The 56,255-nt window shown below is 74.3% G+C and carries 53 protein-coding genes and 1 pseudogene (2 of these 54 cut by a window edge); 16 read left to right on the top strand and 38 right to left on the bottom strand.

The window, feature by feature from the left end:
- The 5 genes in view from ACGFI2_RS24050 to ACGFI2_RS24030 are tightly spaced (each overlapping or abutting the next) and all read right to left on the bottom strand, a layout consistent with a single transcriptional unit that may run on beyond the window.
- Positions 1-1,123, bottom strand: partial view of a NuoM family protein gene (locus tag ACGFI2_RS24050; RefSeq protein WP_393520883.1) — the 5' portion only. 383 nt of this gene lie to the left of the window's left edge; 1,123 of the gene's 1,506 nt are visible here — the first part of the coding sequence; it begins with the start codon at positions 1,121-1,123; its stop codon lies off the left edge, out of view.
- Positions 1,120-3,045: an NADH-quinone oxidoreductase subunit L gene (locus ACGFI2_RS24045; protein WP_393520881.1), complete on the bottom strand. Its 1,926-nt coding sequence runs from the start codon at positions 3,043-3,045 to the stop codon at positions 1,120-1,122. The genes ACGFI2_RS24050 and ACGFI2_RS24045 overlap by 4 nt, the downstream gene beginning before the upstream one ends.
- Positions 3,042-3,416 carry an NADH-quinone oxidoreductase subunit NuoK gene (nuoK, locus tag ACGFI2_RS24040; RefSeq protein ID WP_393520879.1) on the bottom strand — a complete coding sequence of 125 codons (375 nt, stop codon included), beginning with the start codon at positions 3,414-3,416 and terminating at the stop codon, positions 3,042-3,044. The genes ACGFI2_RS24045 and nuoK overlap by 4 nt, the downstream gene beginning before the upstream one ends.
- Entirely contained in the window at positions 3,413-3,973 is a 561-nt protein-coding gene (locus ACGFI2_RS24035; RefSeq protein WP_393520877.1) for an NADH-quinone oxidoreductase subunit J, read from the bottom strand. The genes nuoK and ACGFI2_RS24035 overlap by 4 nt, the downstream gene beginning before the upstream one ends.
- The gene (locus ACGFI2_RS24030; protein ID WP_393520875.1) at positions 3,970-4,560 is read right to left on the bottom strand and encodes a NuoI/complex I 23 kDa subunit family protein; all 591 of its coding nucleotides are present in this window, start codon (positions 4,558-4,560) and stop codon (positions 3,970-3,972) included. The genes ACGFI2_RS24035 and ACGFI2_RS24030 overlap by 4 nt, the downstream gene beginning before the upstream one ends.
- Before the next feature lie 104 nt (positions 4,561-4,664).
- Here ACGFI2_RS24030 and ACGFI2_RS24025 point away from each other — a divergent pair, with 104 nt between their 5' ends.
- Positions 4,665-5,237: a Uma2 family endonuclease gene (locus ACGFI2_RS24025; RefSeq protein WP_393520873.1), complete on the top strand. Its 573-nt coding sequence runs from the start codon at positions 4,665-4,667 to the stop codon at positions 5,235-5,237.
- On the opposite strand, the gene ACGFI2_RS24020 is transcribed toward ACGFI2_RS24025, so the two are convergent.
- A complete protein-coding gene (locus ACGFI2_RS24020) occupies positions 5,218-5,640 on the bottom strand; it encodes an ester cyclase (RefSeq protein ID WP_393520871.1) in 423 nt (140 codons plus the stop codon). The two genes, ACGFI2_RS24025 and ACGFI2_RS24020, sit on opposite strands and share 20 nt — an antisense overlap.
- 106 nt (positions 5,641-5,746) lie before the next feature.
- Here ACGFI2_RS24020 and ACGFI2_RS24015 point away from each other — a divergent pair, with 106 nt between their 5' ends.
- Complete coding sequence (locus ACGFI2_RS24015) at positions 5,747-6,793, top strand: glutathione S-transferase family protein (protein WP_393520869.1); 1,047 nt, start codon at positions 5,747-5,749, stop codon at positions 6,791-6,793.
- 58 nt (positions 6,794-6,851) lie between these two features.
- Here the strand turns inward: ACGFI2_RS24015 and ACGFI2_RS24010 are convergent, their stop codons facing one another.
- The gene (locus ACGFI2_RS24010) at positions 6,852-7,814 is read right to left on the bottom strand and encodes an NADH-quinone oxidoreductase subunit H (RefSeq protein WP_393520867.1); all 963 of its coding nucleotides are present in this window, start codon (positions 7,812-7,814) and stop codon (positions 6,852-6,854) included.
- Positions 7,814-8,533, bottom strand: a complete 720-nt coding sequence (locus ACGFI2_RS24005) for an NADH-quinone oxidoreductase subunit C (protein WP_393520865.1) — start codon at positions 8,531-8,533, stop codon at positions 7,814-7,816. Before ACGFI2_RS24005 ends, ACGFI2_RS24010 begins: the two co-directional genes overlap by 1 nt.
- A 103-nt stretch (positions 8,534-8,636) precedes the next feature.
- Here ACGFI2_RS24005 and ACGFI2_RS24000 point away from each other — a divergent pair, with 103 nt between their 5' ends.
- Positions 8,637-9,683 carry a glucose 1-dehydrogenase gene (locus ACGFI2_RS24000; protein ID WP_393520863.1) on the top strand — a complete coding sequence of 349 codons (1,047 nt, stop codon included), beginning with the start codon at positions 8,637-8,639 and terminating at the stop codon, positions 9,681-9,683.
- A 13-nt stretch (positions 9,684-9,696) separates the two neighbouring features.
- Here ACGFI2_RS24000 and ACGFI2_RS23995 read toward each other — a convergent pair whose 3' ends face one another.
- The gene (locus ACGFI2_RS23995; RefSeq protein ID WP_393520861.1) at positions 9,697-11,013 is read right to left on the bottom strand and encodes a DUF2252 domain-containing protein; all 1,317 of its coding nucleotides are present in this window, start codon (positions 11,011-11,013) and stop codon (positions 9,697-9,699) included.
- A 36-nt stretch (positions 11,014-11,049) separates the two neighbouring features.
- Positions 11,050-11,610, bottom strand: a complete 561-nt coding sequence (locus ACGFI2_RS23990) for an NADH-quinone oxidoreductase subunit B (RefSeq protein ID WP_393520859.1) — start codon at positions 11,608-11,610, stop codon at positions 11,050-11,052.
- A 143-nt stretch (positions 11,611-11,753) separates the two neighbouring features.
- On the opposite strand from ACGFI2_RS23990, the gene ACGFI2_RS23985 reads away from it, so the two are divergent.
- From ACGFI2_RS23985 to ACGFI2_RS23975, 3 genes are all read left to right on the top strand, one after another.
- Positions 11,754-12,314, top strand: a complete 561-nt coding sequence (locus ACGFI2_RS23985) for a SigE family RNA polymerase sigma factor (protein ID WP_393520857.1) — start codon at positions 11,754-11,756, stop codon at positions 12,312-12,314.
- Entirely contained in the window at positions 12,307-13,524 is a 1,218-nt protein-coding gene (locus tag ACGFI2_RS23980; protein WP_393520855.1) for a hypothetical protein, read from the top strand. The genes ACGFI2_RS23985 and ACGFI2_RS23980 overlap by 8 nt, the downstream gene beginning before the upstream one ends.
- A 106-nt stretch (positions 13,525-13,630) precedes the next feature.
- The gene (locus tag ACGFI2_RS23975; RefSeq protein WP_393520853.1) at positions 13,631-14,542 is read left to right on the top strand and encodes a hypothetical protein; all 912 of its coding nucleotides are present in this window, start codon (positions 13,631-13,633) and stop codon (positions 14,540-14,542) included.
- 63 nt (positions 14,543-14,605) lie between these two features.
- Here ACGFI2_RS23975 and ACGFI2_RS23970 read toward each other — a convergent pair whose 3' ends face one another.
- The 3 genes from ACGFI2_RS23970 to ACGFI2_RS23960 are packed head-to-tail and all read right to left on the bottom strand — an operon-like array spanning position 14,606 to position 17,836.
- Positions 14,606-16,078, bottom strand: coding sequence for a pyridoxal phosphate-dependent decarboxylase family protein (locus tag ACGFI2_RS23970; RefSeq protein WP_393520851.1), 1,473 nt, complete (start codon positions 16,076-16,078; stop codon positions 14,606-14,608).
- 52 nt (positions 16,079-16,130) lie between these two features.
- Positions 16,131-17,489, bottom strand: a complete 1,359-nt coding sequence (locus ACGFI2_RS23965) for an MFS transporter (protein WP_393520849.1) — start codon at positions 17,487-17,489, stop codon at positions 16,131-16,133.
- Positions 17,490-17,521: 32 nt separating this feature from the next.
- On the bottom strand, positions 17,522-17,836 hold the full coding sequence (locus ACGFI2_RS23960) for an MGMT family protein (protein ID WP_393520847.1): 315 nt from the start codon (positions 17,834-17,836) through the stop codon (positions 17,522-17,524).
- Between the two features lie 13 nt (positions 17,837-17,849).
- Between ACGFI2_RS23960 and proB the strand changes: the two genes are divergently transcribed.
- On the top strand, positions 17,850-19,007 hold the full coding sequence (gene proB, locus ACGFI2_RS23955; protein ID WP_393520845.1) for a glutamate 5-kinase: 1,158 nt from the start codon (positions 17,850-17,852) through the stop codon (positions 19,005-19,007).
- 66 nt (positions 19,008-19,073) lie between these two features.
- Positions 19,074-20,315, top strand: a complete 1,242-nt coding sequence (locus ACGFI2_RS23950) for a glutamate-5-semialdehyde dehydrogenase (protein ID WP_393520843.1) — start codon at positions 19,074-19,076, stop codon at positions 20,313-20,315.
- Between the two features lie 752 nt (positions 20,316-21,067).
- On the opposite strand, the pseudogene ACGFI2_RS23945 reads toward ACGFI2_RS23950, so the two are convergent.
- The 6 genes and pseudogenes from ACGFI2_RS23945 to ACGFI2_RS23920 all read right to left on the bottom strand — a co-directional run.
- Positions 21,068-21,937: pseudogene (locus tag ACGFI2_RS23945) on the bottom strand (hypothetical protein); the annotation flags it as partial.
- Positions 21,938-22,043: 106 nt separating this feature from the next.
- Positions 22,044-23,225 (bottom strand): adenylyltransferase/sulfurtransferase MoeZ, encoded by a 1,182-nt coding sequence (moeZ, locus tag ACGFI2_RS23940; protein ID WP_393520841.1) that lies wholly within the window; start codon positions 23,223-23,225, stop codon positions 22,044-22,046.
- Between the two features lie 105 nt (positions 23,226-23,330).
- On the bottom strand, positions 23,331-24,134 hold the full coding sequence (locus tag ACGFI2_RS23935; protein WP_393520839.1) for a DUF3152 domain-containing protein: 804 nt from the start codon (positions 24,132-24,134) through the stop codon (positions 23,331-23,333).
- 75 nt (positions 24,135-24,209) lie between these two features.
- The gene (locus ACGFI2_RS23930) at positions 24,210-25,079 is read right to left on the bottom strand and encodes a DUF3152 domain-containing protein (RefSeq protein WP_393520837.1); all 870 of its coding nucleotides are present in this window, start codon (positions 25,077-25,079) and stop codon (positions 24,210-24,212) included.
- A 5-nt stretch (positions 25,080-25,084) separates the two neighbouring features.
- Positions 25,085-26,173 (bottom strand): alpha/beta fold hydrolase, encoded by a 1,089-nt coding sequence (locus ACGFI2_RS23925; RefSeq protein ID WP_393520835.1) that lies wholly within the window; start codon positions 26,171-26,173, stop codon positions 25,085-25,087.
- A gap of 41 nt (positions 26,174-26,214) precedes the next feature.
- Entirely contained in the window at positions 26,215-29,055 is a 2,841-nt protein-coding gene (locus tag ACGFI2_RS23920; RefSeq protein WP_393520833.1) for a hypothetical protein, read from the bottom strand.
- A gap of 148 nt (positions 29,056-29,203) precedes the next feature.
- Between ACGFI2_RS23920 and ACGFI2_RS23915 the strand changes: the two genes are divergently transcribed.
- Both ACGFI2_RS23915 and ACGFI2_RS23910 read left to right on the top strand, forming a co-directional pair.
- Positions 29,204-29,842 (top strand): TetR/AcrR family transcriptional regulator, encoded by a 639-nt coding sequence (locus ACGFI2_RS23915; protein WP_393520831.1) that lies wholly within the window; start codon positions 29,204-29,206, stop codon positions 29,840-29,842.
- 65 nt (positions 29,843-29,907) lie between these two features.
- Positions 29,908-30,135 carry a DUF3107 domain-containing protein gene (locus ACGFI2_RS23910; RefSeq protein WP_030502928.1) on the top strand — a complete coding sequence of 76 codons (228 nt, stop codon included), beginning with the start codon at positions 29,908-29,910 and terminating at the stop codon, positions 30,133-30,135.
- Between the two features lie 46 nt (positions 30,136-30,181).
- On the opposite strand, the gene ACGFI2_RS23905 is transcribed toward ACGFI2_RS23910, so the two are convergent.
- Positions 30,182-30,406: a ferritin-like fold-containing protein gene (locus tag ACGFI2_RS23905; protein WP_393520829.1), complete on the bottom strand. Its 225-nt coding sequence runs from the start codon at positions 30,404-30,406 to the stop codon at positions 30,182-30,184.
- Positions 30,407-30,701: 295 nt separating this feature from the next.
- Here ACGFI2_RS23905 and ACGFI2_RS23900 point away from each other — a divergent pair, with 295 nt between their 5' ends.
- The 3 genes from ACGFI2_RS23900 (at position 30,702) to ACGFI2_RS23890 (ending at position 34,439) form a co-directional block, all read left to right on the top strand.
- Entirely contained in the window at positions 30,702-32,429 is a 1,728-nt protein-coding gene (locus ACGFI2_RS23900) for a DEAD/DEAH box helicase (protein WP_393520827.1), read from the top strand.
- A gap of 98 nt (positions 32,430-32,527) precedes the next feature.
- Complete coding sequence (locus ACGFI2_RS23895; protein WP_393520825.1) at positions 32,528-33,688, top strand: class I SAM-dependent methyltransferase; 1,161 nt, start codon at positions 32,528-32,530, stop codon at positions 33,686-33,688.
- A 331-nt stretch (positions 33,689-34,019) separates the two neighbouring features.
- Positions 34,020-34,439, top strand: a complete 420-nt coding sequence (locus ACGFI2_RS23890) for a helix-turn-helix domain-containing protein (RefSeq protein ID WP_181570472.1) — start codon at positions 34,020-34,022, stop codon at positions 34,437-34,439.
- 30 nt (positions 34,440-34,469) lie between these two features.
- Here the strand turns inward: ACGFI2_RS23890 and ACGFI2_RS23885 are convergent, their stop codons facing one another.
- The 4 genes from ACGFI2_RS23885 to ACGFI2_RS23870 form a co-directional block, all read right to left on the bottom strand.
- Complete coding sequence (locus ACGFI2_RS23885; protein WP_393520823.1) at positions 34,470-35,456, bottom strand: hypothetical protein; 987 nt, start codon at positions 35,454-35,456, stop codon at positions 34,470-34,472.
- The gene (locus ACGFI2_RS23880) at positions 35,449-35,679 is read right to left on the bottom strand and encodes a heavy-metal-associated domain-containing protein (protein WP_393520821.1); all 231 of its coding nucleotides are present in this window, start codon (positions 35,677-35,679) and stop codon (positions 35,449-35,451) included. Before ACGFI2_RS23880 ends, ACGFI2_RS23885 begins: the two co-directional genes overlap by 8 nt.
- Before the next feature lie 145 nt (positions 35,680-35,824).
- Positions 35,825-37,945, bottom strand: a complete 2,121-nt coding sequence (locus ACGFI2_RS23875) for a RecQ family ATP-dependent DNA helicase (protein ID WP_393520819.1) — start codon at positions 37,943-37,945, stop codon at positions 35,825-35,827.
- Positions 37,881-39,734: a BTAD domain-containing putative transcriptional regulator gene (locus ACGFI2_RS23870; protein ID WP_393520817.1), complete on the bottom strand. Its 1,854-nt coding sequence runs from the start codon at positions 39,732-39,734 to the stop codon at positions 37,881-37,883. Before ACGFI2_RS23870 ends, ACGFI2_RS23875 begins: the two co-directional genes overlap by 65 nt.
- Before the next feature lie 142 nt (positions 39,735-39,876).
- On the opposite strand from ACGFI2_RS23870, the gene ACGFI2_RS23865 reads away from it, so the two are divergent.
- The gene (locus tag ACGFI2_RS23865; RefSeq protein WP_393520815.1) at positions 39,877-40,701 is read left to right on the top strand and encodes a hypothetical protein; all 825 of its coding nucleotides are present in this window, start codon (positions 39,877-39,879) and stop codon (positions 40,699-40,701) included.
- 58 nt (positions 40,702-40,759) lie between these two features.
- Here ACGFI2_RS23865 and ACGFI2_RS23860 read toward each other — a convergent pair whose 3' ends face one another.
- From ACGFI2_RS23860 to ACGFI2_RS23825, 8 genes are all read right to left on the bottom strand, one after another.
- On the bottom strand, positions 40,760-41,512 hold the full coding sequence (locus ACGFI2_RS23860) for an SDR family NAD(P)-dependent oxidoreductase (protein WP_393520813.1): 753 nt from the start codon (positions 41,510-41,512) through the stop codon (positions 40,760-40,762).
- Positions 41,513-41,625: 113 nt separating this feature from the next.
- Entirely contained in the window at positions 41,626-42,744 is a 1,119-nt protein-coding gene (locus ACGFI2_RS23855) for a branched-chain amino acid ABC transporter permease (protein ID WP_393520811.1), read from the bottom strand.
- Positions 42,741-43,631: a branched-chain amino acid ABC transporter permease gene (locus ACGFI2_RS23850; protein ID WP_393520809.1), complete on the bottom strand. Its 891-nt coding sequence runs from the start codon at positions 43,629-43,631 to the stop codon at positions 42,741-42,743. The genes ACGFI2_RS23855 and ACGFI2_RS23850 overlap by 4 nt, the downstream gene beginning before the upstream one ends.
- The gene (locus ACGFI2_RS23845; RefSeq protein ID WP_393520807.1) at positions 43,631-44,419 is read right to left on the bottom strand and encodes an ABC transporter ATP-binding protein; all 789 of its coding nucleotides are present in this window, start codon (positions 44,417-44,419) and stop codon (positions 43,631-43,633) included. The genes ACGFI2_RS23850 and ACGFI2_RS23845 overlap by 1 nt, the downstream gene beginning before the upstream one ends.
- 56 nt (positions 44,420-44,475) lie before the next feature.
- Positions 44,476-45,219, bottom strand: coding sequence for an ABC transporter ATP-binding protein (locus tag ACGFI2_RS23840; protein WP_393520805.1), 744 nt, complete (start codon positions 45,217-45,219; stop codon positions 44,476-44,478).
- 4 nt (positions 45,220-45,223) lie between these two features.
- The gene (locus tag ACGFI2_RS23835) at positions 45,224-46,426 is read right to left on the bottom strand and encodes a substrate-binding domain-containing protein (protein WP_393520803.1); all 1,203 of its coding nucleotides are present in this window, start codon (positions 46,424-46,426) and stop codon (positions 45,224-45,226) included.
- A gap of 270 nt (positions 46,427-46,696) precedes the next feature.
- A complete protein-coding gene (locus tag ACGFI2_RS23830; protein ID WP_393520903.1) occupies positions 46,697-46,816 on the bottom strand; it encodes an LPXTG cell wall anchor domain-containing protein in 120 nt (39 codons plus the stop codon).
- A 91-nt stretch (positions 46,817-46,907) separates the two neighbouring features.
- A complete protein-coding gene (locus tag ACGFI2_RS23825) occupies positions 46,908-47,234 on the bottom strand; it encodes a hypothetical protein (protein WP_393520801.1) in 327 nt (108 codons plus the stop codon).
- A gap of 86 nt (positions 47,235-47,320) precedes the next feature.
- Between ACGFI2_RS23825 and ACGFI2_RS23820 the strand changes: the two genes are divergently transcribed.
- Entirely contained in the window at positions 47,321-48,655 is a 1,335-nt protein-coding gene (locus ACGFI2_RS23820) for a TrkH family potassium uptake protein (protein ID WP_393520799.1), read from the top strand.
- Complete coding sequence (locus tag ACGFI2_RS23815; RefSeq protein ID WP_393520797.1) at positions 48,645-49,313, top strand: potassium channel family protein; 669 nt, start codon at positions 48,645-48,647, stop codon at positions 49,311-49,313. The genes ACGFI2_RS23820 and ACGFI2_RS23815 overlap by 11 nt, the downstream gene beginning before the upstream one ends.
- 68 nt (positions 49,314-49,381) lie before the next feature.
- Here ACGFI2_RS23815 and ACGFI2_RS23810 read toward each other — a convergent pair whose 3' ends face one another.
- From ACGFI2_RS23810 to ACGFI2_RS23785, 6 genes are all read right to left on the bottom strand, one after another.
- Entirely contained in the window at positions 49,382-51,007 is a 1,626-nt protein-coding gene (locus ACGFI2_RS23810) for a serine/threonine-protein kinase (protein WP_393520795.1), read from the bottom strand.
- Positions 51,008-51,078: 71 nt separating this feature from the next.
- Positions 51,079-52,632 carry a fused MFS/spermidine synthase gene (locus ACGFI2_RS23805; protein ID WP_393520793.1) on the bottom strand — a complete coding sequence of 518 codons (1,554 nt, stop codon included), beginning with the start codon at positions 52,630-52,632 and terminating at the stop codon, positions 51,079-51,081.
- Positions 52,633-52,668: 36 nt separating this feature from the next.
- On the bottom strand, positions 52,669-53,709 hold the full coding sequence (locus ACGFI2_RS23800) for a coiled-coil domain-containing protein (RefSeq protein ID WP_393520791.1): 1,041 nt from the start codon (positions 53,707-53,709) through the stop codon (positions 52,669-52,671).
- Between the two features lie 119 nt (positions 53,710-53,828).
- The gene (locus tag ACGFI2_RS23795; protein WP_393520789.1) at positions 53,829-54,638 is read right to left on the bottom strand and encodes an inositol monophosphatase family protein; all 810 of its coding nucleotides are present in this window, start codon (positions 54,636-54,638) and stop codon (positions 53,829-53,831) included.
- Positions 54,631-55,083 carry a response regulator gene (locus tag ACGFI2_RS23790; protein ID WP_393520787.1) on the bottom strand — a complete coding sequence of 151 codons (453 nt, stop codon included), beginning with the start codon at positions 55,081-55,083 and terminating at the stop codon, positions 54,631-54,633. The genes ACGFI2_RS23795 and ACGFI2_RS23790 overlap by 8 nt, the downstream gene beginning before the upstream one ends.
- Positions 55,080-56,255, bottom strand: partial view of an ATP-binding protein gene (locus ACGFI2_RS23785; RefSeq protein ID WP_393520785.1) — the 3' portion only. It continues 564 nt past the right edge of the window; only the last 1,176 of its 1,740 coding nucleotides appear in the window; its start codon lies beyond the right edge, outside the window — the gene reads right to left on this strand; its stop codon occupies positions 55,080-55,082. The genes ACGFI2_RS23790 and ACGFI2_RS23785 overlap by 4 nt, the downstream gene beginning before the upstream one ends.

Here is a 56,255-nt window from a genome sequence, read left to right as displayed (position 1 = left end):
GCAGGCCGGACAGCTCCGCCAGCGAGCCGGTGTGCGTCCGGTCCTTGATCGCCCCGGCCAGGAAGAACAGCAGCCCGGTGATCACCCCGTGGGCGATGTTGCCGATCAGCGCCGCCTGGAGACCGGTGGCGGTGAGCGTGGCCACCCCGAGCAGCACGAACCCCATGTGCCCCACGCTGGAGTAGGCGATCAACCGCTTCAGCTCGTCCTGCGCCAGGCAGACCAGGCCACCGATCAGGATCGCCGCGACGGCGAGCGCGCCGAGCACCGGCGACGCCCAGCGGGCCCCCTCCGGCGCCACCCCCACGGCCACCCGGATCAGCCCGTACGTGCCCATCTTGAGCAGCACCCCGGCGAGGATCACGCTGCCCACGGTGGGCGCCTGGGTGTGCGCGTCGGGCAGCCACGAGTGCAGCGGCCAGAGCGGGCTCTTCACCGCGAACGCGAGCGCCAGCAGCGTGAACGCGGCGAGCTGGGTGCTCCGGGACAGGCCCGCGCCGCCGGTCAGCGTGACCAGGTCGGCGGTGCCCGCGGCGGCCACCACCAGGTAGACGCCGACCAGCAGCAGCACCGAGCCGAACAGCGTGTAGAGCGCGAACTTGCGGGCCGCCCGCCGCCGGTCGTCGCCGCCCCAGCCGGCGATGATCGCGTACATCGGCAGCAGGACGACCTCGAAGAAGAGGAAGAACAGCACCAGGTCGAGCGCCAGGAACGTGCCGAGGATGCCCACCTCGACCACCAGCAGCAACGCCACCAGCGCCCGGCCGCTGCCGCCACCGGCCGGCACCCGCCACAGCGTGTAGCCGCAGCACAGCAGCGTCAGCAGCGCGGTCAGCACCACCAGCGGCCAGGAGATGCCGTCCACCCCGAGGTGGAAACGCAGGTCGAGACCGGGCACCCAGGGCCTGTCGAGCCGGTGCCACGGCTGCACCGCCGGCCGTGGACCGTACCCGAACCAGCCGTGCTCGCCGCCGACCAGCGGCAGCGTCGCCAGCAGCGTCAGCGCGGCGGCGGCGGTGCCGACCAGCCGGCCGGCCCGGTCACCCGGGACGAGGGCCGTCGCGACCGCGCCCAACGCCGGGACCGCGACCACCGCGACCAACAGGACCTGCCCGAACGTCATGAGGTGACTCCGATCAGGGCGACCGCCAGGCCGATCAGCAACGCGCCGGCCAGCACCCCGGCCGCCGCGCGCGGCAGCGCCGCCCGGTGCAGCGCGGCCAGCCCGCCGCCCAGCTCCACCGCCGCCCGGCCGGTGCCCTCGACCAGGCCGTCCACCCCCAGCTCGTCGCCGGCCCGCACGGCCCGCGCCAGCGCGCCGGTCGGGCGTACGACGAGAGCGTGCTGGACGTCGTCGAGCCGGAACGCCCGGGCGAACACCGGCCGCAGCGGACCCAGGAAGCGGGCCGGGTCGGCGGCCGGATCCCGACGCCAGCCGGCCCAGGCCACGCCCGCGCCGGCCAGCAGCAGCAGGAACGGCAGGATCAGGTTCGGCGCGAGGTGGACCAGCTCCACCGCCTCGCCGGAGGCGTCGCCCGGCACCCGCAGGCGGTCGGCGAACCAGGGCGCGAACGCGGCCAGCCCGAGCAGCGCGGCCGGGACCGCGAGCAGCAGCACCGGCCAGCGCAGCGACGCGGGCGGGTCGTGCGGGCGGACCAGCGGCGAGCGGGCGGCGCCGAAGAACGTGCGCAGCAGCAGGCGGGTCGCGTACCAGGCGGTGACCGCGACGCCGAGCAGCCCGGCCAGCCAGACCAGCCAGCCCACCCAGGTCGCGGTCGGGCCGGCGCCGTCCAGCGCGGCGGCCTCGGCGGCGGCGAGCACGCCGTCCTTGCTCCAGAAGCCGGCGAGCGGCGGCACCCCGGCCAGCGCGCCGAGCCCGACCACCATGCACCAGAACGTCACCGGCATGCCGGCGCGCAGGCCGCCCATCCGGGACATCAGCGTGGTGCCCACCGCGTGGATCACCGCGCCGGCGGCGAGGAACAGCAGCGCCTTGAACGCGGCGTGGGTGAGCAGGTGGAACAGCGCGGCGGCGGGCGCGCCGACCGCGAGCGCGCCGGTCATGTAGCCGATCTGGGAGACCGTCGACCAGGCCAGCACCCGCTTGATGTCGTCCTGCGCGGTGGCGGCGAACGCGCCGAGCAGGATGGTGATCGAGGCCAGCACGCCGAGCACCGCGAGCGCGGCCGGGGCCCGGTCGAAGAGCGGGAACAGCCGGGCCACCGCGTAGACCCCGGCGGCCACCATGGTCGCGGCGTGGATCAGCGCGGAGACCGGCGTGGGGCCGGCCATCGCGTCCGGCAGCCAGGTGTGCAGCGGGAACTGGGCGCTCTTGCCCGCCACGCCGGCCAGCAGCAGCAGGCAGGCGGCGGTCAGCGTGCCGGTGGACCAGTCGTGGGCCAGCACGTCGGCGATCCGGAAGCTGCCCGCGCCCACGCCGAGCAGCGCGATGCCGAGCAGGAAGCCGACGTCACCCACGCGGGTAACCAGGAACGCCTTCACCGCGGCGCCGGGCGCCGCCGGCAGCCGCCGGTCGTGGGCGATGAGCAGGTACGAGCAGATGCCCATCACCTCCCAGCCGATCAGCAGCATGATCAGGTCGCCGGACACCACCACGGTCAGCATGGCCGCGGTGAAGAGGCTGAGCTGTGCCGCGTACGGCGGGTAGCGGTGGTCGACGTCGACGTCGTCGTGCGGGCCGCGACGCAGGTAGCCGGTCGAGTAGACCTGCACGGCCAGCGCCACCACGGCGACCGCGGTGGCGACCAGCACGGCCACGCCGTCCAGCCGCAGGCCCAGCGTGACCCGCAGCCCGCCCAGCTCGACCCAGGTGGTGGCCGCCTCGACCGGGGCGTCGACGCGGAACAGCAAGACCAGCGCGGCCAGCAGCGCCACCGCCGCGCCGGCCACGCCCAGCGCGACCGCCAGCCGCCGGGCCGGCGCCCGGTCCTCGTGCGACGCGGGCGGCAACAGCAGCCCGAGCAGGCCGGCCACCAGCGGCGCGCCCGGCAGCACCGCCGCGAGCCACAGCGTCGGCGCGCTCATCGGGCCGCGCCTTCCGGGGCAGCCGACGCCGGCTCGCCGCCCCCGCCCACCCGCTCGGCCGGCGGCCGTTCGGTGAGCGGGACGTCGTCGACCGTGACGCTGGCCCGCAGCCGGTAGAGCTGGAGCACGATGGCCAGCCCGACGCCGATCTCGGCGGCGGCCAGCACGATCACGAACAGCGCGAACACCTGGCCGGAGTGCGGCAGCGCGGCCCGAACCGTGGTGTCCGCGGTGACCAGCACCAGGTTGACCGCGTTGAGCATCAGCTCCACGGCCATCAGCACCAGCACCGCGTTGCGGCGACGCAGCACGCCGTAGACGCCGAGGCCGAACAGCAGCGCGGCGGTGACGTACGGGATGACCGGCCTCACCGGCGCCCGCCCTCGTCGGCGGCCACCGCGGCCGGTTCGACGGCGTCGGCGGGCGGGGCCGGGCGGCCGATGTCCGGGCGGGAGAGCACGATCGCGCCGACGAGCGCGGCGAGCAGCAACACCGAGAGCACCTCGAACGGCAGCACCCAGGCGCGGAACACCTGCTCGCCGAGGCGCTCGGCGGTGCCTGCGGCGGGCAGCTCCACCCGGGACCAGCGGAACGCGTCGACCAGCAGCACGGCCAGGCCGAGGCCGCTGCCGGCGCCGACCAGCGCGGCCGGCCAGCCGGGCCGGTCGAGGTCGTCGGAAGGGCCGATCGGAGCCCGGGTCAGCATCACCGCGAACAGCAGCAGCACCACCACCGCGCCCACGTAGATCAACACCTGCACCCAGGCCACCAGCTCGGCGGTGAGCACCAGGTAGTCGCCGGCCAGCGCGCCCAGGCAGACCACCAGCCACAGGCCGGCCCGGACCAGATGGCGGGTGGCCACCACCAGCGCGCCCGCGCCCACCGCCACCGCGCCGAGCGCGAGCAGCAGCACGTCCGCACCGGTCATGAGGCCGCGCCTCCGCCCGGCTCCTCGGCGGCGTCGGAGCGTACCCGGGTCGGGGCCGGACGGGCGGCGGGCGCCGCGGCCTTGCGGGCGGCGGTGGTCTCCTCCTTGGCGGGGTCGCCGAGCGGGTCGTGCGCCGGCGGCGGCGGTACGGTGCCCATCCACTCGCCCAGGTGGTCCTTGTCGTGCAGCAGGTTCTTGATGTCGTACTCGGCGTACTCGAACTCGGGCGACCAGTAGAGCGCGTCGAACGGGCAGACCTCGATGCAGATGCCGCAGTACATGCAGAGTGAGAAGTCGATGTCGAACTTGTCGAGCACGTTGCGCTGGCGGGGGCGGGCGGCGCCGGGCACCGCCACCTCCTCCTTGTGCGAGTCGATGTAGATGCACCAGTCCGGGCACTCGCGGGCGCACAGCATGCAGACCGTGCAGTTCTCCTCCAGCAGCGCGATCACGCCACGGGAGCGGGGCGGCAGCTCGGGCGCGACGTCCGGGTACTGCTGGGTGGTCGAGCGGCGGGTCATCGTCTTCAACGTGACCGCCAGGCCCTTCACCAGCCCGCCGCCGGGCACTCCACCGTGCTCGCTCATGCCGCCCATCCTGCCCTGTGCCCCCGGCGTGCGCGACCACCACCCGACTCTTGGCGGCGGTATCGTGAGCGCGGGGAGAACGACACACCGGGAAGGGCCTACCGATGACCGCCGCGTTGGAGAGCGACCACCCGCAGGAGCGCGAGTGGACGACCGACGATCTGGACGCGCTGCCGGAGGACGGTCGCCGCCGCGAACTGCTCGATGGAGTGCTGCTCATGTCCCCCTCCCCCACCCGGATGCACCAGAGCATCGCTGCCCTGCTCATGGTCGCTCTCGACGAAGACTGCCCGGACGGGTACGACGTGACCCAGGCGGTCGGGGTGCGGATCAACCGCACCCGCTACTTCATTCCGGACGTGCTGGTCACCACCGCGGCCGCCGCCGCACGTGAGCCGTCCCGGTACGAGCCGCACGAGGTGGTGCTCGCCGTGGAGATCGTCTCGCCCAGCACACGGTCCATCGACCGCGTCCTCAAGCCGGCGCTCTACGCGCAGGCCGGGATCCCGTTCTACTGGCGGATCGAGATCGAGGACGGCTTGGTCGTCCACACCTACAAGATCGATCCGGTGCACGAGATCTATGCGGAGACCGGCCGGTGGACCAAGTTCGTCGACACCGGCGAGCCGTTCCCGGTGAACCTGCCGATCAGCCGGATCACGCCCCGCCGGGTGTGAGCGGCGGCAGCATCTGCACGCCGAGCTGCTGGAGCACCTGGAACAGCTCGTTGACGCTCCACACGTCCACGATCCGCCCGGCGTCGTCGAAGCGCAGGAACGACGCCCCGGAATAGCTCACCACCCGGCCGGTCGGCGGCACCGGGCCGAACTGCCCGGCCTGGGTGCCGGCGGCCCGCCAGCGCACCGCCACCCGCGCGTCGCCGGCCACCACCTCGACGACCTTGTAGCGCAGGTCGGGGAACGACGCCCGCCGGTCCCGGTGCCCGGCCAGCACCGCCGCCGGCCCGGCGCCGCCCAGCCCGGGGCACTCCGGGGCCACCAGCTCGTACGCGCTCTCCTCGCGGCCGGCGTTCCACACGTCGGCGATGAAGCGTCGGGCCGCCGCCTCCAGATCGGTCACGGCCGGCAGCCTATGCGGTCCGCCGCGCCACCCTCTACGCCGCTCGACCTGCCGCGACCGGCCGGAGCGACCATGATGGGAGCAGAACTCGACTCGGGAGGTGGGCGTGGGCGGCAGCGACGACGAGATCCTCGACCGGACCGGCGGCAAGTACGTGGAGCCGGGTGGCGAGTTCACCCGGGACCAGCGCTACATCGCGACCCGGATCACCGCGGACGAGCGGGACGGCTGGCCGGTGGAGCCGGGCCGCTACCGGCTGGCGGTCAGCCGGGCCTGCCCCTGGGCGAACCGGTTGATCATCGTCCGGCGGCTGCTCGGGCTGGAGGGCGCCATCTCGCAGGCGGTGGCCGGCCCCACCCACGACAAGCGGAGCTGGACGTTCGACCTGGACCCGGGCGGCAAGGACCCGGTGCTGGGCATCGAGCGGCTCGCCGACGCCTACTTCGCCCGCTTCCCCGGCTACGACCGGGGCATCACCGTGCCGGCGCTGGTGGACGTGCCGACCGGGCAGGTGGTCACCAACGACTACGCGCGGATGAGCCTGGACCTGTCGACCGAGTGGACCGCGCACCACCGGCCGGGCGCGCCGGAGCTCTACCCGGAGCGTCTGCGCGGCGAGATCGACGAGGTCAACGCGGTGGTCTTCGCCGACGTCAACAACGGTGTCTACCGGTGCGGCTTCGCCGGCAGCCAGGAGGCGTACGAGCGGGCGTACCACCGGCTCTTCGACCGGCTGGACTGGCTGAGCGAGCGGCTGGCCGGGCAGCGTTACCTGGTCGGCGACACGATCACCGAGGCGGACGTGCGGCTGTTCACCACGCTTGTCCGCTTCGACCCGGTCTACCACGGGCACTTCAAGTGCAACCGGCAGAAGCTGAGCGAGATGCCGGTGCTCTGGGCGTACGCCCGGGACCTGTTCCAGACGCCGGGCTTCGGCGACACGATCGACTTCGACCACATCAAGCGGCACTACTACGAGGTGCACCGCGACATCAACCCGACCGGCATCGTGCCGCTCGGGCCCGACCTGTCGAACTGGCTCACCCCCCACGACCGGGAGACCCTGGGCGGTCGCCCCTTCGGCGACGGCACCCCACCCCCCCCCCCCGCTCCCGAGGAGCGGGTCGACCCCGCCCACACGCCGCTGCGCTGAGACGAGGTGTTGAGCCGGGCCCCCTCCTCTACCGGAAACGTCAAGAGGGGGCCCCGCCTTACAGGGCGAGGCGGACGGCGACGGTGAGGACGAGCTGGGCCAGGGCCAGGGGGACCAGGACCAGCCAGCAGAGGCGCTGGAGCTGGTCCTCGCGCAGCCGGGGGTAGCTCACCCGCAGCCAGATGATCACGAACGCCACGGCGAACACCTTCAGCAGCGTCCACAGCCAGCCGAGCTGGGCGTCGGCGAACGGGCCCTGCCAACCACCGAGGAAGAGCACCGTGGTCAGCGCCGCGATCACCACGATGCCGACGTACTCGGCGAGCAGGAAGAACGCGAAGCGCAGGCCGGTGTATTCGGTCATGTAGCCGAAGACCAGCTCGGAGTCGGCGATCGGCATGTCGAACGGCGGACGGCGGATCTCGGCCAGCCCGGCCACGAAGAAGATCACCATGGCCGGCGCCTGCCAGAGCAGCCACCAGGGTCGCCACGCCTCGACGATGCCACTCAGGCTGAGCGTGCCCGCCGCCATCGCCACCGAGGCCGCGGCCAGCACCAGCGGCAGCTCGTACCCGAGCAGCTGGGCCGCGCCGCGCAGCCCGCCGAGCAGGCTGTACTTGTTGGCCGAGGACCAGGCCGACATGAGTACCGCCAGCACGCCGATGCCCACCACGGCGAGCACGAAGAACAGGCCGATGTCGAGCGGCTGGGCGACCAGGTCACCCGGCCCGAGCGGGATGACCAGCAGCACGAGGAGATAGGGCACCAGCGCCACCGCCGGCGCCAGCCGGAACACCTGTCGGTCCGCGTCGCGCGGGGTGACGTCCTCCTTCTGCACGAACTTGACCCCGTCGGCCACGAGCTGCGCCCAGCCGTGGAAGCCGCCCGCGTACATCGGGCCCAGCCGGCCCTGCATGTGGGCCATCACCTTGTGCTCGGCCTGGCCCACGATCAGCGGCAGGGTGAGGAACGCGACAAGCACGCCGGCCACCCGCAGGACCAGCTCCAACCAGTCCGGCATCAGCCCTCCCCCGCCTCGGCGCCGGGCCCCGGCTCGGGCTGGGCCGGGCGCTCGCGGGCCGGGCGGGCCGGACGCTCGCCGGCCGGGCGGGCCGGCGTACCGCCGCGTGGGCCCTCGCCCGCCCCGGCCGCGCCGGCCGGCGTGGGCGTCGTCCCCCACTGCCCCGGCGCGGGCACCCCCGGCGGCCGGATCGGCCGGCGACCGCCGCCCGCCTCCGACTCGCCCGGCTCCTTCGCGCCCGGCCAGGGCTTGGCCACCCGGGAGGCCAGCACGAACTCCTTGCGCAGCGGATGGCCCTCGAACTCCGGCGGCAGCAGCAGCGGCCGCAGCCCGCCGTGGCCGGCGAAGTCGACGCCGAACATCTCGTGGGTCTCCCGTTCGTGCCACGCCGCGCCCGGGAAGACGTCGACCACGGACGCCACGACCGGCGTGTCCCGGGGAATCCGGGTACGCAGCAGCAGCCCGTGCCGGTGCCGGACGGACCAGAGGTGCGCCACCACGTCGAAGCCGTCGGCCAGCTCGTCCACCGCCGACAGCCAGTCGAGGAAGTCGCAACCCAGCTCGGCGTCGTCGCGCGCCGCACGCACCGCGTCCGCCCAGCTCGCCGGGGGTACGTCGACGGTGGCGCGGGCGTACCCCTGACCGCCGGAGACCGACGCGGTGGCCTCGACGGGCGCGAGCAGCTCGACCACCCGCCGGCCGACCTCTTCCGGAGTCATGCGCTGATCCTATGGCCGACGGCTCCGGGCCGGGTCGGGCCGTCCGGGCCCGGATCATCGCTTTGCCGGGCGGGTGGGCGGCCGGCGGGGAAAGATGAGGGTCGTGCGCGCTGTGACTGTGACCCCCGGTGCCCCGGACTCGCTACGGCTCACCGAGGGCTGGCCCGAGCCGGCGCCCGAGGAGGGCGCGATCCTGGTGGAGGCGCTGGCGGTGGGCGTCTGCGGCACCGACCAGGAGATCATCGCCGGGGAGTACGGCGAGGCGCCGCCGGGCCAGGAGCGGCTGGTGCTCGGCCACGAGTCGCTGGGCCGGGTGCTGGAGGACCCGACCGGCACGTTGCACCCCGGCGACCTGGTGGCCGGCGTGGTCCGCCGTCCCGATCCGGTGCCCTGCGCGAACTGCGCGGTGGACGAGTGGGACATGTGCCGCAACGGGCGGTACACCGAGCACGGCATCAAGGGGCTGAACGGCTTCGCCCGGGACCGCTGGCGGCTGCAACCCAAGTTCGCCGTCGGCCTGGACCCGGCGCTCGCGTCGGTGGGCATGTTGCTGGAGCCGGCCAGCGTGGTGGCGAAGGCGTGGGACCACATCGAGCGGATCGGCCGCCGGGCCGAGTGGAAGCCGAAGACCGCGCTGATCACCGGGGCCGGGCCGATCGGCCTGCTGGCCGCACTGCTGGCCAGCCAGCGCGAGCTGTCCGTGCACGTGCTGGACCGCAACACCACCGGGCCGAAGCCGGACCTGGTCCGCGCGCTCGGCGCGACGTACCACACCTCGACCGTGGCCGAGCTGGACCTCCGACCGGACGTGGTGGTCGAGTGCACCGGCGCGCCGCCCGTGGTGCTGGACGCGATGTGCAAGGCCGCCCCGAACGGCATCGTCTGCCTCACCGGCGTGTCCAGCGGCGGCCGGACCATCAACTTCGACGCGGGCGCGCTGAACCGGGAGCTGGTGCTGGAGAACAACGTGGTGTTCGGCTCGGTCAACGCCGGCCGGGGGCACTGGGAGCTGGCCGGCGAGGCGCTCGCCCGGGCCGACCAGTCGTGGCTGAACGCGCTGATCACCCGCCGGGTGCCGGTCTCCGCCTACCGGGAGGCGTACGCGTCGACCGGCGACGACATCAAGGTGGTGCTGGACTTCCGGCAGTGAGCCGGGCGCCGGCTCAGATGCCGGGCAGCCGGCCGTTGCGGAACAGGTCCACGAAGAGCTGGTGGTCCTTCCGGGCCCGGATCCCGTACCGGTGGGCGAAGTCCACCAGGTAGCCGGTGAACCCGTCGGCGTCGGCGTCCACGGCCGCGACGATCGACTCCTCGGTCGAGTAGTCGACCAGGTCGTGACTTGACTCGTCGTCGGCCACCGAGTGCATCCGGGCCACCGCCCGGCCCAGGTCGGTGAGCACCCCGGCCAGTTCCTCGGGCTCGTTCACGTCGGCCCAGTCGAGGTCCGCCGCGTACGGGGAGACCTCGGCGACGAGCTGGCCGACGCCGTCCAGCTCGGTGAAGCCCAGCCACGGGTCGGCGTGCGCCTGCAACGCCCGCTGCGACTCGGCGGTGCGGTGCCCCTGGTGCCGGAAGTACGACCGGACCCCTTCGTCGTCGATGTGCCGCGCCACCGCCGGCACCTGGGCCTGCTTCATGTAGATGACGACGTCGTTCTCCAGCGCCTCGGTGTGCCCCTCCAGCAGGAGGTTGTACGACGGCAGCCCGGCCGAGCCGATGCCGACGCCCTTGCGCAGCACCACGTCCTTGATGCCGGCCGCCACCGGGCGGTGCCGGGTGGTCGACTCGGGCAGCGTGTCGAGGTAGCCGGCGAACGCGGCGCAGACCTGCTCACGGGTCGCCGCGTCGATCTCGTGCACGCCGTCGCCGAGCGAGAACCGGCGCTCGTAGTTGTCGACCGTGGTCTGGGCGGCGAGCAGGTCCACCCGGGTGCTCAGCCGCGCCTGCTGGAGCACCCGGCGCAGCACGCCGTCGGCGTTCTCCAACGTGATCGAGCCGATCGCGTCGTCCCCGCCGGCCGCGATGGCCCGCAGCTCGGCCAGGTAGGACCGGGCGAAGCCGGTCACCAGGTCGCCGATCACCCGGTCGGAGAGCGCCTTGGCGTAGCCGAGCAGGGCGACGCTGGCGGCGAAACGCTTCAGGTCCCAGGTGAACGGCCCGACGTACGCCTCGTCGAAGTCGTTGACGTTGAAGACGAGCCGGCCGGAGGCGTTCATGTAGGTGCCGAAGTTCTCGGCGTGCAGGTCACCGTGGATCCACACCCGGCTGGTCCGGCCGTCGAGATAGCGGTCGCTGGCGAAGTCGCCGCGCTGGTCGGCGTAGAAGAGCGAGGCGCTGCCCCGGTAGAACGCGAACGGTGAGGCGGCCATCTTGCGGAACTTCCGGCGGAACGCCGCCGGGTCGATCGCCATGGACGCGCCGAACTCCTCGGTCAGCACGTCGACGATGAAGGCGGAACGCTTCTCCGGGGAGTCGGTCATGGTCCGCAGGCTAGCGCCGCCCCGCCACCGGGGGGCTCAGTCGGCCGGCGGACGCACCGGAGGCGCGGTCAGCGCCTCCACCGGCCGGGGGACCACATCCGCCGGGGAGGCGAGCCGGTCCGGGCGGGACACGCCGCCGATGCCGGACTGCTCGGCGGCGATCTTCTCCTGGAGGCGGAGGATGCCGTGCAGCAGCGCCTCCGGGCGCGGTGGGCAGCCGGGCACGTAGACGTCGACCGGGATGAGCTGGTCGACGCCCTTGGTCACGGAGTAGGAGTCCCAGTAGGGACCGCCGCAGTTGGAGCAGGCGCCGAACGAGATCACGTACTTCGGTTCGGGCATCTGGTCGTAGAGCCGCTTGACCGCCGGGGCCATCTTGTCGGTGACCGTGCCGCTGACCACCATGAGGTCGGCCTGCCGGGGGCCGTGGGCGAACGGGATCACGCCGAGCCGCATGAAGTCGTGCCGGCCCATGCTGGTCGCGATGAACTCGATGGCGCAGCAGGCCAGGCCGAAGTTGAACACCCAGAGCGAGTAACGGCGGCCCCAGTTCAGCACGAACCGGATCGGCTCGCCGAGCACGGCCGGCAACTGCACCTCGGGCCTCCCTGCGCTGTCTCTGAACCGACAGTCAACCACAGCCCCCGACGGCGCAACCGGCGCAACCGACGCAACCGGCGGCGGCGTCAGCACGTGTGACGGGTGGGACTGCGCCCGGCGGCGCATACGGGGAGGAACGGATGACGGTGACGAGGGAGGCGCGGCTCGGCGAGCCGCCACCCGACGAGACGACGGACGGTCCGGACGGACGCCAGGTGGTCGACTTCGACGGCCTCTACCATGCGCACTTCCGGTCGCTGACCGTGCAGCTCGCCGCGTACTGCGGTGATCTGTCCCAGGCGCAGGACCTGGTGCAGGAGGCGTTCTGCCGGGCCTTCGCCCGCTGGTCGCGGGTCTCCCGCTACGACGACCCGGTGGCCTGGGTACGCCGGGTCGCCTGGAACCTGGCCACCAGCCGCTGGCGGCGGCTGCGGACGGCGGAGTCCTGGCTGCGTCGGCAGCGTGAGGAACACGTGCCGGGTCCCGGGCCGGACCGGGTGGCGCTGACCGCCGCGCTCGCCCAGCTACCTCCCGCGCAGCGCCGCGCCGTGGTGCTGCACCACCTGGCCGACCTCAGCGTCGGACAGATCGCGGAGCAGGAGGGCGTGCCGGAGGGCACGGTCAAGTCCTGGCTGCACCGGGGGCGGGCCGCGCTGGCGGCACAGCTCACCACCACGAACGAGGTGACCGATCATGTCTGAGCCCCGGGACGCGCGCCTGAGCGGCGAGTTCGAGGCGTACCGCGCGCTGACCCTCGACGCCGTCGTGCCGGCCGGACCGGACGCCGTGCGGCGCACGGTGCGACTCCGGCGGCGTCGTCGGGTGGCCACCGTGGCCGTGGTGGTCGCGGTGGCGGTCGCCGCGCCGGTGGCCGCCTGGGCCGCCCTGGGCCGCCAGCCCGCGCCGGCGCCGGCGACGTCGCCGGAGCCGACCACGTCGCCCGCCCCGACCGGGTTGCCGAGCACCGGCGCGTCCGCCTCGCCGAGCGCGCCGGCCGGCCGGATCGAACGGGCGGAGCTGCTCGCGGCCACCGTCGACCTGCCGGCCTGGCCGGCGGGCGCCGACTGCCGGACCCGCGGCGTGCGGCTCGTGGAACGGGCCGGCGCCGGCGGCGACGTGGTGCTGTCGAACGCGGCGTACGCCTACGGCGACGTCGACGGCGACGGCGTGCCGGAACCGGTGGCGGTGCTGCGCTGCCTGCGGGGCCCCGGCCCGTACCCGGAGCAGGTGGTCGCGTTCGACCGGGACCCGGCCGGCACGCCGGTGGCGCTCGGTCGGGTCTTCCGGTCCGACCCGCGGCGGCCGGAGTGGCTGGTCGCGTTCGACGCGCGGCCGGACGGCGCGGTCCGGGTCGAGGTCAGCGACCGGGCCGGGACCGATGACACGGAGCCGGACGCGTCGCACCGGCAGACCCGGGTCTACCGTTGGACGGACGGCCGATTCGCCCAGACCGGCGGGCCGACCGCCTTCCCGGTCGAGCCGTCACCGCTGGCGTCCACGTCGCCGTCCGGGCCGACGCCGGTGTCTCCGTTGTTCGCCGTCACCACGACCCCGGTCGTCTACGGCCCGCCGGACGCCGACGGGTGGCGACGGGGCACGACGACCGTGACGTTCACCAACCTCGGCCCCACCCGGCTGACCGACGTCCGGCTCACCCTGCCGGACAGCGCGGAGGACACGCACGAGCACACGCTTCTCGAGGGCTGTCCCACGGCGACCCACCGGGGCAGCTTCTTCTACTGCTATCCCGACCCGCTCGACCCGGGCGAACGGGCCGTCGTGGGCCTGCACTTCATGCGCCGGACCACCGGGCCGGACCACCAGATCCCGGTGTCGGTGGAACGGGGCGGCGAGGACTCGGCGGTGCCCGGCACCACCACGAGGGCCAGCATCACGGTGAGGTTCGAGTGACCGCGGTCGGTTCCCGGACAGAGACCGGCCGCAACCGCACCGGAGGGCCGCGGGTGTTACCGGCAGGCGCCCACCGAGGGCGTCACGGGGAATCGGAGCACACACCATGACCATGCAGATCCGTACCGCCGTCGGCGCGCTCGGCGCCGCACTGACCCTGCTGGCACCGTCGGCCGCGGTGGCCGCGCCCACCGCCGGACCGTCCACCGGGACCACGGTCAGCGCCCCGAGGCTGGTCCTCACCCCCGACGTCCGGGGGTACCAGGGGGAGCTGCCGATCACGGTGACCAACCGAGGTGACTCGCCGAGCGTGCGCCTCCTGATCACCGAGCCGGTGGCCGGGTCCTGGAACGGCACCGTGTCGAACGAGTTCTGCATGACCACCGTGCCGATCTCCTACCAGCGCACCTTCGAGTGCTGGCTGTCCGTCCCGCCCGGCGCCAGCTCCACGGTCACCGCCCGGTTCGAGGTGCTGACCCGGCCGCGCCCGTACGCCATGTCCACCGACGGCGGCCGGATCGCGCTCAGGTCGCCGGACGTCGCGAAGCCCTTCCGTACCGTCTTCCGGTCGACCACCGGAAGCGTCCGCCACCCGCGCGCCTACCGGCCGGACACCCGGTCGCGGGCCTCGATCGAGGTCGGCGAGGCCCGGCTGACCCGGCAGTCCGACGGCCGCTGGGCCGGGTGGCTGCCGGTGACGGTCGGCTACCGGGGCGACGCGCCGCACAACCGGCTCGTCGTGGCGTCGACCGTCCCGACGGGGGTGGACCTGACCGAGACGGACCCGGTGGACCTGCCGGTGTTCGCCGACGGCTTCACCGTGCCGGGTGGCCGGTTCGCGGCGGGTGAACGGCGCAGCTTCCGGGTGAAGGTGACCGCGCCGAAGGGCACCGCGCCCGGCCCGCTGGGCGTCGGCGAGTTCGTCGTCGGGGCCGGCTACGAGGGCGGCGACGTCCCCGAGGCCACCCCGCGGAACAACGTCGCCTCGTTCCCGATCATCGCGGTCGACGCGAGCTGACCGGCCGGTGGCGGGTCGTCCGGCCGGGTCCGCCCGGCCGGGCGACGCCGCTGCCGGGCCCGGTCACCAGGCCGGGCGCTGGAGCAGCCCGACGAACTCGGCGAGCAGCCGTTCCCGCACCGCCGCCGGAGCGGCGTCGAGAAGCGTGTTGACCACCGCCATCCGGTCCGGCACGCCGCCGTCCAGGCCGAGCCCTTCGGCCAGTCCGGCCACCAGCTCCGGGGTGAGCGCCTCCGGGGCGAAACCCCCGGCCAGCGCCACCAGCTCCGGCGGCAGCACGACCGGGCCGGCGGCCCGGGCCGCGGCCACCGCGTCGGCCAGCGCCGGGGAGAACTCGGCCACCCGGGGCGCCACCGCGGCGGTCACCGTGAGGTGCACGCTGGCCGGCAGGTCGGCGTACCGGAGCTGGGGCTGGGTGTGCCAGCCACGCGCGGTCAGCTCGTCGACAAGCACGAACAGGTCCAGCTCCGGGTCGTCGGCGGTGAAGCAGACCACGGTGGACTCCGGTTCGGCCATCAGCCGCAGGCCGTCGGTCGCCCGCACGGCGGCGGCCAGCCCGGCGACCGCGTCCCGGGTCGACGCGGCCAGCCGCAGGTAGCCGTCCTCGCCGAGGTGCCGGAGGGTGGCGTAGGCGGCGGCGATCGGGCCGCCGGAACGGGTCGAGGCGATCACCGGGTTCACCATCGTGTAGCCGGGCCAGTCCGCGTACGCGAAGTACTGCGGGGCACGCGACGCCGGGTCCCGGTGCAGCAGCACCGACACGCCCTTCGGGGCGTACGCGTACTTGTGCAGGTCGACCGAGATCGAGGTGACCCCGGGCACGGCGAAGTCGAACGGCGGCACCGGCGCGCCGAGCCGGCGCAGCCAGGGCAGCGCCCAGCCGCCGAAGCAGGCGTCCACGTGGCAGCGCACCCCGGCGTCCGCCGCGACGGCGGCGATCTCGGCGACCGGGTCGACGACCCCGTGCGCGTACGACGGGGCGGACGCGACCACCAGCACGGTCTCCGGCCGGATCGCGGCGGCCATCGCGGCCACGGCCGGACGCAGCGTCACCGGGTCGACCGGCACCGGGTCCAGCGTCACCCGCAGGTAGTGGGCGGCCTTGGCGAACGCGGCGTGCCCGCTGGCCGGCACCACGATCCGCGGCTCGGCGAGGTCGGGCCGGGCGTCCCGGGCCGCCTTGACCGCGAGCAGCAGCGACTCGGTGCCGCCGCCGGTGACGCTGCCGACGACGTCCGGCGCGCTCGTGCCGGGGCCGCCGCCGAGCAGCTTGGCGGCGGCGCCGACGAGCGCGTTCTCCATCGCCAGCAGCGACGGGAAGGCGGTCGGGTCGAGGCCGTTGACGTGCGCGCTCTCCGCGTACGCGGCCTGGGCCAGCTCGTCCAGCCCGGCCACGCCGGGGTCGTAGACGTAGGCGAAGAGCCGGCCGCCGTGGGTCGGCCGGTCGGCCGCCCGTAGCGCCCGGATCTCGTCGAGCACCCGCGCCGCCGGTATCCCCTGCACGGGCAGCGCGCCCGTCCCCGCCGTGTCGCTCATCAGGTGGTCCTCTCGTGACGGCCCGCGGCAACGGGCGGACGGGTGGGGTGGCTCACGCCCGCGCGACCGGCACGGCGGCGTCGGGCGCGCCGGCCAGGTCGGCCGGGGTGAGCGTGTAGCCGCGCAGCAGCACCACCGGGGCGGCCACGAGCAGGGCGGGCAGCACGGTGAACCCGAGCAGCACCCCGAGCCGGGCGGTGGCCGGCTGGGCGGCGGCGGACCCGGTCGACGAGGAGACGTAGCCGGAGAGCTGAAGCACCAGGCCGTAGATGCCCGGACCCAGGGCCAGGCCGAACGTCTCCCCGGCGGTCCACAGCCCGGTGAACACCCCGGCCTGGCGGCGGCCGGTGCGCGCGGTGTCGTGGGCGATGCAGTCGGGCAGCATGGACAGCGCGAAGACCTGCTGGCCGGCGTACCCGACGCCGATCAGCGCGACCACCGCGTACACCCCGGCGGCCGGCAGCGCGGGCGCGACGACCAGGGCGAGCGCGCCGGCCGCGAAGAGCAGCGACGCGGCGACCAACGAGGCGCGCTTGCCCAGCCGGACGCCGGCCCGGCTCCACAGCGGCATGACCAGCAGCGCCGGCGCGACGAAGCAGGCGAACAGCAGCGTGGGGCCGCTGTCCGGCGCACGCAGCACCTGGTCGGCGAAGTACTTCACGCCGGCCAGCACGGTGGCCACCCCGGCGGACTGGATCACGAAGCAGACCAGCAGCGCCCGGAACGGCCGGTTGCGGCCGGCGACCGCGAGCTGGGCCCGCAGGCTCGGCTCGCTCTCCCCCACCGTCCCGGCCGGCGTGGACCGGGTGCCGAGGAACACGCCGAGCGTGCCGACCACGATGAGCGCCGCGACGAACAGGCCCATCCACCGGTGCCCGGGCACGCCGTCGCCGCCGGCGGCCACCACCGCCGGGGCCACCGCGCCGGAGATCAGGATCGCCAGCGCCAGCACCGCGATCCGCCAGGTCATCATCCGGGTACGCTCCGCCGGGTCGGCGGTCAGCTCGGCCGGCATGGCCACGTAGGGCACCTGGAAGAACGCGAACGCGGTGGCGGTGGCCAGGAACGCGAGCGCGACGTACGCGGCGGCGGCCGGACCGCGCGCGAACGGCGCGGCGAAGATCGAGGCGAACAGCGCCGCCAGCGCCAGCCCGCCGCCGAGCAGGTAGGGGCGGCGGGCGCCCCAGCGGGAGCGGGTCCGGTCGGAGATCCGCCCGGCCACCGGGTTGACCAGCACGTCCCACGCCTTCGGCAGGAGCACCAGCAGCGCGGCCAGCCCGGCGGCGACGCCCAGCGTGTCGGTGAGGTAGGGCAGCAGGAGCAGCCCGGGCACGGTCCCGAACGCGCCGGTGACCAGGGAGCCCGACGCGTACCCGAGGTGCACCCGGCGGGGCAGACCCGAAGCTGTCATGGAGCCGAATGCTACTCACGTTATGGTCGCGGTCACATCCCCTCCTCCGGCGACCACGCGGCCGTCGCCAGGTCCACCCGGTCCCCGCGCAACGGGCACCCCTCGGCGCGCAACCGGGCCCGGGCCTCCCGCTCGTGCCCCGGCGGCAGCCGGCCGGCCGCGTTCACCACCCGGTGCCACGGCACCCCGCCACCGTGCCGCGCCATGATCGAGCCGACCAGCCGCGCCGACGCCCGCCCCGACCGCTCGGCCAGCGCGTCGGCCACCGCCCCGTAGGACATCGCCCGTCCCGGCGGGATCCGCTCGACCAGCGCCAGCACCGCCTCGACGTACTCGTCAGGTGTCACGAGCTGCCACGATATGGGAACGCGCCACGGCCGCACCGACCGCAACCCGCAGAATGGGCGGGTGCGCGAAGCAGTCACCTCGGCCCGCCGGGTCGTGGTCAAGATCGGTTCGTCCTCGCTGACCACCGCGACGGGCGGCCTCGACGACGCCCGGGTCGACGCGCTCGTCGACGCGCTCGGCGCGTTGGCCGCGCAGGGCCGCGAGGTGGTGCTGGTCTCCTCCGGCGCGATCGCCGCCGGCCTCGCCCCGCTCCGGCTGACCCGACGCCCGCGCGACCTGGCCACCCAGCAGGCCGCCGCCAGCGTCGGCCAGGGCCTGCTCATCGGGCGGTACGCGACCGCGTTCGCCAGACACGGGCGCACCGTCGGGCAGGTGCTGCTCACCGTCGACGACGTGACCCGGCGGGCGCACTACCGCAACGCGTACCGGACCCTGCGCAAGCTGCTCGACCTGCGGGCCGTGCCGATCGTCAACGAGAACGACACGGTGGCCACCGAGGAGATCCGGTTCGGCGACAACGACCGCCTCGCCGCGCTGGTGGCCGCGCTCGTCGACGCCGACCTGCTGGTGCTGCTCTCCGACGTGGACGCGCTCTGGACCGGCGACCCCACCCGCCCGGGCAGCACCCGGATCACCGAGGTGCACGGCGAGGGTGACCTGGCCGGCGTCGACGTCGGCGGGGCCGGCCGGGCCGGGGTGGGCACCGGCGGCATGGTGACCAAGGTCGAGGCGGCGCGGATCGCCACCGGCTTCGGCATCCCGGTGGTGCTCACCGCCGCGCCGCTGGCCGGCCCGGCGCTGGCCGGCGACCCGGTCGGCACGTTCTTCCACGCCAGCAGCCGACGCCCCGCCGCCCGGCTGTTCTGGCTGGCGCACGCCACCGCGCCGCGCGGCCGGCTGCACCTCGACCCGGGCGCGGTGCAGGCCGTGGTGGGCCGGCGCAAGTCGCTGCTGCCGGCTGGCATCACCGCGGTGGACGGCGCGTTCACCGCCGGTGACCCGGTGGACCTGGTCGACACCGCCGGCGCGCCGGTGGCCCGTGGCCTGGTCAACTACGACGCGGTGGAGCTGCCCGGCCTGCTCGGCCGCTCCACCTCGGAACTCGCCGCGGCGCTCGGCCCGGCCTACGAACGTGAGGTCGTCCACCGCGACGACCTCGTCCTGTTGTAAGCAGGGGCCCCCTGTTAACGCATTCCGCATAGGAGGGGCCCCCTCCTAACACCTGAGGAGCGCACGATGAGCGTCGTCGAGCAGGCCCGGCGGGCCCGGGACGCGGCGGAGGCACTGGCCGCGGCCACCCGTACCACCAAGGACGCCGCGCTGCACGCGATGGCCGACGCGCTGGTGGCGCGTACCCCGGAGGTCCTGGCCGCGAACGCGATGGACCTGGCGGCCGGGCGCGACGCCGGGCTGAGCGCGGCCGTGCTGGACCGGCTCGCCCTCGACGAGGGCCGGGTCGCCGCCATCGCCGACGCCCTGCGCGAGATGGCCGCGCTGCCCGACCCGGTCGGCGAGGTGGTACGCGGCTCCACCCTGCCGAACGGGCTGGAGCTGCGCCAGGTGCGGGTGCCGTTCGGGGTGGTCGGCATCGTCTACGAGGGCCGGCCGAACGTGACCGTCGACGCGGCCGGGATCTGCCTGAAGTCCGGCAACGCGGCGCTGCTGCGCGGCTCGTCGTCGGCGGCGCACTCCAACGCGGCCCTGGTCGCGGTGCTCCGCGACGCGGTCGCCGCCGCCGGCCTGCCGGCGGACGCGGTGCAGCTCGTCGATGCCGGCTCACGCGACTCGGTCAAGGAGCTGATGCGGGCCCGGGGCCTGGTCGACGTGCTGATCCCGCGCGGCGGCGCGTCGCTGATCCGCGCCGTCGTCGAGGAGTCGACCGTACCGGTGATCGAGACCGGGGTGGGCAACTGCCACGTGTACGTCGACGCCGCCGCCGACCTCGACAAGGCGGTGGCCATCACGCTGAACGCCAAGACCCAGCGCCTGTCCACCTGCAACACCGCCGAGTCGCTGCTGGTCCACCGGGCGGTCGCGGACGCCTTCCTGCCCCGGGTGCTGGCCGCGTTCGCCGAGGCCGGGGTGACCGTGCACGGCAGCGGTGAGGTGGCCGCCCACTCCGCCGCCGTGGTACCGGCGACCGAGGAGGACTTCGCCACCGAATACCTCTCCGCCGACATCTCGGTCGCCGTGGTCGACTCGCTCGACGCGGCGGTCGCGCACATCCGGCGCTACGGCACCGGTCACACCGAGGCGATCGTCACCGACTCACAGCCGGCGGCCCGGGAGTTCGTGGCCCGGGTGGACGCCGCCGCGGTCATGGTCAACGCGTCGACCCGGTTCACCGACGGCGGCGAGTTCGGGTTCGGCGCCGAGATCGGCATCTCCACCCAGAAGCTGCACGCCCGCGGCCCGATGGGCCTGCCGGAGCTGACCAGCACGAAGTACGTCATCACCGGCGACGCCCACCTGCGCTGACCCGCTCGCCGGGCTGGCCGGGCTCGGCCGGGCTGGCCGGGCGCCAGTTCGGCGAAGTGGTGGCATCCGGGTCAGGTGGATGCCACCACTTCGCCGAGCTGGAGTCGATCAGTAGCCGAAACTCGCCACTTACCCTGCCTCGTTGAAGATCTTGGTAGCGGATGGCCCCTGGAAGGGCCGGAATCCTCCAAGATCTCCACGAACGGGGATGCCGTCGGCTACGCCACCCGGAGAGGGTCCCCGGTCGACGTTACGGGCGGTCCGCTCGGGAGGGACCCACGCACGGGCGGCCCGTTCTCAGGCGCACCGCGCACGGACAGCCCATCCTGGGACGGCGGCCCGTTCTCTGCGGGACGGGCCACCGGCGAGCCGAGAGCGGGGCGCAGGTCCGGGACCGACACCGAAGACGCGGCCGAACCGGGAACAGACCGCGAGTCCTGGACCGACACCGAAGACGCGGCCGGACCTGGGGCGGGACGCGCGGCCGGGTCGGGGACCGGACCTGGGGCGGGACCCGCGGCCGGGTCGGGGACCGGACCTGGGGCGGGACCCGCGGCCGGATCGGGGACCGGACCTGGGGCGGGACGCGCGGCCGGGTCGGGGACCGGACCTGAGGACGGGTCGGGGACGGGGGACGAGGGCCGGGTCGACGGCCGGTGGGGCGCGGAGCGCGGGGACGGCGGTGGGGGCAGCGCGACGGTGCGCGGCACCACGAACTGCGCGCCGGAGCGCGGGGCCTCGGGGGCGTTCGGACGGCAGGCCCGGATCGCGCGCAGCGTGGTGTGCACGTCGAACTGGTGGCCGTCGTCGCTGTCCCAGCCGCCGTCGCTGCGCTGCGTCTCGGCGAGTCGCCGTCGCGCCGAGACCAGCAGCCACTGCTCCTCGCCCACCTCCACCCGCCGCAGCGTGGCGGCGAGCCAGGCCACGTCGGCCGGGGACATCTCCGGGATCCGGTCGGCGAGCACCGCCTGGATGCGGGCCGACTCGTAGAACATCTGCTGCCGGTGCAGCACGGCCGCGGCCAGCCACCCGGCCGGCAGGAACGACGGCCAGGTCCCGTCCGGCGCGAGCTGCGCGGCGAGCGTGTGCGCCGCCGCCTGCACCACACCGGCGTAAGCCCCGCCGACCCGGTGGTCGAGCGGGCCGGCGGCGCGGGCGTCCAGCCCGGCCACGGTGAGCCAGAACCCGGCGTCGGCGGTCAGGTAGAACCGGGCCTCCGGATCGCCGGGGGTGGCCCACTCCGGCGCGAACCCGGCCAGCGACCGGTGCTCCTCCCAGCCGCCGTCGGCGAGCTGACCGCTGGCCAGCCAGTCCAGCGCGTGCCGGGCGGCGGGGCGGCCCAGCGCACCGAGGTCGTCCAGCTCGGAGAGACGGAAGCAGGTCGCGTCGACCGAGGCGACCTCGCCGCCGAGCACCGCGGGCCAGCCACCGCCCGGGGTCTGGCCGGACTCCGCCGCGTCGAGCAGCTCCGGCGACACCGGGGTGCCGGAGCGCAACCGGGACAGGCGGGCGCGGTCCACCGCGTCGCCGTGTGCCACGACGAACCCGATCGCCGCTTCCAGATCGACCACCCCGGTGACGCTACCTGCGCCGACGCGGTTACGCCTCGGTAGCTCGGCCAAGGTTGACCCGGCCTGCCGGGGGGTCGGGGGCACAAGGCGCGAAAGCCCCATCACTCACGGGCATGGATGTCCGCGCGAGTGACGGGGCCTTCGGACGACCGACGACTCAGTACGCCGGCAGCGCCGGATCGACCTGCTTGATCCAGGAGAGCACGCCGCCCTGCACGTGCACCGAGTCCTTGAACCCGGCCGCCTTCAGCGCGGCCAGCGCCTCGGCCGAGCGCACTCCGGACTTGCAGTGCAGCACGATCTGCCGGTCCTGCGGGAGCTTCGCCAGCGCCTCACCCGAGATGATCTCGCCCTTGGGGATCAGCGTCGAGCCGGGAATCCGGACGATCTCGTACTCGGCGGGCTCGCGGACGTCGACCAGGAAGATGTCCTTGCCGGCGTCCTGCCACTCCTTCAGCTCCAGCGCCGTGATGGTGGAGTCGACCACCGCCTCCTGCGCCTCCTCGGAGACCGCGCCGCAGAAGTCCTCGTAGTCCTCCAGCAGGTCGGTGACCGTGGGGTTCTCGCCGCAGAGCGCGCAGTTCGGGTCCTTGCGCACCTTGATCTTGCGGTAGCTCATCTCCAGGGCGTCGTAGACCATCAGCCGGCCGACCAGCGGCTCGCCGATGCCGGCGAGCAGCTTGATCGCCTCGTTGACCTGGATCGACCCGATGGACGCGCAGAGCACGCCGAGCACGCCGCCCTCGGCGCAGGACGGGACCATGCCGGGCGGCGGCGGCTCCGGGTAGAGGCAGCGGTAGCAGGGGCCGTGCTCGGCCCAGAAGACCGAAACCTGGCCGTCGAAGCGGTAGATCGAACCCCAGACGTACGGCTTGCCGAGCAGCACGGCCGCGTCGTTGACCATGTAGCGGGTGGCGAAGTTGTCGGTGCCGTCGACGATCAGGTCGTACCGGGAGAAGATGTCCCGGACGTTCTCCCGATCCAGCACGGTGTTGTGGATCTCCACGTTGACCAGCGGGTTGATCTCGCGGATCGACGCCGCGGCGGACTCGGCCTTGGACCGGCCCACGTCGGAGACGCCGTGGATGACCTGGCGCTGGAGGTTCGACTCGTCGACGGTGTCGAAGTCGATGATGCCGAGCGTGCCGACACCGGCCGCGGCTAGGTAGAGCAGGGCCGGCGAGCCGAGGCCACCGGCGCCGACACAGAGCACCCGGGCGTTCTTCAGCCGCTTCTGCCCCTCGACCCCGACATCCGGGATGATCAGGTGGCGCGAGTAGCGGCGGATCTCGTCAACGGTCAGCTCGGCGGCGGGCTCGACGAGCGGGGGCAACGACACGGTGGACTCCCCGGGATCGGCGGTGGGACCGCCATTGTCGCTCGCCGGCCCGGCGATCGGCCATGACGAGGGACACCCGGCCCGAACTGCGGGACCGGGAATAAGTCAGACGCCGTCGGTCGGCTCGCCTTCGTACCGCACCCCACCGAGGTACGGCCAGGCGTTCGGCACGCAGCCGTCCAGCCCGTACGTCTGCTGCTGCATCACCGGGGCGGGCGCGCCGGGGTGGGGACAGGCCTGGTGCAGCTCGCCGAACTCGTGCCCGACCTCGTGGTTGATCACGTAGGTCCGGTAGACGTCGAGCGGGGCGCCGTAGTCGGGCACCGCCGTCATCCAGCGCGCCAGGTTGAGCACGACCCGGCCGGGCAGCCGGCAGGACGTGTACCGCTCGGTGCGCAGGCCGCCCTCGGCGCACATCCGCTCCGAGGTGGCCGGCGTGGCCAGGTAGACGGTGAAGTCGGCGGCGGCCGCCTCGGGCACCCGCTGCACCCGCAGCCGCCCGGAGGCGATCCAGCTGCGCGGGTCCCCGAGCACCGCGTCGACGGTGGCGGCGAACGCGTCGGCGTCCGGCCCGGCGCCCTGCTCGACCTCGACCCGGTAGCGGCGCAGCGGGCCGGCGTGGCCGCGTACCGGTGATCGTCCCCCGGCCACCGCGAAGGTGCCGGGGCCGGCGGTGGGATAGCCGGTCGGCGCGGCCGACGGTTCGGTGTCGGCATCCGGCATCAGCGTGGGCTCGGCGGCGAGCGGGATCCGCGCGGGTCGTGGCGGCTCGCTCAGCCGAGTGATCCCCACCGCGCCGCCGACGGCCGCGACAAGCATCGCCAGCAGCAGCACCGACCGCCGGCGGCGGCGCCGCATCCGGCGCAGCCCGGGACGTTCGGGCGGGTCGTACGAGGACGACGGCGTCATGCCACAAGCGTGACACGCAATTCGGGCATTTAGCTGCTTTTGCCGCTTATGCCGCGAGAATTCTTCGCAATCGGCTCACAACGACGGGCCCGAGTACCGCTTCCCGGCCACGTACGGCCACGGATTCGGCCGGCAGCCGTCGAGGAACAGCGTCTGCTGCTGCATCACCGGCGCGGGCCGGCCCGCTCCCGGGCACGCCTCGTGGTGGTGCCCGAGCTGGTGCCCCACCTCGTGGTTGACCACGTAGAGCCGGTAGGTGTCCAACGGCATCCGCGCGGCGACCAGATGCGGCACGGAGGTGCGCCACCGATCCAGGTTGATCACGACCTGGCCCGGCACCCGGCAGGACGTGTACGGCACGCCGCCCTTGCGGATGTCGATCCCGCCCGACCCGCACAGCCGGCCGGCGGTGTCCCGGGTGGCCAGGTAGATCGTGAAGTCGTACCGGCCGCCGGGCCCGATCCGCTGCAACCGCAGCCGGCCGCCGTCCACCCAGCTCCCCGGCCCGGCCAGAGCCCGCTGCACCGCGTCGCCGAAGGCACGCGCCTGCTCACCGGAGCCGTTCTCCACCGCCACCCGGAACCGGCGCAGCACGCCGGCCCGGCCGAGCACGCCACCGGGCCGGTCGTCGTAGGAGAAACTGCCCCGGCCGTGCGCGGGCACCGGACCGGGCAGCGCCAGCACGGGCGCCGCCGGCGAGCCGGGGGCCGCGGGTGACGGCGCGGCGGACGACGGCGCGGCGGACGACGGCGAGACACTCGGCTCCGGCGGCTGCGCGGCGAACCCGTCAGCCACCAGCTCCTTCGCGCCCGCCGGCGGCAGTCGCAACGCGACACCGACGCCCACCGCGGCAGCGGCGAGGAACGCGCAGACCACGACGGCGGAACGCCACCGGCGGGCAAGAGGCGTGGACCGCGCGGCACGCGGACGGCGGGAGCTGGGCATCCGGCTCAGCCTGCCACGTCGCGATCGCCTCCGCTCTCCCCCGTTCCGGTGACCAGGGCCGTGGCCTGCGGTTTCCGCTCCTTCGGCCCCCGCGTGGCGGCAGCCTCCGGCGCCCCGGCCGCCAACGTGACCGGGGCGGCAACCGCGGCCGGCGCCGCCTCGGCGAGCAACGCCAGCACCGCCCGGGCCACGACCCGGGGCACCTCCAGCTGGGCCACGTGCCCCACGCCGTCGAGCAGCAACAGCCGGCTGTCCGGAATCGCCCGGGCGGTCTGCGGGGCGACCCGCACGTCGACCAGGCGGTCCTGCCGGCCACCCACCACCAGCGTGGGCACCCGCACCGACGCGGCCTGCCGCCAGAGCGCGCCCTCCCCCGGCAGGTACGACCGCAGGAAGCTGCCCACCAGACCCCGGAACGTACGCACGTAGGCGGCGGCGTAGTGCGCCGCCTCGTACCGGATCCGGATCTCGTCGATCGCCTCCTGCCGGCGCTGCTCGCTGATCCGGGTCAGGTCCGCGACGCACGACTCCATCACCTGCTGCGCCATCACCTCCGGCGCGAGCTGCGCGAGCCGCCAGGCGGCCAACCGCTCCCCCCGGGGGATCACCAGCACCGGCAGCATCCGCCCCTGCAACGAGCGCCGGAAGTCCAGGAACGGCAGGGCCGGCGAGATCAGCGTGAGGGTGCGGACCAGCTCCGGCCGCAACGCCGCCACCCGGACCGCGACCGCGCCGCCCAGCGAGTTGCCGAACAGGTGCACCGGCCCCCGGTCGCTGTGCTCGATCCAGCGCACCACCCGGTCGGCGAAGGCCGGGATCGTGTACCGCCGCCCGGGCTCGCTGCGCCCGAAACCGGGCAGGTCGATGGCCTGGCCGTCGAGCCGCCCCGCGAGCAGGCCGGCCAGGTCGGTCCAGTTCTGCGCGGAGCCGCCGAGACCGTGCACGTACAGCGCCGGCTCGGCGCCGGGCGCGGTGGCCGGAGTGTCCCGCACGTGGACGAGCGTGCCGTCGAGCGGCACGTGCCGGCCGGGCCAGGGCGGCGGGACGTGGTGCGCGGGGAGGAGATGATCCGGCCAGAGTGCGGCACGCTTCATGTCTCCAGTCTTCCCCGCGCCGGCCCCGGCCGCACCACCCCTCAGGCGAGCAGCGCCTCCAGGCGGCGGTTCACCGCGGCCAGGGTGGCCCGCACCACGGCCTGCCGCTGATCGCCGGCCACCAGCGCCGAACCGGCCAGCTGCTCCACCCACCCGTCGCAGACCAGCAGCACCACCACGGTCGCCACCTCGCAGTTGCCGAACGGCACCACCGCGGCGTGCTCGACGAAGCAGCGGCCCCGCTCACCCGGCGGGACGTCCCCGCCGAGCAACTCGTCCACCGCGGCGGCCGCGGCCACCGCGCAGAGCCGCAGCACGTACCCGTCGACGGCCGGCCCGGTCGCGTGCCCGTCGGCCGCCCGGTCCCCGGCGACCAGGCGGACCTCGGTGGTGGCATCCAGCCCGAAGGTGCTCACCAGAACGTGGTCGATCACCACCCGGGGCCCCGGCGCGCCGCCCGGGTCGAGCGGTCGCGACGGCGCGGTCTCCGTCGTGGTCATCTGCCCACCGGAGTACGACGTGCCGAGCGTCACCGGGCTGCCGGTGGACATCCCGGTCGGCGCGGCAGCCAGCGACGTGTCGTCCACGGTGGCCCGACCCCGGTGGGTGGACTGCCGGCGCCGGCGCGGCGGCTCGCCACCCGGCTCGGCGCCCTCGACCGGCGCGTCGGTCGGCCGGCCGGTGCGCGACTCCACCCCGCCGAACCGGCCCTCGCCGGAACGGTTCTCGGCCGGCCGGTTCGCCGGCCGCGCCACACCGGCCCGCGCGGGCGGGTCCTCCCCGGGCGGAACCGCGCCGCGCGCCGGGGCGTCCGGCTCGTCGCCGGCGCGCGACTCGGGCGTACCGGATCGGGGTTCGGCCGGCGGCAGCTCGGCGATGCGGTCGGCGCGCGCCGCGGCGGACCGGCGGCGGACCGGCGGCGGCGGCACGGCCGGCGCGCCGGGCAGGTTCTGCGGGGCGGCGGCCAGGCCCATCCGGTCCTGGAGCAGGCGGGCCACCAGCCGGCTGACGTCGGCCGGGTCGGCGCCGTCGGCCAGGTCCAGCCGGAGGCTGTGCGCGCCGGCCGGGGTGCGGCGCAGCGCGGCGTCCCGAACGCCGGCCACCTCGCGGACGGCGTCCAGGATGGCGTTGACGTCGAAGCCCTCCGGCCGTTCGCGCAGCGGCGCGGGCTCGTCGTCCCGGCGCAGGTGGGTGGCGATGCGGGCGAGTTCGGGAGTCTCGGCGGACGGTTCCACGGCCGGCGGCTCGGGCACGACCGGCACGTCCGGCTCGGCGGGGACGCGCTGCGGCAGCACCGCCGGGGCCGGCTCCGCCGGCGGGGACTCGGCGGCCGGTTCGGCGGCGGCCGGCGCCGGCTCGGGGGCGGACCGGCGGGCCGCGTAGGGCGGGGCGCTGGTCGGCCGGGGCGAACGGTAGGGGTCGAACGGCGCCGCCGCGGCCGGCGCGGGCACGGCGGAGACCGGCGGGACGCCGGCCGGTTCGGCGGGCGGCTGCTCCGGCACGCGGTGCGGCCCGTCGGCCGGCTCACCGGCGGCCCGGCCGGCCGGCGCGGGAGCGTACGCGGTCGACGGCGGCCCGGCCGGCGCCTCGCGCGGGACCGACGGGGCGCCGGTCGGCTCGGGACGCGCGCCGAACGGGGTCACCGGCACCGGCGGGCCGGCCCAGGAGGGCCGCTGGCCGGCCGGTTCGTACCCCGGACGCGGCTCGGTGTCCTCGCGGGGCAGCCGGAACGGCCGGGTCGGCTCGGGGTGCGGCGGCTCCTGCCCGGCAGCCGGCTCCGCCCGCTGCGGCTCGTACGGCCGGACCGGCTCGGGCCGGGGCGGCTCGTATCCGGTGGGCGGCTCGACGCGGGCCGGCTCGTACGGCCGCACCGGTTCGGGCGCCCACTCGACGGCGCGGTCCTCGCGAGCGGCGCGGCGGCCGGTCGGCTCGTCGTCGCGGGGTCCCCGGTCGGCGGCCTCGTCGTCGCGGGCCGACCGGGGCCCGACCGGCTCGTCGGTGCGGGCCCACGGCGGGGCCCAGCCGTCGCCCCAGCTCGGGCGGTTCCAGGACGGGCCGGACCAGTCCGGGGCCGCACCCGCACCCGCGCCCGGGGCCTCGGGCCCGGCGGTCCGGGGCTCGGCGGCGGCCCGGGGCTCGACGGGGCTCCGCGGCGCCTCGGCCGGGCGGGGGTCGGCCGGGTGGCGCTCCGGCGGCTCCGCCGGGGGCTGCTCGGCCCGGCCGGCAGCGGCGGCCGGCTCACCCGCGCTCCGGTCGGCCCAGCCGCGGGAGAGCGACGGGGTGGCAGGGTCGACGGTGGGCGCGTGGAACCCCGGCGGCACCTCGAAGCCGGAGGCGGCGGCGCCGACCGGCGGCACCTGGAGCGCCGGGGGCGCTGAGGTCGGGCCACTCTCGGCCCAGCGGGGCACCCGCCCGGCGGCGGTGTCGTCCGAGGCGTGTCGGGAGCCGGCGGCGTCGGCCGCGGCGGGCTGCTGCTCGACCGCGGGCGCGGGCCGCGGGGCCGGCACCGCCAGCCGGTCGCCGTCGGTCTCCCGCGGCGGCTCGCCCACGGGCGGGGCACTCACCGGCGCCTGGCGGGTCACGGGCGACTCCTCCTCGGCGTGACGCACGCCGTTGACGTGGCGGCCGTTGGCGCGGGCCGGCGGCTCCTCGGCCGCGTGACCGGGAAGCGGGGCGGGCAGGTCGCCGTGCCGGGGCGAGGAGGCGGCCCAGCCACCGCCCAGGTCGCCGTAGGGCCAGCCGCCGGGCGCCGGGGCGCCTCGGGACCAGCCGCTCGCCGGGGGCGCCCAACCGCCGCCGGTGCGGGCCGGGTCGTCCTGCTGACCCGTCCCGTCGCCGTGCTCTCCCGGGGTGGCGGCTCCGGGTTGCCCTGTTTCACTCACCGCGCGCTCCTTGGTCGCCCCCGCTGAGGCTACCGTGTGGTGACAGTGGCGATAAGTTACAGCGGCGGGCCAATTCCGCGACGGGTTCACGAACCCGGCCCGGTTCGGGCGATACGTGCCGGCTCGACGCAGATACTCGGAGGTTCCCATGACCGCAGTGGGGAACGGTGCCCAGACCGCCGGCCGGCCCACCCGCCTGCCCCGCTCGGCGCGCCGTAAGCAGCTGCTCGCCGCTGCCCAGGAGGTGTTCGTCGCGCACGGCTACCACGCCGCGGCGATGGACGACATCGCCGAGCGGGCCGGCGTCTCCAAGCCGGTTCTCTATCAGCACTTCCCCGGCAAGATGGAGCTCTACCTGGCGCTCTTGGACACGCACTGTGACGCCATCGTGGCGAAGGTGCACGACGCGATGCGCGGCACGCAGGACAACAAGGAGCGGGTCGGCGCGGCGGTGCGGGCCTACTTCGACTTCGTCGACCACGAGAGCGAGGCGTTCCGGCTGGTCTTCGAATCCGACCTGCGCAACGACCCGGCCGTGCGGCAGCGGGTGGAGCGGGTCGAGCAGGGCTGCATCGCGGCGATCACCGACACCATCATCTCCGACACCGGGGTGAGCCGGGCGCACGCGGAGCTGCTCGCCTCGGGGCTGGTCGGCGCGGCGGAGACGGCCGCCCAGTTCTGGCTGGCCGGCGGCCGGCAGGTGCCCAAGCCGGAGGCGGAGGCGCTGGTGGCGGCGCTGTCCTGGCGCGGCATCGCGAGCTTCCCGCTGCAGGGTGAGTCAGCCTGAACATCGCGCCGCCCGATCGGATAGCCTTCCCACGGTGGCTTTTTCGCCCCAGCTGAGGAGGCACAGTGGAGGTCAAGATCGGCGTGCAGTACGCGCCGCGGGAGCTGGTCCTGGAGAGCGCGCAGTCGCCGGCCGAGATCGAGCAGATCGTCACCGACGCCTTCGCCAGGAGCGAGGGCACGCTCTCCCTGACCGACGAGAAGGGCCGGCGGGTCATCGTGCCGGTCGGCAAGGTCGCCTACGTCGAGATCGCGGAGGCCTCACCCCGCGCCGTCGGGTTCACCGTCCGCTGATCCGCGTCGCATCGGTCGCCGTGGCGGGGGCGCCCGCCGCGGCGACTCAGTTGTTCAGGCCGGCGGCCGCCATCCGCGCGGCGTGCGCCCCGGTCAGCCCGCGCAGCAGCGTCGGGGCGTCCACGCCGGCCCGCCGCAGGAAGTCGTCGGTGATCGCGTCGCCCACGTACGCCTTGGTCACCGCCTCGGCCCAGTCCCGCGGCTCGGTCGAGTCGTGGTACCCCCGCAACGCCTCGACGTAGGTCGGCGGCGGCGGGGTCGGGGCGGACACGAGCGCAGGTCACCGCTCCCCGACAGCCCCACCGACCTGTGACGCAGGTCACACGCGCCACCCCTGGATGCGCGGCCGGCACCCGGAATCGGGACGACTCAGGGGCTGTTCAGGTAGGATAAGACAGTTGCCGTGGGCACCGACCAGATCAGCTTCGCTGATCAGCACCGGTCCCCGGCGCGCGTGCGGCCCGGTCCGGCTCGGCGAAACCGCCGCCGATCGCGTGGCCCACGCCAAACCGTTCGCGCCCTGAGGACATGAGGGGCGCACCACGAGAGGGCACCCCCACATCCACATGAGTGAGCAGACCACCGGGCAGCCACTGGCCCCCACAGCTCCGGTCCCGCCGGAGGCACCCACGTTCGCCGCGCTCGGCGCCCGCCAGGAGACCGTCGAGGCGCTCGCCGCCGCGGGCATCACCCGCGCCTTCGCCATCCAGGAATACGCGCTGCCGATCGGCCTGCGCGGCGTCGACCTGATCGGCCAGGCCCCGACCGGCACCGGCAAGACGCTCGGCTTCGGCATCCCGTTGCTCGAGCGCGTCTTCGCCCCGTCCGAGGGGAGCGACGGCGTGCCCCAGGCGCTGGTCGTCGTCCCCACCCGCGAGCTGGGCATCCAGGTCGCCAAGGACCTCGACGCCGCGGGCCGCACCCGGGGTGTCCGGGTGCTGCCGATCTACGGCGGCGTGGCGTACGAGCCGCAGATCGAGGCGCTGCGCAAGGGCGTCGAGATCCTGGTCGGCACCCCCGGCCGCCTGCTCGACCTGCAGAAGCAGAAGCACCTGCGGCTCGACCGGGTTCGCGCGCTCGTCCTCGACGAGGCCGACCGGATGCTCGACCTGGGCTTCCTGGACGACGTCGAGAAGATCCTCGCGATGCTGCCGGAGGACCGGCAGACCATGCTCTTCTCGGCCACCATGCCGGACCCGATCGTCGCGCTGTCCCGGCGCTTCCTGCGCCGGCCGGTGACGATCCACGCCGGGCACACCGCCGAGACGGGTCCGTCGCCGCAGACCCAGCAGCTCGCCTACCGCACCCACTCGATGAACAAGGTCGAGATCGTGGCGCGGATCCTGCAGGCCGAGGGTCGCGGGCTGACGATGATCTTCACTCGCACCAAGCGGGCCGCCGACCGGGTCGCCGAGGATCTCGACTTCCGCGGCTTCGCCGTGGCGGCCGTGCACGGCGACCTGGGCCAGGGCGCCCGGGAGCGGGCCCTGCGGGCGTTCCGCGCCGGCAAGATCGACACGCTCGTCGCCACCGACGTGGCGGCCCGGGGCATCGACGTCACCGGCGTGACCCACGTGATCAATTACGACTGCCCGGAGGACCAGGACACCTACACCCACCGGATCGGCCGCACCGGCCGGGCCGGGGCGACAGGCGTCGCGGTGACGTTCGTCGACTGGGACGACATGCCCCGCTGGCGGATCATCGACAAGACGCTCGGGCTGGACATGCCCGAGCCGCCGGAGACCTACCACACCTCCGCGCACCTCTACACCGACCTGGACATCTCCCGGGACATCAGCGGCACCCTGCCGACCGCCGAGCGCACCCGCGCCGGCCTGTCGGCCGAGGTCGAGGAGGACCTGGGCGGCGGCCGGTCGCGGCGCGGTGACAGCCGTGGCCGAGGCGGAGACAGCCGTGGTCGGGGCGGGGACAGCCGTGGCCGGGGCGGAGACAGCCGCGACCGGGGCGGAGACAGCCGCGACCGGGGCGGAGACAGCCGCCGCAGGCGCGGCCGCGACGACGAGACCGGCGGCGTACCGGCCGCCGGGAGCGAGGCGACCGACGCCGGGGCGGACGAGGGCATCCGTACCCCGCGTCGCCGGCGCCGCCGTCGGGCCGGCGAGACGACGGCCGGCGAGCAGCCGGCCGGCGTGATCACCGCCGAGGGCGGCGCGGAGCCGGCCGCCACGGCCCCCGCCGAGGGCGACACCGCCGCCAAGCCGCGCCGGCGCCGGCGCCGGCGCGGTGGCAGCTCCGGCACCCCGGCCGAGGCCACCAGCACCACCGACTGACCAGACACACACCACGGCCCCCGGACCCACCGGTTCCGGGGGCCGCTCCCTGCCCCCACCCCCGTGCCGGGGCCCGGGGCAGCAGGAAGGGGTACGACATGGCGGAACCGTTGGACGCGGCGCTGCGGGAGGTCCGCGCGCTGCTGCTCGGCCCGGGCCTGATCCGGGCCGTGGCCGCAGGTCGGCGGCGGGGGCGGCGGCCCTCGGTGGTCCGCGCGGAACTGCGCCCGGTCACGCTCAAGGCCGGCTCCCGGCTGCAGATCGCCACCTCGGACGGCGCCCGGCCGCACACCCGCAACGTCGCCCCCGGCACGGAGGCCGGCACGGCCGTCGACGAACTGCTCGCCGAGCCGTTCGGCAACTGGCACGTGGAGACCGGCGACACCACGGTCCAACTCCGGGTGACCAAGTCCGGCGAGGCGCAGGTGCACCGCGCCGCGGCCAGCCGGCCGGCCGGCGAACCGGCCGGACACGACCGGGCCAAGGACTGGCTGCTCGACCCGGGCGACCCGCTGTTCGACGCGATCGGCGGGTCGGCGGCCAAGCGCCGCCAGGTCGACGCGTTCCTCCGGGCGCTGGCGGCCACCCTGCCGGACGACCTCAGCGGTCCGCTCCGCGTGGTGGACCTGGGCTGCGGAAACGCGTACCTGACCTTCGCCGCCCACCGCTACCTGACGCAGCGCGGCCTGGACGTGACGCTGGTCGGCGTGGACGTCCGGGAGGACCAGCGTCGCCGCAACACCGAGCTGGCCGAACGGCTGGGCTGGGCCGACCGGGTCAGCTTCGTGGCCGGCACCATCGCCGAGGCGCCTGTCGAACCGGCCCCGGACCTGGTGTTGGCGCTGCATGCCTGCGACACAGCGACCGACGAAGCGCTGGCCCGAGCGGTGCGCTGGGGCGCCCGCTGGGTGCTCGCCGCCCCGTGCTGCCACCACGACCTGGCCGCGCAGCTGCGGGCCCGCCCCGCGCCGGGGCCGGACGAGCTGCTCACCCGGCAGGGAATCCTGCGCGAGCGGTTCGCGGACGTGCTCACCGACGCGCTGCGAGCCGGGCTGCTCCGGCTGCACGGGTACCGCGCCGAGGTGGTGGAGTTCGTCGACTCCCGGCACACCCCGCGCAACCTGCTCATCCGGGCGCGGCGGACGGCCGGCGCGCCGTCCGACGGCAACCAATCCGAATATCGCGAGCTGGTGGACCGGTGGGGCGTCACGCCCCGGCTGGAGACGCTGCTCGCGGACGCGGACCGGGCACCGCGCTAGCGGCGGCGCTCGCCCCGGTTGCGGTCGCCCCGGTCCAGCGCCGACACCCGCTCGCCCGGGCCCCGGTTGGTGGACCGCTCGGTGTCCTGCGACGGGCTCGGGAACGGCACCACCTTCGCCGGCTGGTCGGAGTTGCCGGCGGCGGCGAACGCGTTTCAGGAACTGCCGGGGAGGTTTCGTCCAGCTTAGTTGACTGTACGCGAGTGTTCACGCTGCGTCGGTCCCACCCACGGGACCTTCCGTCCGATCAGTCAGTTGTTTCCTCGCCTGGGCGTACTAGGCTCGGGGCGCAGAGCCGGGCGCACCGGCGGAAGGGGACGATTCCGGGGGGATGGGTTCCACCGACGTTTCTCCGCAGATGGCCTTCGCGCGCTTCGTGCGACGGGCGATCGACGACGCGCGTGAAGAGCGCGGCTGGACGGTCACCGACCTCGCGACCCACACCGGCGTCGGCCGCTCCACCGTGTTCCGCTGGCTGGCCGGCGACTGGCAGGACTACCCCGAGCTCGCCAAGGTGCGCGGTTTCTGCGCCGCCCTCGACCTGCCGGTGGCCGCCGCGTTCCGGGCGCTGGGCCTGCCCGACGCCGGGTCGGTGCCCCGCCGCCGGGGCGCCGAGGACGGTCCGGTCGAGGCCGACGTACGCGTGATCCTGGACCGGCTGGCCGACCCGAACGTCCCCGCCGAGGAGAAGCACCACATCCGCGACCTGCTCCGCTACCTGGCCCGCCGCCCGGTCCGTCGGGCCGGCTGACCGACGCCCGCGTCCGCCTCCGCCCTCGGGTCAGGCGACCGTCAGGGTGAACGAGGCGGTCCGCACCACGCCGCCGACCTGGAAGTCCAGGAACATCCGGTAGCGACCCGGCCCCGGCGCGGTCAACCAGAACGTCACCGCGTCGCCGTCCCGCACCGGCTCCGGGTGCACGTGCAGGTAGCCGAGATCACCCTCGCGCAGCGCGACCAGATGCCCGTACGCGCCCAGGTAGGGCTCCAGCGGCGCGGCGCTGCCGTCGGCGCCGGTGACCCGGAACCGCAGCGGCGCCGAGCGACCCGCCTCGGGCGTGCCGGTGTACGCGGCGGTGAACCCGTCGACCGTGGCCGCCCTGGCCGGGGCGGGCAGCGGACGGGGCACGTACCCGCCGGGCACCGCCAGGTCCGCGCCGAGCACGGCGGCGACCTGCCGGCCGTCGTCGGCGACCGCGGTGAAGTCCGCGTACATCCGCCAGGCGCCCGGGTCGGACGGCGTCAACGGCACCGACCAGGTCCCGTCGGCGGACATCGTCGGGTGCAGGTGCAGGTAGCCGGTGAGGTCGCGGCGCACCACGATCACGTGCATCGGCTTGTCGTGCACGACGGCGAACCGGGTGACCGCCCGGCGCTTGTCGTCGCGGATCTGGAACCGCAGCTCACCGGCGCGGCCGGCGGTCAGCTCCCGGCCCGACGGGACGAGCGTGTAGCCGGCCGAACTGATCGACAGGCCGGTCGCGCCGTCGCCACCGCCCTGGGTGACCGTGACGCCGTCGTGCGAGTGCGCACCGGTGCCGGGCGCGTGGGAATGGTCTCCACCGGCCGCGGCGGCACCGCCGGCCGGGACCGAGCCCGCCGGGGCCGAGCCCGCCGGGACCGAGCGGACCGGGTTCGCGGGCGGGTTCAGCCGGCCGAGCCCGAAACCGAGCAGCACGGCCAGCACCAGGCCGCCGACGACCAGGGCCAGCCGCAGCGTCTCCCGGTCCACCGCGACCGGACCCGCCGCCGCGTCGGACTCAGGCAACGCCGCCGACCAGCTCGTAACCCGCCTCGTCGACGGCGGCGCGGACCGACTCCACCGGCAGCGGGGCCGCGCTGGTGATCGTGGCCGTCCCGGCGGCCAGGTCGATCCGGACCTCGTCGACGCCCGGCAGCGCGGCCAGTTCCCCGGTCACCGCACGGACGCAGTGTTCGCAGGTCATCCCGGTCACGGTGTACGTCTGGACGACGGGTCGCTGCTCGGTCATGGCCCCACGGTACCGCCGGCCGGGTCGCCCGCCGACGACGCCCGGGCGGACAGTGGCGCCGCTCGCACCCGCCGGCAGCCGGCGCGGGTGTCAGCGGGGGCCGTTCCTCTACCGGAAGCGTTGACAGGGGGCCCCGCCTTGCACCTCAGCCGGCGACGGCGAGCGCCAGCGGCAGCACGTCCGGCGCGCCGGCGCGACGCAGCAGGCGCGCCACCATGCCCATCGTCCAGCCCGAGTCGACCAGGTCGTCGACGAGCAGCACCGGCCCGTCCAGCCCGGGCAGCGCGTCGGTCAGCTCCTCCGGCAGGTGGAAGGCGTCGTGCAGCGCGCGTACCCGCTGGGCGCTGTTGCCGCGCGGTCCGCCGGCGCCGGCCGGGCCGGTCGGGACCACCGCGCCGAGCAACGGCAGCCGGCCGACCGCGGCGATCCGCTCGGCCAGCGAGCCGACCAGCCGCGGCCGGGCCCGGGAGCCGACCGCGACCACGCCGGCCGGGCGACGCGGCCACGGGTCGTCGCCGTGCGCCCACGCCTTGAGCACCTCGACCACGGCCGCGGCCACGTCGTCGGGCACCGGGCCGTCCGGCGCCTCCGGCCCGACCAGGCCCCGCAGCCGCCCGCCCCACCCCAGGTCGGAGAGGCGGCCCACGGCCCGCCCGGGCAGCGCCTGCTCCGCCGGGGCGATCCGGCCCTTCAGGGGTACGCCGACCGCGTCCAACCCGGTCGGCCAGAGCTTCTTCGGCGCGATCTGGACGCCGGGGCGGCCGAGGAAGGTCTGCGCGGCGGTGAGCGCCTCGGCGGAGACCTCGGCGTCGAACAGCGGCCCGGCGCAGTTGTCGCACCGGCCGCAGTCCGCCGCCCCGGTGTCGTCGAGCCCTTCCCGCAGGTAGCGCATCCGGCAGCCGGAGGTGGCCGCGTACTCCCGCATGGCCCGCTGCTCGGCGGCGCGCGCGTCGGCGACGCGCCGCAGGCGGGCCTCGTCGTAGACCCAGGGCTCGCCGGTGGCGAGCCAGCCGCCGCGTACCCGGCGGACCGCGCCGTCCACGTCGAGCACCTTGAGCATCAACTCCAGGCGGGCCCGGCGCAGGTCGACGACCGGTTCGAGGGCCTGGGTGGAGATCGGCCGGGTGGTGTCCAGCGCGGCGAGCACGGCGCGGACCTGCTCCTCGGGCGGGAAGGCGAGCGAGGCGAAGTATCGCCAGATGGCCGCGTCCTCGACGCCCGGCAGGAGCAGCACCTCGGCCTGGTCGACGGCGCGACCGGCGCGACCGACCTGCTGGTAGTAGGCGATCGGCGACGGCGGCGCGCCGAGGTGCACCACGAACCCGAGGTCGGGCTTGTCGAAACCCATGCCGAGCGCGCTGGTGGCCACCAGCGCCTTGATCTTGTTGTCCAGCAGGTCCTGCTCGGCGGCGCGGCGGTCGGCGTCCTCGGCCTGCCCGGTGTAGGCCGCCACCGACCAGCCGCGGGCCCGGAGGAACTCGGTCGTCTCGGTGGCCGCGGCCACGGTGAGCGTGTAGACGATCCCCGAGCCGGGGAGCCGGTCCAGGTGGTCGGCCAGCCAGGCCAGGCGGTGGGCCGGGCTCGACAGCTCCAGTACGCCGAGGCGCAGCGACTCCCGGTCCAGCGTGCCGCGCAGCACCAGGGCGTCGCCCAACTGCTCCGCCACGTCGCGGGTGACCCGGGCGTTGGCGGTGGCCGTGGTGGCGAGCACCGGCGTGCGCTCGGGCAGGTTGGCCAGGAACGTCCGGAGCCGCCGGTAGTCGGGGCGGAAGTCGTGCCCCCAGTCGGAGACGCAGTGCGCCTCGTCCACCACCAGCAGCCCGGTGGTGGCGGCGAGCTTCGGCAGCACGCCGTCGCGGAAGTCCGGGTTGTTCAGCCGCTCCGGGCTGATCAGCAGCACGTCGACCGCCCCGGCGTTGATCTCGGCGGTGATCTCGTCCCACTCGTCGAGGTTGGCCGAGTTGATGGTGCGGGCCCGGATGCCGGCCCGGGCGGCGGACTCGACCTGGTTGCGCATCAACGCCAGCAGCGGCGACACGATCACCGTGGGCCCGTGCTCGCCGCCCTCGCGCAGCAGCGCGGTGGCCACGAAGTAGACGGCCGACTTGCCCCAGCCGGTGCGCTGGACGCAGAGCACCCGCCGCCGGTCGACCACCAGCGCCTCGATGGCCCGCCACTGGTCCTCGCGCAGCCGGGCGTGGTCACCCGCGAGCCGCCGCAGCACCACCTCGGCCCGTTCCCGCACGGCCGTCCGATCCTGACTCATCAGGCATGTCTACCAGGGGCGGCGGGGCGGCCGGCGGCTCGGGCGGCAGGAAGAGCAGCAGATCCCGCAGCCGGTCGTTCACCGCAGGCGGCAGCATGCACCGCGCCACCAGCTCCTCCATCGAGGTGTACGGGCCACGTACCACCCGGTCCAGCACCAGGTGCCGCGCCTGCCCCGGGTTCAGCACGGTCAGGCCGAGGAGCACCTGGTCGGGCACCGCGTTGACGTCGATCAGCCCGCCGTCGTCGTAGGCCCGGGAGAGGTCGGGACGGCCGATCCGCAACTCCCAGCGGGCGCCCGGGTGGTGCAGAAGCAACTGCCGGGCCTCCTCCCGCCGCGACCGGGCGGCCAGCCGATCCACCTCACCGGGTCGGAGGACCCGGCTGAGGGCCCGCCGGACGTGCGGGTTCAGGAGCAGGATGTGCAGCGCGCCGACGACCGCGCCGACGACTATCAGCCCGAAGCCGACAAACGTAGCCGTGCCAGCCTCGTCGTTGTCCACCTCCGGGCTCGTTTCGATCAGGTAGATCAGCGCTCCGACGACTGCCAGGTAGCCCAGGCCGGTCAGGAGCAGGCGAAAGCTGCGCCACCAGATCGCGTGGGCGAGCATCACCAGCCAGGTGAGGAACCCGAACGAGACGAACGCGATGAACATCCCGAACAGCGTGCTGACCAGCGACAACCATGCCGGCATGGCGCGGGAGCGCGGTTGACCGCGGAACCCTTTCGGATGGGAGACGGCGGGCGGCAGCGGCCACGGCACCGGTCCGACCGGCACCACGGCGGTCGGCGCCGGAGCGGCTGCCGGTGCGGGCGTGGGCCAGCTCGGCAACGCCGCCATCCGCGGGGCTGTCGGCCGGGCCGCTGCTGCCGGACCGGCCGGGACGGCATCCGGCGCAACGGTCTGCGGCGGGACCGGGTGCGCCGGGGTGGGCCGCGGCCCGGCGACGGGCGGGGGCGGCAGACCGGGTGCAAGGTCGACGCCGCCGGGTGGCGCCGGGAGGTCCGCGACCGGCGGAAGCAACGTCGGGTCGGAGCGGAGGATGCGCCGGTGCAGGGCCTGGAGTGGCTCGCCCGGCTCGATGCCGTACTCGTCGCGCAACAGGACGGCGAAGTCCCGGTAGGCGGCCAGCGCCTCGGCCTGCCGGCCGCCGCGATGCAGCGCCAGCATGAGTTGGAGCCGCAGCCGCTCCCGGACCGGGAACTCGGCGGTCAGCTCGACCAGCCGGCCGACCGCCTCGTCGTGCCGGCCGGCGGCCAGTTCCAGCTCGGTACGCGTCTCCAGCGCGACCGCCCGCAACTCGACCAGCCGGTGCCGGGCGGCGTCGAACCAGGGCCCGGCGAACCCGGTGAACGGCTCGCCCTGCCACAGCTCCAGCGCGGCGTCCACCTCGGCCAGCGCCTCGGCCGTACGCCCGTCCGCCTGCGCCTGCCGGGCGCGCTGGACACCCCGCTCGAAGCGCGCCGCGTCCACCGCCTCCGGCGCGACCCGCAGCACGTAACCGGCGTCGGTCAGGGTGAGCACCCGGGCCGGCGTACGCGGCGACCGGTCCGGCTCCAGCACCCGGCGCAGCCCGGCCACGTGCTTCTGCACCACGTTGGCGCCGTTCACCGGCGCTTCCTCCGGCCACACCGCCTCGACGATCTGGCCGGTACGGACCGGACGGCCGGCGGCGAGCAGCAGCACGGCGAGCACAGCCCGCTGTTTGGCCGGACCCAGATCAAGTGGACGGTCGGCGTGCCAGGCCCGCTGTGGACCGAGGAGCTCGAAGCGCAGCGCCTCTGACATGCGAGTTTCCGCCCCCGTACCCCCGGCCGTCGCCCGCCGTGGCCGACGGCAGTCGGACGGCAGCATATCGGCAGCGGCACGGCCGTGGCGGCCTGCGATGCTTCCGCGGCAACAACCGACCCGGGAAAGTGAGTCGAAGAAGATGACGCAGCGAAACGGCACCGCCGCGACCGTCCGGCGGATCGTGCTCCGCGCGGCCGCCGTGCTGGCCACCACCGCTCTGGCGGCCGGGTGCGGCACCGGGGACGCCTCCGAGGGCTCCGGTCCCGCGCCGACCCCGCCGGCCGATCCGAAGGCCACCCTGCTGGCCGCCGTGCCGACCGAACAGGACCCGGCCTTCCGGTTCCTCCTGCAGGACGGCACCGACAAGTTCACCGGTGTGCTGGACCCGGCCGGGGAAGCCATGGATTTCGCCATCCAGCAGCAGAACGACGACCCGAAGTTCACCATGGGCCTGACGTTCCGCTTCATCGACCAGGACCTGTGGCTACGGGTGAAGCTGACCGGCCTCGCCGACGTACCCGACTCGCTCAAGCTGCCCAAGCGCTGGATGGCGATGGACCGGGGCAAGCTGAAGGACGAATCGAGCATCCCGGCCTACCAGGGCGCCGACCCGGGCAACACCGCCGCGGTCATCCGCACCGCGGACACGGTGACCGACAAGGGCAACGGCACGTACACCGGCCTGGCCGACCTGACCGACAACGCCGACGTGCAGAGCACGTTCGAGAACGTGGACCTGAAGGCGCTGGGCGAGGCGGGCAAGAAGGTGCCGTTCACCGCCGTCGTCGGCCCGGACGGCAACCTGACCTCGCTGACCCTGGACGTGCCGGCGGCCGGCAAGCAGAAGGCGATGAAGCTGGTCACGAAGTACTACGACTACGGCAAGGCGCCGAAGATCGCCGCGCCCACCGGTGACCAGGTGCAGAAGGCGCCGGCCTTGGCGTACGAGATGTTCAACGGCTGACCCGCGAACTGCGGGACGGGCGGTGGCCACACGGGGGGCCACCGCCCGTCGCGGCGTGTCAGCGGCCGAGGACGGAGCCGCCGTTGACGCCCAGGACCTGACCGGTGACGTAGCCGGCCGACGGGCCGACCAGGTAGCGCACCGCGGCGGCGATGTCGTCCGGCACCCCGGCCCGATTGACCAGAGTGGCCGCCACCCGCTTGGCGTGGCCCTCCGGCGTCATCCGGTCGCCGAAGAACTCGGTCTCGGCGACGTATCCGGGGCTGACCACGTTGACCGTGATCCGGTCCGGGCCGAGCTGCCCGGCCAGGTCGTACGCCCAACCGTGCAGCGCCGCCTTGGCCGCCGAGTAGGGCCCGCCCCCGCCGCGCTGGGCGGCGATGGAGCTGAGCAGCACCACCCGTCCGCCGGGGCGGCGCAGGGCGGGTCGCAGCGCCTCGGTGAGCAGGACCGCGGTGAGCACGTTGGTGTCGAGGTTGGCGCGCCACCACGCGGCCACCTCGTCGAGCGTGCCGGTCGGTCCGCCGAGGTAGCCACCGGCGTTGTTCACCACCGCGTCCACGGCCCGCTCCCCGACGGCGTCGAGCACGGCCGGGAGCTGCCCCGGATCGGTCAGGTCCGCGACCACCGGCACGACCGCGTCCGCCCGTCCACACCGGTCGGAGATCTCCCGAGCGGCCGCGTCGAGCACATCCCCGCGACGCCCGACGACGACGACGTCGAACCCGTCCGCCACGAGCCCTCGCGCGACCGCGGCCCCGATCCCCGTCCCACCCCCACTGACCACACCCAACCGCCGCGCCTCGCCCATCCCGCTCAACCCCTCCCCGGACCTCCCCCGACCGTCTGTTGATCAAGGAGTTTGCGTCACTCTAAGCCGGAGGCCAGACGCAAACCCCTTGATCAACAGGGGTGGGGTGGGGGTCAGGGGCGAGGGCGGAGGGCGGTCAGGAGGGGGGCCAGGCGGGACCTGAGGCTGGCCAGGCCGCCCGGGAAGAAGTAGACCGCCAGGATGAAGACCGTGCCCAGGACGAACAGGGGCTGGCTCAGCGGGTGGCTCAGGAACGCCGGCAGGCTGTTCACCGCGTCGCTGCTGCCGAACGCGGTGAGCCGGTGGTCCAGGTACATGTAGAGGATGCCGCCCAGCACCGGGCCCCACCGGGTGCCCGGGCCACCGAGCACCACCATGACCAACAGCGACAGGGTCAGCTCGGACGACGTGATGTGCGGGCTGGCCCCGCCCACGATTAGCACGTAGACCACGCCACCCGCGCTCGCCAGGCCGCCGGCCAGGGTGAACGCGACAAGCTTGAACCGGTACGGGTCGAGCCCGAGCACCCCGATCCGGCGCTCGTCGTCGCGCAGCCCGGCCAGCACCCGCCCGGTCGGCGAGCCGCTCACCCGGTGCACCACCAGGACCACCAGCGCCAGGTAGGCCAACGCAAGCCAGTAGAGGTTGACCGTGTTGGTGACGCCGACCAGCGCCGACGGCAGCCCGGACACGTCCAGCGGCAACCCCTCCTCGCCGCCGGTCAGCCCGCCGAAGTCCCGGGCCACCAGGATCGCCCCGACCTGCGCGAAGGCCAGCGTCACCATGGCGAACGCGATGCCCACGGTACGCAGCGCCACCGCGCCGAGCAGCGCGGCGAGGGTGGTCCCGCCGAGCACGGTCAGCACGGCGGCCTGCCACAGCGGCAGCCCGGCCTTGGTGACCAGCACGTCCGTGCCGTACACACCGGCGGCGAAGTAGAGCGCGTGCCCGAACGAGAGCATGCCGGTGCGCCCGAAGAGCAGGTCGTAGCCGGCCGCGAGACCGCCGAAGACCAGGCAGATGGCGAGCAGTTGCAGCGTGCCCGGCGAGTTGAGCGGCCCCTCGAAGATGCCCGGCAGGTCGAGCGTGGAGTAGGGCAGCACCGCCGCCACCACCAGGGCCACCACCGGCAGGTACGGGCGCAGCCCGTGCCACCGGGACCGGCCGGGGGTCAGCTCGTCGGGCACCGACGCCGGCGGCGCCGGCACCTCGGCACTCTTGACCTCGGTCATGCGTGAGCCACCTTTCCGGCCAGGCCCTGCGGACGCAGCAGCAGCACCACGGCGAGCAGGCCGACCACGCACAGGTCACCCAGCCCGGACGTGCCGTAGTAGTTGACGAACTGTTGCAGCAGCCCCACCGCGACCGCCGCGTACGCGGACCCGACCACCGAACCCATCCCGCCGATCACCACCACGATGAAGGCGAAGATCAGCAGCGAGCCGCCCTGGCCCGGCGAGACGGTGCCGAAGTAGACGCCGCCGAGCGCGCCGGCCAGCGCGGCGGCCGCCCCGCCGATCGCGAAGACCAGGGTGAACGCCTTGCGCACGTCGATGCCGAGCGCGGTGACCATCTCCCGGTTCTCCACCCCGGCCCGGATGATCAGGCCGTAGCGGGTCCAGCGCAGGAACGCCAGCAGCGCGCCGAGCACCACCACGGCGGCGACGATCAGCAGCAGCCCGGCGTTCGGCACCTGCGCGCCGAACACCGAGGTCACGTTCCGGCTCCAGTCGGGGCGCGGGAACGTCCGCGGGTCCGCACCCCAGGTGGCCTGGAGCAGCGCCACCCCGGCCAGTGACAGGCCGACGGTGACCAGCACCTGCTCGATGGTGCGGGAGTAGAGCGGCCGGATCAGCACCAGCTCGACGAGCACCGCGACCAGCGAGCCGGCCAGCACCCCGAAGAGCACCGCCACCACGAAGCCGAGGCCGTCCGGCCCGGCGCCGGGCAGGTTGCCCGCCGCCCACCAGGTCGCGTACGCGCCGACGCCGAGGAACAGGCCGTGCGCGAAGTTGAGCACGTCGGCGAGACCGAAGACCAGGGACAGGCCGGAGGCGACCAGGAAGTAGAGCGCCGCCAGGCCGAGCCCGGTCAACGTCAACAGGACCACCGTGTTCATCAGGCTGCGCCACCTTCCGTTCGCGACTGCGGGGCTCGCAGGACCGGCTCACTCCTCGCGCTCACCGGCACCTCCCCGGACCCCACACCCAGCAGCGACTTGGTCAGTGCGGTCTCCAGCAGCAACTCGCGGGCGTCGCCGGTCCAGGCGACCCGGCCGGCGGAGAGCACCACCGCGTCGGACGCCAGTCGCCGCACCACCGCCAGGTTCTGCTCGACCAGCAGCACCGGCACGGATTCCGCGACCCGCTCCAGCACCTCGGCCACCTCGGTCACCACCTTCGGCGCCAACCCCTTGGTCGGCTCGTCGACCAGCAGCAGCCGGTTGTCGTTGAGCAGCACCCGGCCGATGGCGAGCATCTGCTGCTGCCCGCCGGAGAGCGAGCCGGCCCGTTGCCGTCCGCGCCGGTCCAGCTCCGGGAAGAGCGCATAGACCTTGTCGTACGCCGGGGTGGTGCCCCGCCGTTCCGCGAGCCGCAGGTTCTCCGCGACGGTGAGCCCGGCGAAGACACACCGGTCCTCCGGCACGTAGCCGAGGCCGCCGCGGACCAGCCGGTGGGTGGGGCGGGCCAGCAGGCTCTGCGCGCCCATCCGCACGGTGCCGCGCACCTCGCCGTTGCGAGGGGTGAGCCCGACGATCGCGCGCAGCGTGGTGGTCTTGCCGACGCCGTTGCGCCCGAGCAGCACGGTGACGCCGGTCGGCGCCACCTCGAACGACACGCCCTGGAGGATGTGCAGCCCGGCGATCCGCACGGACAGGTCCGTCACGGACAGGACAGGTTCGACCACTGTGCCGCCCTTCGTTCGCGACTGCGGGGCTCGCAAACCCGGCTCACTCCTCGCGCTCACAGCGACTCCCCCAGGTACGCCTCCTGCACGGTGGCGTTGGCCATCACCGTGTCCGGGGTGTCGCAGGCCAGCAGCGCGCCGTGGTGCATCACGGCGATCCGGTCGGCCAACTCCAGGATCACGTCCATGTGGTGCTCCACCATGAGCACCGCCCGCCCGCTGTCCCCGGTCAACGACTTGATCACGCTGACCAGTTCGGGCACGTCCTCGGCGCTCACCCCGGCCATCGGCTCGTCCAGCAGCATCACCCGGGGCTCCCCGGCGAGCAGCAGGGCGATCTCCAGCTTGCGCTTCTCGCCGTGGGCGAGCGTGCCGGCCAGCGCCGTACCCCGGTGGTGCAGGCCGACCCGGTCGAGCGCCGCGTCGGCGGCGGCGGCCACCTCCCGGTCGGCCGCCGCCCGCCGCCACAGCTTCATCGAGCCACCCCGGTGCGCCTGTACGGCGAGCCGGACGTTCTCCCGCACCGTCAGCGACCCGAAGACCGAGGACGCCTGGAAGGTACGCCCCAGGCCGAGCCGGGCCCGCCGGTGCGGGGGGAGCGCGGTGACGTCCGCCCCGTCCAGCAGGACCTTCCCTTCGGTGGGCCGGCGCAGGCCGGTGATCAGGTTGAACAGTGAGGTCTTGCCGGCGCCGTTGGGCCCGATCACGCCGAGGAACTCCCCCGGCTGCAGGTCGAGGTAGACGGAGTCGACGATGGCGACCTCACCGATCCGCCAGGTCAGACCGCGGGTGGCGAGCACCTCCTCAGCCCTTCATCTGCGCGACCGGCGGCGCGCTCTCGTCACCGGTCAGGGTCTTCTGCGCGGTCGCCGTGAACGCGGTGCCGCTGCCGGCGAGCTTGGCCTGGTACATCGGCTGGAGCAGCGCGTGGTCCTCGGCGCGGATCTTCATGGTGCCCTTGACGCCCTCGAACTCCCAGCCCTCCAGCGCCTTGACCATCTTCTCCACGTCGTCGCCACCCTCCTGCACGGCACGGACGACCATCTGCGCGGCGGCGAACCCGTCCGGGTGGAACAGGTCGAGCGTGCCGCCCTGGATCTTGGCCTTGGCGGCCTTGGCCGCCTCGGTGTCGCTGGCCCCGTCGAAGTAGTGCGACAGGAACGAGATCTTGCTGCCGGCCGCGCCGAACGTCGGCCAGGAGGCGCGGATGTCCAGACCGGTGACGACCGTGGTGGAGGCGAGCACGCCCTGCTGGTCGAGCGTCTGCCACATGGCGCCGGCCGTGGTGCCGGCCCAGGCGACGAAGAGCAGGTCCGGCTTGGCGGCCTTGATCTGGCTGGCGAACGGGGTGAACTCGGAGGCGCTGGCGGGCGCGCGGACGCTGCTCACGGTCGCGCCGGCGCCGCCGATCACGGCCTTGACGGCGGCCTCGTTCGCGTCGCCGAACGCACCGTCCTGGGCGAAGACGACGACCTTCTTGCCGGCCGCGTCGCCGATGAACGACTTGGCGGTCACCACGTCCTGCCAGGACTGCCGGCCGGACCGGAACGTGTACTTGTTCGCGCCGGTCACCGCGTCGGTGGCGGCCGGCCCGGAGATGAACAGCACCTTGTTCTGCGCGGCGATCGGGGCCACCTGGAGCGCCACCCCGGAGGAGGTCGACCCCGCGATGATCTTCGTGCCCTTGCCGATCAGGTCCTTGGCGGCGGACACCGCCTTGGCCGGGTCGCCCGCGTCGTCGGACTCGGTCAGCTCGATCTTGCGGTCACCGACCTTGCCGGTGCCCTTGGTGGCGAAGTCGAGGCCGGCCTTGAACCCCTCGATGTACTGCTTGCCGTAGCTGGCCAGCGGCCCGGACTGGGAGTAGACCAGGCCGACCTTGACCGGCGCGGCGTCGCCGCCGCCGGAGGCGGTGTCCTGCGGGCTGCCACAGGCGGTGGCGGCCAGCGCGGCCGCCATCATCGTGGCGGCGGAAAGGAACACCCGTCGCGTGTGCCGGATCGTCATTGCGACTCCAGGTGAGGACAGGAGGATTGTCAGTTGTCGGCTCACGCTAGAAGTGACGTCACCCACGGGCTATGTGGCCGAAACACACAAGTAACCAGGGTGGGGTGGCCCGCCGTTACAACCACCCCCGACAGGTGGATCACCACCCCGTGCCCGGTGGCCGCCGGCACCACCCGGCGGGACGCCGCTGTGTCGCGCCCCGCCATCGATTCAGAACGCGCGGCGGCCCGGCGGGAGTGTTCCGCCGGGCCGCTGCGATCGGGTACGGGTTCAGAGCTGGAGGCGTGCCTTCCGGCGCACCCGGCTGAGCCCGATCAGGAGGCCGCCGGCCGCCAGCAGACCGCCACCCAGGTAGGAGGTCTGGGCGACGCTGTCGCCGGTGACGGGCAGCTCGGGCTTGCCACCCTTGCCGTCCCAGCCACCCTTGTCGTCCCAGCCAGTTCGGGGAGGTGGCGGGGTCCTGGGCGGTGGGATACCGCCACTACGGCGTGGTGAAGTCGGTCATCCTGTCGAGCCGGCGCAGGTTGGCGGTCTCGAAGCTCTGGAGGAAGACCGGGTCGTTCCGGTGGGTCAGCCGGTTCCGGCGGAGCACCGCGACCAGCGGCTCCTCCAGCGCGCGACCGATCGACGCGAAGTAGGTCGGGTGCTTCGTCTCCGGGTAGACGCCGATGGTCCGGCCGCGGGGGATCTCGAACCGGCCGTCGAACGCGGTGTTGGTCACCCGCACCTGCGGCAGCCACTCCTTCGCCCGCGGCGTCTTCAGCTCCGCCAGGGTGAAGTCCTCGGTGAACCAGCCGGTCACCGCCACCCCGTCGATGGTCTCCGTGGCCCGGCGTGACGTCCAGTTGGTCGGTTCCTGACCTGCCGGTGAATCTCCGGACGGAAGATGACGTGGTGCGCCGACTGCTCCGGAAGCCGGTACGGCTGGTGCCGCTCGGGTTCCTGGCGGTGATCCTGATCGGCACCGGGCTGCTCATGCTGCCCTGGGCAACCAGCCAGCAGCGCTGGACCCCGTTCCTGACCGCGCTGTTCACCTCCACCTCGGCGGTCTCGGTGACCGGCTTGGCGATCAACGACACGCCGAACTACTGGAACAACTTCGGGCTCGTGATGATCACCGTGTTGACCCAGCTCGGCGGCCTCGGCATCCTGACCGGCGCGTCACTGGTGATCCTGGCGGTGTCCCGGCAGCTCGGCCTGAGCAACCGGCTGCTCGTGCAGGCCGAGACCGCCGAGTTCGGTCTCGGCGACGTACGCCGGCTGCTGCTGCGGATCGCGGCCACCGTGTTCGTCACCGAGACGCTGATGACCGCCGTGGTCAGCGGACGCTTCTGGCTGGTCTACGACTACCCGCCCGGTCATGCGCTCTGGTCGGCCGTGTTCCACTCGGTCCAGGCGTTCAACAACGGCGGCTTCGCCCTCTACAGCGACGGGCTGGTCGCCTTCTCCCGGGACCCCTGGGTGGCGCTGCCGCTCAGCGTCGGCGCGATCATCGGCGGGCTCGGCTTCCCGGCGCTGTTCGAGGCGGTACGCGAGTGGCGGCGACCGGGCCGGTGGGCGGTCGCCACCAAACTGACCGTCTGGGGCAGCGTGGTGCTCACCGCCCTCGGCTTCGGCTACCTGCTGCTGGCCGAGTGGGCGAACCCGTACACGCTGGGCACCTTCGACGTGCCGGGCAAGGCGCTGGCCGCGTTCACCCAGATCGCGTTGAGCCGCACCGGCGGCTTCGACGTGATCCACGTCGGACGGCTCACCGAGGAGAGCTACCCGATGTTGATCGGCCTGATGTTCATCGGCGGCGGCAGCGCCAGCACCGCCGGCGGCATCAAGGTCTCCACGTTCTTCCTGCTCGGCTTCGCCATCTGGGCGGAGCTGCGCGGCGAGCCGGACACCACGGTCGGTCGTCGCCGGGTGTCCCAGGCCAGCCAGCGGCAGGCGCTGACGGTCGCCCTGCTCAGCGTCGCCCTGGTGGTCGCCGGCACGATCGGGTTGATCGCGTTCACCACGCACGTGCCCTTCTACGCCGCGCTCTTCGAGGTCACGTCCGCGTTCAGCACCACCGGCCTCACCGTCGGTCTCACGCACCAACTGCCGGAGTCCGGCCAGTACCTGCTGGTCGTGCTCATGTACGTCGGCCGGATCGGGCCGCTCACCCTCGGGTCGGCGATCGCGTTGAACACCCGGCGACGCCTGTACCGCTATCCGGAGGAGCAACCCATTGTCGGCTAGAGACTCGGACCACACCGCTGTCCTCGTGATCGGCCTCGGCCGGTTCGGCTACCACGTGGCCGGCGCGCTGGAGCGACTCGACCACGAGGTGCTCGCCATCGACCGGGATCCGGCCCGGGTCCAGCGTTGGTCCACCGAGCTGGACCGGGTGGTGCAGGCCGACGCCACCGAGGAGCTGGCGCTGCGCCAGCTCGGCGTGGCCGACTTCGACCGGGTGGTGGTCGCCATCGGCGCCTCGGTCGAAGCCAGCGTCCTCACCGTGCTGACCCTCACCGAGCTGGGCATCCCGCAGATCTGGGCGCGGGCCACCTCGGAGAAGCACGCCAAGATCCTGCACTCGGTCGGCGCGCACCACGTGGTGTTCCCGGAGGCGGAGACCGGCGAGCGGGTGGCGCACCTGATCGTCAGCCGGCTGCTCGACTTCATCGAGTTCGGCGACGACTTCGCGATCGCCAAGGTCCGGGTGCCGGCGCCGCTGGTCGGGCGCGCGCTGCGCGAGCTGGCCCCACGCGACCGGTACGGGGTGATGGTGGTCGGCGCGAAGCTGCCCGGCGAGCCGTTCCGCTACGTCGATCCGGACACCGTGCTGCCGCCGGAGAGCGTGCTCATCGTGGAGGGCGGCATCACCCAGGTGCAGCGCTTCGCCGCGCTGACCTGACCGTCAGCCCTTCGGCCCCTTCCCCTTGCCCTTGGGCTTGCCCGGCCCACCCCCCTTCGGCTGTTCGCCTACCCTTTTCCCTTGCCGTTCTCCTTACCGTTGGCCTTGCCCTTGCCGGGCTTCGGCGGTTCCGCCTTGGGTTTCGACGCCGGCTTCGCCTTCGCCGGCCCGCTCTTGGCGGTGGTCTTCGTGGGCGGCTTAGCCGGCGCCTTCTTCGGCGCGGTGGTGATCGGCACCGACCCGGCGATGCCGGACACCTGCACCCCGCACGCGCTGCCGCCGACCTTGAACTCCACCGGCAGCGTGTTGCTCCCGGTGTAGCGCCCGGCCAACGTGAGCTTCGTCGACGCGCCCGGCGCCAGCACCGGGGCGGCCGCCGGGGCCGCCACCGACACGGTCCGCCCCACCTGGCGTGCCGGCGGCCGGGCCGTGGTGACCGCCTGTTTGCCGGGGAAGCTGAAGCTCATGGTCCAGTCGCGCAGTTCCCGGGTGCCGGTGTTGGTGAGCGTCAGCTCGGCCGAGAAGTCCTTGCCGGTGTCGCGGCGCAGCGAGTAGTCGACCGCGCAGGGCGTCGGCTCGGGCAGCCCCATCCGCGCCTCGGTCGGCTCCACCCCGCCGCTGGCCGGGCTCCTCGACGTCACCCCCCACATCGCGGCGGTGACCGCGATCAGCCCGGCGGCGGCCACCCCGGCCTCCACCCTGCGCCGCCGCGCCACCGACCGTTGGGTCCGGGTGCGGATCGCCGAGTACGGCAACGCGTCGGTCGCCGCCGACCAGGGCAGGATCGTGGTGTCGGCGTTCTCCGTCAGCGCCGGATCCACGCCGCCGAACGCCGGTGACACCGGCACGATCGACGCGATCCCGACCGCCTCGGCGAGCGTACGGGCCACCTCGGGGGTGAGCGGGCGGTCCTCCGGACGCTTGGCCAGGCAGCGCTGGACCAGGTCGGTGACCTGCCCGGGGAGCCCCGGCACCGGCGGCATCGGGTCCGGGTCGCGGTACATGTGCGCGCGCAGCATCTGGGTGGTGGTGCTGGCCTGCCACGGCAGCCGGCCGGTGAGCATCCGGTAGAGCAGCAGCCCGACCGCGTAGACGTCGGTGGCCGGCGAGACGTGACCGTTGTCCAGCCGCTCCGGGGCGAGGTAGGCGGGCGTGCCGAGCAGCGCCCCGTCCGGCCCCTTGTCGCTCTCCCCCACCAGCGCCGAGATGCCGAAGTCGACGACCTTCACGCCGGTCGGGGTGAGCATGACGTTGCCGGGCGTGACGTCCCGGTGCACCACGCCCCGGGCGTGCGCGGTGGCCAGCGCCGAGGCGACCTCCGCGCCGATGGTCAGCGCCTCGCGCCAGGGCAGCTGCCCGTCGCGGCCGAGCCGGCCGCTGAGCGGGCCGCCGTCGACCAGCTCCATGACCACGTACGGCACGGTCAGCCCGACCTGGACCGACTCGCCGTAGTCGTACACGTTGGTGATGTTGGGGTGGCAGAGCCGCGCGGCGGCCTGCGCCTCGACGCGGATCCGGTGCCGGAACGCCTTGTCGCTGGCGAGCCGGGAGGCGAGCACCTTGACCGCCACCTGCCGGCCGAGCACCTCGTCGTAGCCGCGCCAGACCACCGACATGCCGCCCGCGCCCAACTGCTCGACCAGGCGGTAGCGCTCACCCAGTAGCTGCACGCCGTTCCTGACCGCTGCACCCATGGTCGGTGCAGTTGCCCGAAGTCGACCTCGCTACACCTGTCCGGCCGGAATCGGTCAGGAACGTCACCCGTTCAGGCGGTCGCCAGGAGTTGGTCCACCGGGGCGAAGTCGTCGGTGAGCACCCGCGCGTCGCCGACCCAGGCGGCCGTCCTCGCCTCGTCGAGCAGCTCGGCCGGCTCGGGGAAACGCTTCAGGCCGGCGGGGATCCCGGCCAGCGGCAGCGGGACGTCCGAGGCGACGATCACGAAGTTCGCGCCGTGCCGGCCGGCGATCGCGCCCGGCGGGGCGATCAGCGCGACATGGTCGAACACGGCCGAGACGGTGGCCAGCTCGGCCCGGACGAACCGGTCCGGCGGATAGTCGATCACGTTCTGCACGTAGATCCCGTCCGGGCGGACCACCCGCCGGATGTCCTCGGCCATCTCCCGGGTGGCCAGGTGCCAGGGCACCACCAGGTGGCCGAACGCGTCACCGACGACGAAGTCCCGGCTGTCGGTCGGCTCGCCGCCGAGCAGCACCCGCGCGTCGCCGACCCGGGCGCGCAGCTTCGGCCCGGTGCGCAGGCCCATCTCCTGCCGGTCCAGCTCGACCAGGCCGCCGTCGACCTCGAAGACCAGGTTGTCGGTGCCGGGCCGGGTCGCGGCCAGGTAGCCGGGGACGGTGAAGCCGCCGCCGCCCAGGTGCAGCGCGTCCATCGGCTGCCCGGTCGGCCGCGCCAGGTCCGCGACCAGGCCGACCCACTGGGCGTACGAGTATTTCAGGTGGGTCGGATCGGTCAGGTCGACGTAGGAGTGCTCGGCCGAGTTGAGGTAGAGCGTGCGCCCGTCCGGCGAATCCGGGTCCACCTCCACCCGGGCGCAGTGGTAAGCGGTCTCCACGTCGCACGGGTTCGGCGCGGCCGCGGTGAGCCCGGCGGCGGAGAGGCCGAGCAGCGCGAGCGCCGCCTTGGCCCGGCCCGGCGTGGACAGCCCGGAGCCGGACCGCCGCCGTAGCCAGAACCCCAACGCCAGGCCGGTCACGCCGAGCACGGCGGCCAGCGCCAGCACGATCACCGAGCTGGGCAGCGCGGCCACCAGGATGAAGCCGGTGCCGAGCGTGGCGGTGATGCCGCCGAGCGTGCCGATGCTGGAGAGCTTGCCGACCACCTGGCCGGTGCGGCGCAGGTCGGCGAGCTGGAGCTTCACCACCAGCGGGGTGATCCCGGCCAGCAGCGCCGCGGGCAGCAGCACGGTCAGCGCGGTCAGCAGGAGCACCGCGCTGGCCGCGCCGCCGCGCAGCGCCTCACCGGCGTACCGGACGATCGGCAGGGTGATCGCGGTGGCGATGCCGGCCAGCACCAGGGCCGGGGCCAGCAGGGCGCGCGGGTCCCGGCGGTCGGCGAGCCACCCGCCCATCCACGCCCCGTACGCGATGGCGGCCAGCGCCATGCCGATGACCGAGCTGGTGACCTGGAGCGTCACCCCGACGTACGGGCCGACCAGGCGCAGCGAGACGGTCTCCAGCACCAGCACCGCCCCGCTGGACAGGAAGACCAGGAAGGCGGCCAGCCCGTTCGGCAGGGCGTGCGGCGCGGCGGGCGCGTCGGTCGCCGGCTCGATGACGATGTCGGACGATGTGCTGCTCACCGTCGCGAGGGTACGCGGCGTTCCTGGTCGCCCGGGTCAGTACATCGAGATGTGAACATGGTTTGTGTGGTCGGCGGCCGGGCTGCCGCCACCGCTGTACGCCCGCCAGCCGGTGTTCGGCATCCAGATCTGCCGATACCAGATCACGTACATGATGCCGAGCCGGTTCGCGTTGTTCTTCGCCCAGCTGGCGAGGCGGTCACCGTACGACTTGTCGCCGCCGGTGGCGCTGCGGTCCTCGAAGCCGCCGCTGGCGGCGGCGAAGTCACAGGCCCGGCCCTTCGGGTGCTCGCCACCCCCGCCGCTGCGGTGGCAGGAGGCGTAGCGCGTGAAGCTCGCCGCCTTGGCCTGCTGGAGCATGTGCAGCGTGCGCGGCGTGATGCAGCCGCTGGCCGGCGTCGGGTCGTTCACCGAGCAGGACTCCGACGGCCACGACCCGTCCGAGTTACGGGGGGCCGGCTTGGCCGACGAGGAGCCGCCGTTGAAGCCGGATCCGGCGCCGGAGCTGACCTTCGCCAGCGCCACCTCGGCGTCCTTCTTCTTTCGGGCCTGCACGGCGACCTGCTTCGCCTGCTCCCGCACCTCGGCGTCGAGCGCCAGCTTCGACTCGGCGGCCTGCGCCTTCGCGGTCGCCAGGTCACCGAGGCGCTTGCTGTCCCGCTGGGCCATCATGTCCAGCTCGGCCGCCCGGTGCAGGAAGTCGTCCGGCCCGGAGGCGGCCAGCAGCATCGACACCGGAGTCAGCCGGCCCTGCCGGTAGGACTGCACGGCGACCTCGCCGGCCTGGGCGGTCAGCCCGACCAGGCGCGCCTCGATGTCCTTGAGCTGGACGCCCAGCTCGCGTTGGCGGCGCTTGGAGTTGTCCAGCTTGTTCTGGGCGTCGATGTGACCCTTGGCCGCGGCCTCCAGCGCCGCCCGGAGCTGCTTGCTGTCGCCCTCGTCGGGGGCGTTCGGGCTGGGCGCGGCAGCGGCCGGGCCGGCCGTCGCGAGGCCGGCGCCGAGCAGCACGGCCGTCGCGGCGAGCAGCGCGAGCAGTGACCGGCGGACCCGCCGGCCGGTGAGCCTGGTCCTGGGCACGTGATGGTCCTTCCGTCAACCGCGGTCACGATACCGGACCAGGCGCGTCGCGCCAGATCCGTGACCGCCGACGACGCGGATCGTCGACGCAGCGTGTCACGGCCGTCGCGCAGCGCTGCTCAGCGTGCCAGCAGCGCCGCGTACACCTCGTCCCAGATCTCCTCGCTGGCCGCGACCAGCAGGCCCCGACCCTCGTCGGCGGGGTGGTAGTCGGTGCCGTCGAAGCGGCGGGCCACCCCGCCGGCCTCCCGGACCAGCAGCGTGCCGGGGGTGTGGTCCCACGGCAGGGTGCGCCAGAACAACACGAACTGCTGCGCGCCGGTGAGCACGTCCAGGTATTCCCGGCCGGCGCAGTGCTGGCCGGGCAGCAGCTCGCCGATCCGCCGGCCGCCGGCCTCGACGTCGCGGCGGAAGTCGCCGGGCAGGAACTTCGTCATCGCGGTGCCGCGCAGCGCGCCCACCTCGGGCAGTGGCCGGGTGGTCCGCACCGGCGTGTCGTCCAGCGTGGTGCCCCCGTCGAGCCGGCCGACGGCCATCGTGCCGTCCAGCGGGTCGTAGACCCAGGACGCCACCGGCACGCCGTCGGTGAGCAGCGCCGCCATCAGCGCGAACGGCCGCTTCCCGGCGGCGAAGTTGGACGTGCCGTCGACCGGGTCGACCAGCCAGACGTCGCCGCCGCCGCGCAGGTGCCGCAGCAGGTCCGGATCCTCGGCGACGGCTTCCTCGCCGACCACCACCGAGTCGGGGCGCAGCCGCCGCAGGCCCTCGGAGATCAGCTTCTCGGCCTCGCGGTCGGCGACGGTGACCACCTCGCCGGGCGCCTTCTCGGAGATGTCGGACGGGTCGAGCCGGCGGAACAACGGCACGACGACCTCGGCCGCGGCCTCCCGTAGCAGCGCGGCAACGTCGTCCAGCAGCGGGTCAGCCACGCGGCGGCAGCTTGACCACGCTGACGAAGAACTCGTCGATCTGGCGGACCACCGAGATGAAGCGCTCGAAGTCCACCGGCTTGGTCACGTAGGCGTTGGCGTGCAGCTGGTAGCTGCGCAGGATGTCCTCGTCGGCCTGCGACGTGGTCAGCACCACGACCGGGATCCGGCGGAGGTGCTCGTCCTTCTTGATCTCCTCCAGCACCTCCCGGCCGTCCCGGCGGGGCAGGTTCAGGTCGAGCAGGATCAGGTCGGGCGTGACCGCGTCCGCGTACGGGCCCTCGCGGCGCAGGTAGGCCAGCGCCTCGGCGCCGTCGGAGACGACCGTCAGGCGGTTGCGGAGCTTGTGCTCCTCGAACGCCTCCTGGGTCATCAGCACGTCACCCGGATCGTCCTCGACGAGCAGGACCTCGATCGGGCTCTTGCCGTCCGCCGGCGCGGTCATCCCACCGTCTCCTTCATGTCACCGTTCGTATCCTGTCGGTCCGCCCCGGCAGGCGGCTCTTCCCGGGCCCGGCCGTCCGGCTGCGTCGCGTCGTCCGCCTGAGCGTCCCCGGCCGCCGGCTCCGCCGCCTCGGCGGCGTCGACCTCCGCCGCGCCCGCCGCGTTCTCGGCTGCCGCCGCCGCCTCGATGTCAGCCTCCAGCGCCGGCAACGTGAACCGGATCGTGGTGCCCTCCCCGGCCTCGGTGTCCACCCAGACCCGGCCGCCGTGGTATTCCACGATCTTCTTGACGATGGCGAGCCCGATGCCGGTGCCCGGGTACGCGTCCTTGGAGTGCAGCCGCTGGAAGATCACGAAGATCTTGTCGGCGAACTCCGGCTCGATCCCGATGCCGTTGTCCCGGCAGCTGATCTCCCACTCGCCGTCGACCAGCCGGGCCGAGACGTGCACCTTCGACGGCACGTCGGGGCGGCGGAACTTCACCGAGTTGCTGACCAGGTTGACCAGCAGGTTGGTCAGCAGCGGCTCCTCGCCGCGGATGGTCGGCATCTCGTCCCAGGTCAGCTCCGCGTCGGCGTACTGCCGGGCCGCCTCGGTCTGACCGGCCACGTCGCCCATCACCCGGTTCAGGTCGACCTCGGTGAACCCGGTGGTGAGCCGGCCGATCCGGGAGAACGCCAGCAGGTCGTTGATGAGCCGCTGCATCCGCTGCGCGCCGTCCACCGCGAACGCGATGTACTGGTCGGCCCGCTCGTCGAGCTGGCCGGCGTAGCGGCGCTGGAGGAGCTGGCAGAAGCTCGCCACCTTGCGCAGCGGCTCCTGCAGGTCGTGCGAGGCCACGTACGCGAACTGCTCCAGGTCACGGTTGGAGCGGGTCAGCTCCTCGGCCTGCTTCTGGAGCTGGTCGTTGACCCACTCGATCCGCTCCCGGGCCTGGCGTACCTCGTCCAGCTCCTGGGCGATCTTCTGCCGCATCTGGTCGATGTCGTCGGCCAGCCGGCGGAACTCCGGCGGGCCGGAGCCTTCGATGCGGTGCTGGTAGTCGCCCGCCGCCACCTCCCGCACCTGGCTGACCAGGCCGGCCAGCGGGCGGATGAGGATCCGGTCGAGCGAGAGCAGCATGATCGCGCCGGCCACCGCCACCACCAGCGCCGCGATGATCAGCAACACGAC

Origin of the sequence: Micromonospora sp. NPDC049282 (genome assembly GCF_043197045.1) — a bacterium.
Taxonomy (GTDB): Bacteria; Actinomycetota; Actinomycetes; order Mycobacteriales; family Micromonosporaceae; genus Micromonospora.
The sequence above is the reverse complement of the archived record's forward strand: the minus strand, read 5'-3'. Positions and strand labels throughout refer to the sequence as shown.

Bases quoted from the DNA above. Each gene is read 5' to 3' on its own strand.
- ACGFI2_RS24045 (WP_393520881.1), bottom strand. From the start codon at position 3,045: ATGAGCGCGCCGACGCTGTGGCTCGCGGCGGTGCTGCCGGGCGCGCCG.
- ACGFI2_RS24035 (WP_393520877.1), bottom strand. From the start codon at position 3,973: ATGACCGGTGCGGACGTGCTGCTGCTCGCGCTCGGCGCGGTGGCGGTG.
- ACGFI2_RS24030 (WP_393520875.1), bottom strand. From the start codon at position 4,560: ATGAGCGAGCACGGTGGAGTGCCCGGCGGCGGGCTGGTGAAGGGCCTG.
- ACGFI2_RS24025 (WP_393520873.1), top strand. From the start codon at position 4,665: ATGACCGCCGCGTTGGAGAGCGACCACCCGCAGGAGCGCGAGTGGACG.
- ACGFI2_RS24010 (WP_393520867.1), bottom strand. From the start codon at position 7,814: ATGCCGGACTGGTTGGAGCTGGTCCTGCGGGTGGCCGGCGTGCTTGTC.
- ACGFI2_RS24005 (WP_393520865.1), bottom strand. From the start codon at position 8,533: ATGACTCCGGAAGAGGTCGGCCGGCGGGTGGTCGAGCTGCTCGCGCCC.
- ACGFI2_RS23995 (WP_393520861.1), bottom strand. From the start codon at position 11,013: ATGACCGACTCCCCGGAGAAGCGTTCCGCCTTCATCGTCGACGTGCTG.
- ACGFI2_RS23985 (WP_393520857.1), top strand. From the start codon at position 11,754: ATGACGGTGACGAGGGAGGCGCGGCTCGGCGAGCCGCCACCCGACGAG.
- ACGFI2_RS23980 (WP_393520855.1), top strand. From the start codon at position 12,307: ATGTCTGAGCCCCGGGACGCGCGCCTGAGCGGCGAGTTCGAGGCGTAC.
- ACGFI2_RS23975 (WP_393520853.1), top strand. From the start codon at position 13,631: ATGACCATGCAGATCCGTACCGCCGTCGGCGCGCTCGGCGCCGCACTG.
- ACGFI2_RS23970 (WP_393520851.1), bottom strand. From the start codon at position 16,078: ATGAGCGACACGGCGGGGACGGGCGCGCTGCCCGTGCAGGGGATACCG.
- ACGFI2_RS23965 (WP_393520849.1), bottom strand. From the start codon at position 17,489: ATGACAGCTTCGGGTCTGCCCCGCCGGGTGCACCTCGGGTACGCGTCG.
- proB (WP_393520845.1), top strand. From the start codon at position 17,850: ATGGGAACGCGCCACGGCCGCACCGACCGCAACCCGCAGAATGGGCGG.
- ACGFI2_RS23950 (WP_393520843.1), top strand. From the start codon at position 19,074: ATGAGCGTCGTCGAGCAGGCCCGGCGGGCCCGGGACGCGGCGGAGGCA.
- ACGFI2_RS23935 (WP_393520839.1), bottom strand. From the start codon at position 24,134: ATGACGCCGTCGTCCTCGTACGACCCGCCCGAACGTCCCGGGCTGCGC.
- ACGFI2_RS23930 (WP_393520837.1), bottom strand. From the start codon at position 25,079: ATGCCCAGCTCCCGCCGTCCGCGTGCCGCGCGGTCCACGCCTCTTGCC.
- ACGFI2_RS23925 (WP_393520835.1), bottom strand. From the start codon at position 26,173: ATGAAGCGTGCCGCACTCTGGCCGGATCATCTCCTCCCCGCGCACCAC.
- ACGFI2_RS23915 (WP_393520831.1), top strand. From the start codon at position 29,204: ATGACCGCAGTGGGGAACGGTGCCCAGACCGCCGGCCGGCCCACCCGC.
- ACGFI2_RS23900 (WP_393520827.1), top strand. From the start codon at position 30,702: ATGAGTGAGCAGACCACCGGGCAGCCACTGGCCCCCACAGCTCCGGTC.
- ACGFI2_RS23895 (WP_393520825.1), top strand. From the start codon at position 32,528: ATGGCGGAACCGTTGGACGCGGCGCTGCGGGAGGTCCGCGCGCTGCTG.
- ACGFI2_RS23890 (WP_181570472.1), top strand. From the start codon at position 34,020: ATGGGTTCCACCGACGTTTCTCCGCAGATGGCCTTCGCGCGCTTCGTG.
- ACGFI2_RS23880 (WP_393520821.1), bottom strand. From the start codon at position 35,679: ATGACCGAGCAGCGACCCGTCGTCCAGACGTACACCGTGACCGGGATG.
- ACGFI2_RS23875 (WP_393520819.1), bottom strand. From the start codon at position 37,945: ATGAGTCAGGATCGGACGGCCGTGCGGGAACGGGCCGAGGTGGTGCTG.
- ACGFI2_RS23870 (WP_393520817.1), bottom strand. From the start codon at position 39,734: ATGTCAGAGGCGCTGCGCTTCGAGCTCCTCGGTCCACAGCGGGCCTGG.
- ACGFI2_RS23865 (WP_393520815.1), top strand. From the start codon at position 39,877: ATGACGCAGCGAAACGGCACCGCCGCGACCGTCCGGCGGATCGTGCTC.
- ACGFI2_RS23860 (WP_393520813.1), bottom strand. From the start codon at position 41,512: ATGGGCGAGGCGCGGCGGTTGGGTGTGGTCAGTGGGGGTGGGACGGGG.
- ACGFI2_RS23855 (WP_393520811.1), bottom strand. From the start codon at position 42,744: ATGACCGAGGTCAAGAGTGCCGAGGTGCCGGCGCCGCCGGCGTCGGTG.
- ACGFI2_RS23850 (WP_393520809.1), bottom strand. From the start codon at position 43,631: ATGAACACGGTGGTCCTGTTGACGTTGACCGGGCTCGGCCTGGCGGCG.
- ACGFI2_RS23835 (WP_393520803.1), bottom strand. From the start codon at position 46,426: ATGACGATCCGGCACACGCGACGGGTGTTCCTTTCCGCCGCCACGATG.
- ACGFI2_RS23810 (WP_393520795.1), bottom strand. From the start codon at position 51,007: ATGGGTGCAGCGGTCAGGAACGGCGTGCAGCTACTGGGTGAGCGCTAC.
- ACGFI2_RS23790 (WP_393520787.1), bottom strand. From the start codon at position 55,083: ATGACCGCGCCGGCGGACGGCAAGAGCCCGATCGAGGTCCTGCTCGTC.